The 55872-nt window shown below is 64.0% G+C and carries 59 protein-coding genes; 40 read left to right on the top strand and 19 right to left on the bottom strand.

Features of this window, described 5'->3' with window-relative positions:
- The first annotated feature begins 6 nt into the window (after positions 1 to 6).
- The 12 genes from N826_RS18840 to N826_RS18785 all read left to right on the top strand — a co-directional run bounded on the left by N826_RS18840 (position 7) and on the right by N826_RS18785 (position 11746).
- Entirely contained in the window at positions 7 to 678 is a 672-nt protein-coding gene (locus N826_RS18840; protein WP_044431349.1) for a LuxR C-terminal-related transcriptional regulator, read from the top strand.
- Between the two features lie 171 nt (positions 679 to 849).
- Complete coding sequence (locus N826_RS18835) at positions 850 to 1317, top strand: type III secretion system chaperone family protein (RefSeq protein ID WP_044431347.1); 468 nt, start codon at positions 850 to 852, stop codon at positions 1315 to 1317.
- A gap of 132 nt (positions 1318 to 1449) precedes the next feature.
- A complete protein-coding gene (locus N826_RS18830; RefSeq protein ID WP_044431345.1) occupies positions 1450 to 2487 on the top strand; it encodes an MBL fold metallo-hydrolase in 1038 nt (345 codons plus the stop codon).
- A gap of 175 nt (positions 2488 to 2662) precedes the next feature.
- The gene (locus tag N826_RS18825; RefSeq protein ID WP_044431343.1) at positions 2663 to 3592 is read left to right on the top strand and encodes a sugar kinase; all 930 of its coding nucleotides are present in this window, start codon (positions 2663 to 2665) and stop codon (positions 3590 to 3592) included.
- On the top strand, positions 3589 to 4347 hold the full coding sequence (locus N826_RS18820) for a 2-keto-4-pentenoate hydratase (RefSeq protein ID WP_052831585.1): 759 nt from the start codon (positions 3589 to 3591) through the stop codon (positions 4345 to 4347). The genes N826_RS18825 and N826_RS18820 overlap by 4 nt, the downstream gene beginning before the upstream one ends.
- A gap of 185 nt (positions 4348 to 4532) precedes the next feature.
- Positions 4533 to 6152, top strand: a complete 1620-nt coding sequence (locus N826_RS18815) for an ABC transporter substrate-binding protein (RefSeq protein WP_244619366.1) — start codon at positions 4533 to 4535, stop codon at positions 6150 to 6152.
- Positions 6153 to 6162: 10 nt separating this feature from the next.
- Positions 6163 to 7116, top strand: coding sequence for an ABC transporter permease (locus N826_RS18810; protein WP_044431342.1), 954 nt, complete (start codon positions 6163 to 6165; stop codon positions 7114 to 7116).
- Positions 7117 to 7120: 4 nt separating this feature from the next.
- Entirely contained in the window at positions 7121 to 8008 is an 888-nt protein-coding gene (locus N826_RS18805; protein ID WP_044431341.1) for an ABC transporter permease, read from the top strand.
- The gene (locus N826_RS18800) at positions 8005 to 9105 is read left to right on the top strand and encodes an ABC transporter ATP-binding protein (RefSeq protein WP_244619367.1); all 1101 of its coding nucleotides are present in this window, start codon (positions 8005 to 8007) and stop codon (positions 9103 to 9105) included. Before N826_RS18805 ends, N826_RS18800 begins: the two co-directional genes overlap by 4 nt.
- Positions 9102 to 10115, top strand: a complete 1014-nt coding sequence (locus N826_RS18795) for an ABC transporter ATP-binding protein (RefSeq protein WP_044431340.1) — start codon at positions 9102 to 9104, stop codon at positions 10113 to 10115. Before N826_RS18800 ends, N826_RS18795 begins: the two co-directional genes overlap by 4 nt.
- 25 nt (positions 10116 to 10140) lie before the next feature.
- Positions 10141 to 10836 (top strand): aspartate/glutamate racemase family protein, encoded by a 696-nt coding sequence (locus tag N826_RS18790; RefSeq protein ID WP_052831583.1) that lies wholly within the window; start codon positions 10141 to 10143, stop codon positions 10834 to 10836.
- A 127-nt stretch (positions 10837 to 10963) separates the two neighbouring features.
- Complete coding sequence (locus N826_RS18785; protein WP_044431339.1) at positions 10964 to 11746, top strand: TerC family protein; 783 nt, start codon at positions 10964 to 10966, stop codon at positions 11744 to 11746.
- A 24-nt stretch (positions 11747 to 11770) separates the two neighbouring features.
- On the opposite strand, the gene N826_RS18780 is transcribed toward N826_RS18785, so the two are convergent.
- The gene (locus N826_RS18780) at positions 11771 to 13297 is read right to left on the bottom strand and encodes a sigma-54-dependent transcriptional regulator (RefSeq protein ID WP_044431337.1); all 1527 of its coding nucleotides are present in this window, start codon (positions 13295 to 13297) and stop codon (positions 11771 to 11773) included.
- A 232-nt stretch (positions 13298 to 13529) separates the two neighbouring features.
- Between N826_RS18780 and alr the strand changes: the two genes are divergently transcribed.
- From alr to mgrA, 5 genes are all read left to right on the top strand, one after another.
- On the top strand, positions 13530 to 14639 hold the full coding sequence (alr, locus tag N826_RS18775; RefSeq protein WP_044431335.1) for an alanine racemase: 1110 nt from the start codon (positions 13530 to 13532) through the stop codon (positions 14637 to 14639).
- 47 nt (positions 14640 to 14686) lie between these two features.
- Positions 14687 to 15985: a D-amino acid dehydrogenase gene (locus N826_RS18770; protein ID WP_044431333.1), complete on the top strand. Its 1299-nt coding sequence runs from the start codon at positions 14687 to 14689 to the stop codon at positions 15983 to 15985.
- A 58-nt stretch (positions 15986 to 16043) separates the two neighbouring features.
- Positions 16044 to 16796: a class I SAM-dependent methyltransferase gene (locus N826_RS18765; RefSeq protein WP_044431332.1), complete on the top strand. Its 753-nt coding sequence runs from the start codon at positions 16044 to 16046 to the stop codon at positions 16794 to 16796.
- A 100-nt stretch (positions 16797 to 16896) separates the two neighbouring features.
- Positions 16897 to 17073, top strand: coding sequence for a hypothetical protein (locus N826_RS44230; protein ID WP_169789377.1), 177 nt, complete (start codon positions 16897 to 16899; stop codon positions 17071 to 17073).
- Positions 17074 to 17148: 75 nt separating this feature from the next.
- Complete coding sequence (gene mgrA, locus N826_RS18760; RefSeq protein WP_044431331.1) at positions 17149 to 18177, top strand: L-glyceraldehyde 3-phosphate reductase; 1029 nt, start codon at positions 17149 to 17151, stop codon at positions 18175 to 18177.
- A 147-nt stretch (positions 18178 to 18324) separates the two neighbouring features.
- On the opposite strand, the gene N826_RS18755 is transcribed toward mgrA, so the two are convergent.
- From N826_RS18755 to N826_RS18745, 3 genes are read right to left on the bottom strand one after another with little or no spacing between them, the layout of a single operon-like run.
- Positions 18325 to 19296 carry an ABC transporter permease gene (locus tag N826_RS18755; protein WP_044431329.1) on the bottom strand — a complete coding sequence of 324 codons (972 nt, stop codon included), beginning with the start codon at positions 19294 to 19296 and terminating at the stop codon, positions 18325 to 18327.
- A 55-nt stretch (positions 19297 to 19351) separates the two neighbouring features.
- The gene (locus N826_RS18750; RefSeq protein WP_044431328.1) at positions 19352 to 20875 is read right to left on the bottom strand and encodes a sugar ABC transporter ATP-binding protein; all 1524 of its coding nucleotides are present in this window, start codon (positions 20873 to 20875) and stop codon (positions 19352 to 19354) included.
- A 16-nt stretch (positions 20876 to 20891) separates the two neighbouring features.
- Positions 20892 to 21857, bottom strand: coding sequence for an ABC transporter substrate-binding protein (locus tag N826_RS18745; protein ID WP_044431327.1), 966 nt, complete (start codon positions 21855 to 21857; stop codon positions 20892 to 20894).
- Positions 21858 to 22119: 262 nt separating this feature from the next.
- Here N826_RS18745 and N826_RS18740 point away from each other — a divergent pair, with 262 nt between their 5' ends.
- The gene (locus N826_RS18740) at positions 22120 to 22947 is read left to right on the top strand and encodes a flagellin (RefSeq protein WP_044431325.1); all 828 of its coding nucleotides are present in this window, start codon (positions 22120 to 22122) and stop codon (positions 22945 to 22947) included.
- 28 nt (positions 22948 to 22975) lie between these two features.
- Here the strand turns inward: N826_RS18740 and N826_RS18735 are convergent, their stop codons facing one another.
- Complete coding sequence (locus N826_RS18735) at positions 22976 to 23842, bottom strand: pirin family protein (RefSeq protein WP_044431324.1); 867 nt, start codon at positions 23840 to 23842, stop codon at positions 22976 to 22978.
- 108 nt (positions 23843 to 23950) lie between these two features.
- Between N826_RS18735 and N826_RS18730 the strand changes: the two genes are divergently transcribed.
- Positions 23951 to 24412, top strand: coding sequence for a DUF488 domain-containing protein (locus N826_RS18730; protein WP_044431322.1), 462 nt, complete (start codon positions 23951 to 23953; stop codon positions 24410 to 24412).
- Here the strand turns inward: N826_RS18730 and N826_RS18725 are convergent.
- Entirely contained in the window at positions 24396 to 25340 is a 945-nt protein-coding gene (locus tag N826_RS18725) for a LysR substrate-binding domain-containing protein (protein WP_044431320.1), read from the bottom strand. The two genes, N826_RS18730 and N826_RS18725, sit on opposite strands and share 17 nt — an antisense overlap.
- A 120-nt stretch (positions 25341 to 25460) precedes the next feature.
- On the opposite strand from N826_RS18725, the gene N826_RS43125 reads away from it, so the two are divergent.
- Entirely contained in the window at positions 25461 to 25628 is a 168-nt protein-coding gene (locus N826_RS43125; RefSeq protein WP_157599348.1) for a hypothetical protein, read from the top strand.
- 53 nt (positions 25629 to 25681) lie between these two features.
- On the top strand, positions 25682 to 27136 hold the full coding sequence (locus tag N826_RS18720; protein ID WP_044431318.1) for a catalase: 1455 nt from the start codon (positions 25682 to 25684) through the stop codon (positions 27134 to 27136).
- A gap of 63 nt (positions 27137 to 27199) precedes the next feature.
- Here N826_RS18720 and N826_RS40260 read toward each other — a convergent pair whose 3' ends face one another.
- Positions 27200 to 28819 (bottom strand): right-handed parallel beta-helix repeat-containing protein, encoded by a 1620-nt coding sequence (locus tag N826_RS40260; RefSeq protein WP_052831579.1) that lies wholly within the window; start codon positions 28817 to 28819, stop codon positions 27200 to 27202.
- A 240-nt stretch (positions 28820 to 29059) separates the two neighbouring features.
- Here N826_RS40260 and N826_RS45745 point away from each other — a divergent pair, with 240 nt between their 5' ends.
- Positions 29060 to 29182: a hypothetical protein gene (locus tag N826_RS45745; RefSeq protein WP_280178403.1), complete on the top strand. Its 123-nt coding sequence runs from the start codon at positions 29060 to 29062 to the stop codon at positions 29180 to 29182.
- A 61-nt stretch (positions 29183 to 29243) separates the two neighbouring features.
- Here N826_RS45745 and N826_RS18710 read toward each other — a convergent pair whose 3' ends face one another.
- The 4 genes from N826_RS18710 to N826_RS18695 form a co-directional block, all read right to left on the bottom strand.
- Complete coding sequence (locus N826_RS18710) at positions 29244 to 30704, bottom strand: sodium:solute symporter family protein (RefSeq protein ID WP_044431317.1); 1461 nt, start codon at positions 30702 to 30704, stop codon at positions 29244 to 29246.
- Complete coding sequence (locus N826_RS18705) at positions 30704 to 30946, bottom strand: DUF3311 domain-containing protein (RefSeq protein WP_044431315.1); 243 nt, start codon at positions 30944 to 30946, stop codon at positions 30704 to 30706. The genes N826_RS18710 and N826_RS18705 overlap by 1 nt, the downstream gene beginning before the upstream one ends.
- A gap of 12 nt (positions 30947 to 30958) precedes the next feature.
- Positions 30959 to 32134 carry a M20 aminoacylase family protein gene (locus N826_RS18700; RefSeq protein WP_044431313.1) on the bottom strand — a complete coding sequence of 392 codons (1176 nt, stop codon included), beginning with the start codon at positions 32132 to 32134 and terminating at the stop codon, positions 30959 to 30961.
- A 93-nt stretch (positions 32135 to 32227) separates the two neighbouring features.
- Positions 32228 to 34645 carry a penicillin acylase family protein gene (locus N826_RS18695; RefSeq protein ID WP_147039953.1) on the bottom strand — a complete coding sequence of 806 codons (2418 nt, stop codon included), beginning with the start codon at positions 34643 to 34645 and terminating at the stop codon, positions 32228 to 32230.
- 251 nt (positions 34646 to 34896) lie between these two features.
- On the opposite strand from N826_RS18695, the gene N826_RS18690 reads away from it, so the two are divergent.
- Positions 34897 to 35910, top strand: coding sequence for an MBL fold metallo-hydrolase (locus N826_RS18690; protein WP_169789376.1), 1014 nt, complete (start codon positions 34897 to 34899; stop codon positions 35908 to 35910).
- Positions 35911 to 35940: 30 nt separating this feature from the next.
- Positions 35941 to 36435 (top strand): GFA family protein, encoded by a 495-nt coding sequence (locus tag N826_RS18685; RefSeq protein WP_044431310.1) that lies wholly within the window; start codon positions 35941 to 35943, stop codon positions 36433 to 36435.
- A 15-nt stretch (positions 36436 to 36450) separates the two neighbouring features.
- On the opposite strand, the gene N826_RS18680 is transcribed toward N826_RS18685, so the two are convergent.
- Together N826_RS18680 and N826_RS18675 are read right to left on the bottom strand one after the other, a co-directional pair.
- The gene (locus N826_RS18680; RefSeq protein ID WP_044431307.1) at positions 36451 to 36870 is read right to left on the bottom strand and encodes a rhodanese-like domain-containing protein; all 420 of its coding nucleotides are present in this window, start codon (positions 36868 to 36870) and stop codon (positions 36451 to 36453) included.
- A 77-nt stretch (positions 36871 to 36947) separates the two neighbouring features.
- Positions 36948 to 37157 carry a hypothetical protein gene (locus N826_RS18675; RefSeq protein WP_044431305.1) on the bottom strand — a complete coding sequence of 70 codons (210 nt, stop codon included), beginning with the start codon at positions 37155 to 37157 and terminating at the stop codon, positions 36948 to 36950.
- A 163-nt stretch (positions 37158 to 37320) separates the two neighbouring features.
- On the opposite strand from N826_RS18675, the gene sfsA reads away from it, so the two are divergent.
- From sfsA to radC, 3 genes are all read left to right on the top strand, one after another.
- Positions 37321 to 38094 (top strand): DNA/RNA nuclease SfsA, encoded by a 774-nt coding sequence (gene sfsA, locus N826_RS18670; RefSeq protein WP_373866614.1) that lies wholly within the window; start codon positions 37321 to 37323, stop codon positions 38092 to 38094.
- Positions 38094 to 38924: a type I methionyl aminopeptidase gene (gene map, locus N826_RS18665; RefSeq protein ID WP_044431303.1), complete on the top strand. Its 831-nt coding sequence runs from the start codon at positions 38094 to 38096 to the stop codon at positions 38922 to 38924. Before sfsA ends, map begins: the two co-directional genes overlap by 1 nt.
- 84 nt (positions 38925 to 39008) lie before the next feature.
- Entirely contained in the window at positions 39009 to 39704 is a 696-nt protein-coding gene (gene radC / locus N826_RS18660; RefSeq protein WP_244619369.1) for a RadC family protein, read from the top strand.
- A 7-nt stretch (positions 39705 to 39711) separates the two neighbouring features.
- Here radC and N826_RS18655 read toward each other — a convergent pair whose 3' ends face one another.
- On the bottom strand, positions 39712 to 40563 hold the full coding sequence (locus N826_RS18655) for an aldolase (protein WP_084720888.1): 852 nt from the start codon (positions 40561 to 40563) through the stop codon (positions 39712 to 39714).
- Here N826_RS18655 and N826_RS40255 point away from each other — a divergent pair.
- The gene (locus N826_RS40255; RefSeq protein ID WP_052831577.1) at positions 40562 to 41800 is read left to right on the top strand and encodes a hybrid sensor histidine kinase/response regulator; all 1239 of its coding nucleotides are present in this window, start codon (positions 40562 to 40564) and stop codon (positions 41798 to 41800) included. The two genes, N826_RS18655 and N826_RS40255, sit on opposite strands and share 2 nt — an antisense overlap.
- A 79-nt stretch (positions 41801 to 41879) precedes the next feature.
- On the opposite strand, the gene N826_RS41770 is transcribed toward N826_RS40255, so the two are convergent.
- Positions 41880 to 42044 (bottom strand): CsbD family protein, encoded by a 165-nt coding sequence (locus N826_RS41770; RefSeq protein WP_084720878.1) that lies wholly within the window; start codon positions 42042 to 42044, stop codon positions 41880 to 41882.
- Between the two features lie 182 nt (positions 42045 to 42226).
- Here N826_RS41770 and purB point away from each other — a divergent pair, with 182 nt between their 5' ends.
- Positions 42227 to 43522, top strand: coding sequence for an adenylosuccinate lyase (gene purB / locus N826_RS18645; protein WP_044431299.1), 1296 nt, complete (start codon positions 42227 to 42229; stop codon positions 43520 to 43522).
- A 58-nt stretch (positions 43523 to 43580) separates the two neighbouring features.
- Here the strand turns inward: purB and N826_RS18640 are convergent, their stop codons facing one another.
- Positions 43581 to 43901 carry a DUF1476 domain-containing protein gene (locus N826_RS18640; protein WP_044431298.1) on the bottom strand — a complete coding sequence of 107 codons (321 nt, stop codon included), beginning with the start codon at positions 43899 to 43901 and terminating at the stop codon, positions 43581 to 43583.
- Between the two features lie 111 nt (positions 43902 to 44012).
- Here N826_RS18640 and N826_RS18635 point away from each other — a divergent pair, with 111 nt between their 5' ends.
- From N826_RS18635 to rarD, 11 genes are all read left to right on the top strand, one after another.
- Positions 44013 to 44768: an NRDE family protein gene (locus N826_RS18635; protein WP_044431297.1), complete on the top strand. Its 756-nt coding sequence runs from the start codon at positions 44013 to 44015 to the stop codon at positions 44766 to 44768.
- A 141-nt stretch (positions 44769 to 44909) separates the two neighbouring features.
- Positions 44910 to 45674, top strand: coding sequence for a phosphoribosylaminoimidazolesuccinocarboxamide synthase (purC, locus tag N826_RS18630; protein ID WP_044431295.1), 765 nt, complete (start codon positions 44910 to 44912; stop codon positions 45672 to 45674).
- 82 nt (positions 45675 to 45756) lie between these two features.
- Positions 45757 to 45999, top strand: a complete 243-nt coding sequence (purS, locus tag N826_RS18625; RefSeq protein WP_044431293.1) for a phosphoribosylformylglycinamidine synthase subunit PurS — start codon at positions 45757 to 45759, stop codon at positions 45997 to 45999.
- 26 nt (positions 46000 to 46025) lie between these two features.
- Positions 46026 to 46664, top strand: coding sequence for a DNA-3-methyladenine glycosylase family protein (locus tag N826_RS18620; RefSeq protein ID WP_052831575.1), 639 nt, complete (start codon positions 46026 to 46028; stop codon positions 46662 to 46664).
- A gap of 85 nt (positions 46665 to 46749) precedes the next feature.
- Complete coding sequence (locus N826_RS18615) at positions 46750 to 47412, top strand: YceI family protein (protein ID WP_044431291.1); 663 nt, start codon at positions 46750 to 46752, stop codon at positions 47410 to 47412.
- A gap of 192 nt (positions 47413 to 47604) precedes the next feature.
- On the top strand, positions 47605 to 48294 hold the full coding sequence (gene purQ, locus N826_RS18610) for a phosphoribosylformylglycinamidine synthase subunit PurQ (protein WP_044431290.1): 690 nt from the start codon (positions 47605 to 47607) through the stop codon (positions 48292 to 48294).
- Positions 48291 to 50501, top strand: a complete 2211-nt coding sequence (gene purL / locus N826_RS18605; protein WP_044431289.1) for a phosphoribosylformylglycinamidine synthase subunit PurL — start codon at positions 48291 to 48293, stop codon at positions 50499 to 50501. Before purQ ends, purL begins: the two co-directional genes overlap by 4 nt.
- 31 nt (positions 50502 to 50532) lie before the next feature.
- Entirely contained in the window at positions 50533 to 50772 is a 240-nt protein-coding gene (locus N826_RS18600) for a BolA/IbaG family iron-sulfur metabolism protein (RefSeq protein ID WP_044431288.1), read from the top strand.
- A 41-nt stretch (positions 50773 to 50813) separates the two neighbouring features.
- Entirely contained in the window at positions 50814 to 51152 is a 339-nt protein-coding gene (grxD, locus tag N826_RS18595) for a Grx4 family monothiol glutaredoxin (RefSeq protein WP_044431287.1), read from the top strand.
- Between the two features lie 172 nt (positions 51153 to 51324).
- Entirely contained in the window at positions 51325 to 52692 is a 1368-nt protein-coding gene (locus tag N826_RS18590; RefSeq protein WP_052831573.1) for a methyl-accepting chemotaxis protein, read from the top strand.
- 120 nt (positions 52693 to 52812) lie between these two features.
- Positions 52813 to 53739 (top strand): EamA family transporter RarD, encoded by a 927-nt coding sequence (gene rarD, locus N826_RS18585; RefSeq protein ID WP_147039955.1) that lies wholly within the window; start codon positions 52813 to 52815, stop codon positions 53737 to 53739.
- 95 nt (positions 53740 to 53834) lie between these two features.
- On the opposite strand, the gene rpsD is transcribed toward rarD, so the two are convergent.
- The 3 genes from rpsD to N826_RS18575 form a co-directional block, all read right to left on the bottom strand.
- A complete protein-coding gene (gene rpsD, locus N826_RS18580; RefSeq protein WP_044431286.1) occupies positions 53835 to 54449 on the bottom strand; it encodes a 30S ribosomal protein S4 in 615 nt (204 codons plus the stop codon).
- A gap of 307 nt (positions 54450 to 54756) precedes the next feature.
- Positions 54757 to 55017 (bottom strand): hypothetical protein, encoded by a 261-nt coding sequence (locus N826_RS43120; RefSeq protein WP_147039957.1) that lies wholly within the window; start codon positions 55015 to 55017, stop codon positions 54757 to 54759.
- Between the two features lie 81 nt (positions 55018 to 55098).
- The gene (locus tag N826_RS18575) at positions 55099 to 55872 is read right to left on the bottom strand and encodes an RNA methyltransferase (RefSeq protein ID WP_044431285.1); all 774 of its coding nucleotides are present in this window, start codon (positions 55870 to 55872) and stop codon (positions 55099 to 55101) included.

The following is a 55872-nucleotide window of genomic DNA, read 5'->3' as shown; positions in this document are numbered from 1 at the left end:
CATGCGATGACTAACTGCGATGTAATGTTGGTCGACAGCGATCGACTTTTCTGCGCCGCGCTGGGAGCCTTACTCAGCACGACATCATTCAAAATCTCGGCGGAGTATACATCGCTCGCAGATGCGACCGTGGCTGTCCGGCAGGGCAGCCATCCCGACCTGATCCTGCTGAACCTGCAAAGCGGCAATGCGGACGAGATGGCGCTGCTCAAGCAGCTTCGCGCATCGACAACGGTGTCGCGCATCGTCGTCCTGGCGTCAGAACTGACGTCGCAGATCATGAGCGGGGCGCTTCAGGCCGGCGCCGACGGATGCCTCAACAAGACGATGTCCTGCGAGGCCCTTCAGCGGTCGCTGCATCTCGTCATGCTCGGCGAGGCGGTTTTTCCCCGCAGCATCGCCGACCTCCTGATCAGCAGCGGGATCGAGGAAACGGCGCCAACGCATTCGGCGACACTGCCGTCCCTTGGCAACGAACTGTCCAAGCGGGAGATCGAAATCCTGCGCTGCCTACTGGGCGGCCAATCCAACAAAGCTATCGCACGCAATCTTAACATCACCGAGTCGACCGTTAAGATGCACTTCAAGAACGTCATGCGAAAGATCCGTGCTCAGAATCGGACCCAGGCTGCCGTTTGGGCGATACAACATGGTATTTCCCCCAGACTTACCGCGTAGAGTAAAAGGCTGGTCTTACCAGTACGGACACCCAAAAGCAGGCTTCACCTTCGAAGACGTTGCATGTGCGAAGGGCTTGGTCTCACCATACGGATGAATGTGACGGGACGTTCTGTTTTCTTTCGATGCAGGACGTCCCACTCACGGGTAACCGTTGGGAGATCGGGCGGCATGGATCGACTTCTGGGGTATTTGCGCCAGGATTTTGGAAAGCGTCATGTATGTCTGTCCAAGCAGCCGGACGGGCAGGAAATCCTCAATTTCCAGGCGATGGGCCGAAACGGCAATTGGCCTGTGGCGATCGGGCTCGAACAGGACGACAGCGTCCTGTCGATCTGCTCGACGCTGCCCCTGACGATCTCGCATGGCCGGCGTCAGGCGATCACCGAACTGGTGACCCGGCTGAACGACGCGGCGGAGGAAGGGCATTTCGAGGCGCCGGACGCCGCGGGCCGCATCCGCTACCGCAGCCGCCATGACGTTCCCGCCTCGGCCGGCACGGCCGGGCCGCGTCTCGCCATCGAGCGCCACGTATCCATCGTGGACGGCGACCTGTCGAGCTTCTTCGCGGTTGCCGCCGGCGGGCAGACGCCGGTCGAAGCGGTCGATCAGCTGGAGCGCATGCGCCGCTACGGCTGACGCGGATAGTTGGCCGCACCGACGGTTAACTTGTTCTGACAGACCTTGACGTGTTCAGGGAGTAAGGCTGTATAACCCTGACGGGTTCCTGTGAATGGTTCCCCCGTGAAACCATTGCAAGAGTCCCGTCATATGGACCGACACGACCCGCATCCTCGACCGGCCGACAGTGGCGACCTGCCGGAAGCAGGTCGAACGGTCGCCGTGGCTCCCGGTATCCTGTGGGTGCGGATGCCCCTGCCCTTCGCGCTGAACCACATCAATATCTGGCTGCTGGAGGACGATGCGGGCTGGACCGTCGTCGATACCGGCATCGGCAGCAACAGGACCAGGGACTACTGGGAGCAGGTCTTCGCCTCGGCGCTGGGCGGCAAGCCGATCGTCCGGGTGGTTGCGACCCATTTCCACCCGGATCATATCGGCCTTGCCGCTTGGCTGGTCGAGCGCTGGGACGCCGAGTTCTGCGCCAGCCTGACGGAATGGCTGCTCGGCCGCGCGCTCAGCCAGGAGAACCCGGAAACCATGGTCCGCAACGGCCTTGCCTTCTACCGGCGGGCCGGGCTGGACGATGCGTCGCTCGGCGTGCTGGCGGAGCGCGGGAACGCCTATGCCCGCGGAGTGGAATCCCTGCCGCCGGTGCTGCGCAGGCTGAGGGAAGGCGACAGGATCGCGATAGGCGGCAACGAATGGCGGGTCATCATCGGCGGCGGCCATTCTCCCGAGCATGTCAGCCTTTACAGCCAATCCGCCGGTATCCTGATCGCCGGCGATCAGGTGCTGCCGCGCATCAGCCCCAACATCAGCGTCTGGCCCGCCGAACCGGAGGCCGATCCGCTGACCGATTTCCTGCAAACGCTGGAACGCTTTCGCATCGTGCCGGACGACACGCTGATCCTGCCGTCGCACGATACGCCCTTCCGGGGCCTGCATGCGCGGCTGGACGGACTGGCGGCGCACCACAGGGAACGCCTGTCGGAAACGCTGGCCGCCTGCGAAGCCCCGCGATCCATCGCGGACGTGACGCGGATCATGTTCCGCCGCGAACTCGACCCGCACCAGCTCGTCTTCGCGGTCGGCGAGGCGCTGGCTCACCTGAACCATCTTTTCCGCCGCGGTCTTCTGACCCGCACCACCGACGCGGACGGTGTCCTGCTGTTTCGTAAAGCATGACCACGCTGCTGTACGGCTGAAAACTGTCGGGCCGAAGGTTTTGCCGGTGTATGCTTTGCCAAGCCATGGGAATAGACCGGCCTGTACAGACTAGCCTATACCGGACAGCCTTCTCGGGCCGGTCCCGGGGCCGGCGGAAACAACCCAGGCATCGAAGATAGGGACGGAGACAAGCATGGTTCGGGTCGCCTGCATCGGCGAATGCATGATCGAGCTGTCGGAGCACGCCGATGGCAGCCTGACGCGTAGTTACGGCGGCGATACGCTGAACACGGCGCTCTACATGGCGCGGCTCGGCACGCCGGTCGATTACGTCACGGCGCTGGGCGACGACGGCTGGAGCGACGAGATGCTGGCCGCCTGGAAGGCGGAGGGCATCGGAACGTCCAAGGTTTTGCGGCTGTCGGGCCGCCTGCCGGGACTCTACGTGATCCAGACGGATGCTAGCGGCGAACGCCGCTTCCAGTACTGGCGGGACAGCGCCGCCGCGCGCGACCTGTTCGCCCTGGAAAAGACGCCGGCCCTGATCGAGGCGCTGGCGCGGGACTACTCGCTGCTTTACCTGTCCGGCATCACGCTGTCGCTCTATGGCGAAAAGGGCCGCGCTGTGCTGTCCGATGCGCTGGACAAGGCACGCGCCGCCGGGGTGCGGATCGCCTTCGACACCAATTTCAGGACGCGCGGCTGGCCGGAACGCGACGTCGCGCGGCAGGCATACCGGGACATCCTGAGCCGTTCGGACATAGCCCTTGCCTCCACCGAGGATCTCGACCTGCTGTTCGGCGAAGGTGGAACGGAGACGTTCCTGGAGGGACAAAGGCCTGCCGAGGTGGTGCTGAAGCTCGCCGAGCCGGCCTGCCGCGTCATGGTCGATGGGTCGGACGATTTGGTCGAGGCGAAACCGGTCGAAAGGGTCGTGGATACGACCGCCGCCGGCGACAGCTTCGCCGCCGCTTACCTGACCGCCCGGCTGTCGGGAGCGAACCCGGTCGACGCGGCACGCGCCGGTCATCGGCTGGCGGGCGCCGTGGTCGGATACAGGGGCGCCATCATTCCACGCTCCGCGATGCCCTCCGACGTCCTGAAGCGGGAGGGGCTGGTATGACGCCTCGCGACGTCTCGATCGCCGCGGATCTGCTGCTGGACGCGCGCCGGAAAGGTGTCAGGCTGACCAGCCTGCCGGCTCCGGCCAATCCCGGTAGCTGGGACGACGCCTACGCCGTTCAGGATCATCTGGTCCGTAAGCTCGGGACCCGGGCTGGATGGAAGGTGGGCGCCATCACTCCCGAGGCGGAACCGTTCCGGGCTGCCCTGACGGCGGACACGGTGTTCGACGGCGCCACCCGCATACCGGCCTCTCGCTTCAACGTGATCGGGGTCGAAGCGGAACTGGTCTATCGCTTCTCGAAGACGCTGATCGCCCGGCAGCAGCTCTACGGGGAGGACGAAGTCTTCGATGCCGTAGGATCGGTGCATGCCGCGATCGAGATCGTGGACACCCGCTTCGCAGCCTGGAATTCGGTGGACCGGCTCGCCCAGGTCGCCGATCAGATGAACCATGGCGCGCTGGTCGTCGGCAGCGGCCGGCCCGACTGGCGGGAGGTCGATCCCGTCAACGAGCCGGTGTCGCTCTCGATCGACGGCAAACCGGTGCTCGAGACGGTGGGAGGAAACTCGGCGGGCGATCCGTTGCGGATGCTGGTCTGGCTTGCCAACACCGGTGCCCGCAGCCTGGGCGGCATCAAGGCCGGCGACCTGATCACGACAGGGTCCTGCACCGGAACGATCTTCGTCGAGGGTCCGTGCCGGATCGCGGCGGAGTTCCCGGCCGTCGGCCGGGCTATGCTGGAGATCGCGTAGACGCCCTGCCGGTCAATTGGGCACCTCCTGCATAGTGCCGTATTCTTGAGCAGAAACGATCCGTCTTGCGGATGATGCGCCTGCCCAATCCTTGAGCGATCAAGGACATCCAATCCCGACCCGCCGCTGGCACCGATCTTGAAGATGCCTTCCGCCAAACCTGACAGGAACGGGCGGAGGCAGAGTTGCATATCAAGAAGATCCAGCGGCTGATGGCTGCGGCATCGATATCGCTATCGGTATCGGCGGCGCTGATGGCGCCGGGTGTCGCCAGTGCCCAGGGTACTTTGCGGATCGGCATGACGCTGGCGGACATTCCGCTGACGACGGGCCAGACCGACCAGGGCGGCGAGGGCCAGCGGTTCATGGGCTATACCGTCTATGATGCGCTGGTGAACTGGGACCTGACGTCGGCGGACAAGGCGTCGGACCTCGTTCCGGGACTGGCGACGGAATGGAAGGTCGACGACGCCGACAAGACCAAGTGGGTCTTCAAGCTGCGGCAGGGCGCCAAGTTCCACGACGGGTCGGAGTTCAAGGCCTCGGCCGTGGTCTGGAACCTCGATAAGCTGCTGAACGACAAGTCGCCGCAATACGATCCCAAGCAGGCGGCCCAGGGCCGCAGCCGCATCCCGGCGGTGGCCTCGTATAAGGCGATCGACGACTATACGCTGGAAGTGACCACGAAGGAGCCGGACGCGTTCGTACCGTATCAGCTCGCCTGGATATTGATTTCCAGCCCGGCGCACTGGGAAGCGGTCGGCAAGGACTGGAACAAGTTCGCGCTTCAGCCTTCGGGCACGGGACCGTGGAAGCTGGTGTCCTGGACCGCGCGCGAGCGGGCCGAGATGGTGCCGTTCAAGGAATACTGGGACGAAACCCGCGTGCCCAAGCTGGACAAGCTGGTGCTGGTGCCGATCCCGGAAGCCGCCACGCGGACTTCGGCGCTGCGCTCCGGTCAGGTCGATTGGATCGAGGCCCCGGCGCCGGATGCGATCCCAAGCCTGAAGCAGGCCGGTTTCCAGATCACGTCCAACGGCTATCCGCATAACTGGACATGGCATCTGAGCCGGGTCGAGGGTTCTCCCTGGAACGACATCCGGGTCAGGAAGGCCGCCAACCTTGCGGTCGACCGCGACGGCTTGAGCGAGCTGCTGGGCGGCATGATGGTTCCGGCCAAGGGCCATGTGCTGCCGTCGAGCCAGTGGTTCGGCAAGCCGCAGTTCGACATCACCTACGATCCGGAGAAGGCGAAGGAGCTGCTGGCGGAGGCCGGCTACGGGCCGGACAAGCCGGTCACCGTCAAGGTGCTGATCTCGGCCAGCGGATCGGGCCAGATGCAGCCGCTGCCGATGAACGAGTACATCCAGCAGACCCTGGGCGAGGTCGGCATCAAGGTCGATTTCGAGGTGGTCGAGTGGAACACGATGGTCAACCTGTGGCGGGCCGGCGCCAAGTCTGATCAGGTCAAGGGCGCCAACGCGATCAACTTCACCTACTTCATCCAGGACCCGTTCACCGGCTTCATCCGGCATCTCGACAGCAAGCTGACGGCCCCCAACGGCACCAACTGGGGCTGGTACAACGACCCCGAGATGGACGCGCTGTTCCAGAAAGCCAAGAACGCCTTCACCCCGGCCGAGCAGACCAAGGCGCTTCAGGAAGTCCACGAGAAGTTCGTCAACGACGCTCTGTTCCTCTACGTCACCCACGACGTCGCTCCGCGCGCCATGACGTCGAAGGTCAAGGGCTTCGTCCAGGCGCAGAACTGGTACCAGAACTTCTCCTCCATCACCGTGGAATGATCGGCCTGTTATGATCTCGTATCTGATACGGCGGCTGCTCTATTCGGTGCCGATCGCCCTCGGCGTCTCGCTGATGATCTTCATGCTGGTCCACCTCGCCCCCGGCGACCCGATCAGTGCGATAGCGCCTGCCGACGCGCCGCCCGATGTGATCGAGCGGCTGAAGGTCGACTACGGCTACGACAAGCCCCTGCCCGTCCAGTTCGCGCTGTGGCTGGGGCGAGCCGTGACCGGCGACCTCGGGCGCTCGGTCGCAACCGGCCAGTCGGTCAGCGGCGAGGTCATGTCTGCGGTCGGCAATACGATCATGCTGTCGCTGTGTGCAGCCCTGGTCGGGTTCACGCTGGGCGCGGGGCTTGGGTTCGTCGCCGGCTACAACCAGGGCCGCGCTCTGGATAAGGCGGCGACGGCCATCGCCATCGCGGGCATCAGCGTGCCGCACTACTGGCTGGGCATGGTGCTGGTCATCGTGTTCTCGGTCCAGTTGAACGTGCTGCCCGCCGTCGGCATGGGGCCGGGCGGCTCGAGCGACTGGGCCTGGGACTGGGCGCATATGCAGCACCTGATCCTGCCGGCGATTACGCTGGCGGTGATCCCGATCGGCATCGTGATGCGGACGACGCGGTCCGCCGTGGCGGAGATCCTGAACCAGGAGTTCGTCCAGGCGCTGCGCGCCAAGGGGCTGTCGGAACGTCACGTGCTGGGCCATGTGGTGCGGAACGTGGCGCCGACCGTGCTGGCGGTGATGGGGCTTCAGCTCGGCTATCTGCTGGGCGGCTCGATCCTGATCGAGACGGTGTTCTCGTGGCCCGGCACCGGGTTCCTGCTGAACACGGCGATCTTCCGGCGCGACATCCCGATGCTCCAGGGGACGATCCTGGTGCTGGCGCTCTTCTTCGTCTTCCTCAACGTCGTCGTGGACCTGATCCAGACGGCGGTCGATCCCCGCATCAAAAGGGCCTGAGCCAATGGCCGAAACCACTCTGCCGGGAATGGTGCCGGATACGCCCGTGGCATCGCGCGGGTACTGGAGCAGCGTGTTCCGCCGGCTGCGGGGCGACTGGGTGACGATCTTCTGCCTCGTCGTGCTGCTTGCCATCATACTATCGGCCATCTTCGCGCCGTGGGTGGCTCCCGTCGATCCGTACAAGACGAGCGTGATACGGCGGTTGAAGGACATCGGAACGCCGGGCTTTCCGCTCGGCACCGACGAGCTTGGCCGCGACATGCTGAGCCGGCTGATTTATGGCGGGCGGCTGTCGCTGCTGATGGGCATTACGCCTGTTATCAACGCGCTGGTGATCGGCAGTCTGCTCGGCATCGTCGCCGGCTTCGTCGGCGGCAAGATCAACATGGTGATCATGCGGACGGTGGACGTGTTCTACGCCTTCCCGTCGGTGCTGCTGGCGATCGCGATCTCCGGCGCGCTGGGGGCCGGGCTGGTCAACAGCATCGTGTCGCTGACCATCGTCTTCGTCCCACCGATCACGCGGGTCGCGGAGAGCGTCACGACCAGCGTCCGCAACCTGGACTTCGTGGAGGCGGCGCGGGCGAGCGGGGCCGGCAGTTGGACCATCATCCGGGTCCATGTGCTGGGCAACGTGCTGGGGCCGGTGTTCGTCTTCGCCACGGGCCTCATCAGCGTATCGATCATCCTGGCGTCGGGCCTGAGCTTCCTGGGGCTGGGGGTGCGTCCGCCGGAACCGGAATGGGGGCTGATGCTGAACACGCTGCGGCAGTCGATCTACGTCAACCCGTGGGTCTGCGCCCTGCCGGGAGTGATGATCTTCATCACCTCGATCTGCTTCAACATGATGAGCGATGGCCTGCGCGCGGCCATGGATGTGAGGGCATGATGGCGTATGCCGCCACGACTACCCCCGCTAAGAACAGGGACCCGCGCGACCGGGGCGGCGAGGCTCAGCCGCTGCTGATGGTCAAGGGGCTGCTGAAATACTTCCCCGTGCTGGGAGGCGTGCTCAACCGCAAGGTCGCCAGCGTGCAGGCGGTGGACGACGTCTCGTTCGATGTCGCCAAGGGCGAGACGCTGGGCGTCGTCGGGGAAAGCGGCTGCGGCAAGTCCACGACGGCGCGCCTGCTGATGCGGCTGATCGAGCCGGATGCCGGGTCGGTCATCTTCGACGGCGAGGGTGTCGGCGAGCAGCATGGCCTGAGCGTGCGCGACATGCGGCGCAGCATGCAGATGGTCTTCCAGGACAGCTACGCCAGCCTGAACCCGCGCCTGACGATCGAAGAAACCATCGCCTTCGGTCCGAAGGTCCATGGCGTGTCGGGCAAGGAAGCCCGCGACCGGGCGCGGGCGTTGCTGGGGAAGGTCGGGCTGGACCCCAACCTGTTCGTCCGCCGCTACCCGCACGAGCTTTCCGGCGGTCAGCGCCAGCGCATCAACATCGCCCGCGCGTTGGCGCTGGAGCCGCGTCTGGTGATCTTCGACGAGGCGGTATCCGCCCTGGACAAGTCGGTCGAGGCGCAGGTGCTGAACCTGCTGAACGACCTGAAGCGGGACATGAGCCTGACCTATATCTTCATCTCCCACGACCTGAACGTCGTCCGCTACATCAGCGACCGGGTGCTGGTGATGTATCTGGGCAAGGTGGTGGAGACGGGCACGGTCGAGGCGATCTACGGCAACCCGCGCCATCCCTATACCCGTGCCCTGCTGTCGTCGATGCCCAGCATGGACCCCGGCAAGCGGACGACAGCCCCTGCCCTGACCGGCGATCCCCCCAATCCCATTAACCCGCCGTCCGGCTGCCGCTTCCGCACCCGTTGCGCCTTCGCCGAGGGCGTCTGCGCCACGGTGGAACCTCGGCTGGAGATCGTCGCAGACGCCGAGCGGCACGCGGCGGCCTGCCATATGGAGATCGCGGGTTCCGGCCACACCAAGGCCATCCCCCAGCTTGCCCCTCAGCTATCAGGAGCCGTAGCATGACAGCAGCGCTTCGTCAGGACGCGGCACCCGTGGCGGCGCCGGCACGGGTGCCGCTGGTCAGCGTCGAGGGCCTGACCGTGAAGTTCAAGGGCGGCGACGGCAGCATCGCCGCCGTCAACGGCGTGGACTTCACGCTGGAACGCGGCAAGGTGCTGACGATCCTGGGCGAGTCCGGATCGGGCAAGAGCGTTACGCTGAAGGCGATGATGCGGCTGCATCCCGCGCGCAAGACGACCTATGGCGGCAAGATCATGATCGGCGGGCGGAACATCCTCGCCCTGTCCGAGCGGGAGCTGGTGCAGGTCCGCGGCTCCGTCGTCAGCATGATCTTCCAGGAACCGATGCTGGCCTTCGACCCGGTCTACACGATCGGCCACCAGATCGCTGAAACCGTCGTCCGGCACGAAGGCGTGTCGAGGCGGGACGCCGACAAGCGCGCGCTCGACCTGCTGGAGATGGTGCAGATCCCGTCGGCCGCCCGTCGGCTCAAGGCCTATCCGCACGAGATGTCCGGCGGCATGCGCCAGCGGGCGATGATAGCACTTGCGCTGTCGTGCCGACCGGACCTGCTGCTGGCGGACGAACCGACGACCGCCCTGGACGCCACGGTCCAGATGCAGGTGCTGGTCCTGCTGCGCCAGCTTCAGCGGGAAATGGGCATGGCGGTGATCTTCGTCACCCATGACATGGGGGTGGCGGCCGAAATCGCAGACGATGTCGCCGTCATGTATGCCGGGCGCTTCATCGAGGCCGGGCCGGTCGGTCCGGTGATCGGCAAGCGGCTACATCCCTATACCGAGGGACTGCTGGCTTCCACCGTCCATGGCGCGTCGCGCGGCGAGCGGCTGGAGACGATCCCCGGTTCTCCGCCCAACCTTGCCAAACTGCCGTCGGGGTGCAGCTTCGCGCCGCGCTGCAAATACGTCGAGCAGCGCTGCCGGGAGACGGAGATCCCGCTGTTCAAGCCCGAGCCGGACCATTCCGCCAGATGCCTGAGAATCGACCGCTGATCCAAACAATAACAAGAAGCGACAGATGCGAATTCTGGTCATCAATCCGAACACGACAGTCGCCGTTACCGATACCATCGTGGCGGAGGCGCGTCGCAGTGCGCCACCACAGGTCGAGATTACAGGCGTGACAGCGCGCTTCGGCAGTCCGTTCATCCAGACTCCGGATGAATCCGAGACGGCGCGACAGGCGGTTCTCGAATTGGTCAGCCGGCTTGCCAGCGGCTTCGATGCCGTCGTGATCGCGGCCTTCTCCGATCCGGGGCTGGCGGAGGCGCGGGAAATGTCGCCGGTCCCGGTCGTCGGGATCGCCGAAAGCGCCATCCTGACGGCGATGATGTGCGGCGGCCGGTTCGCCATCGTGACCCTGGGACCGGCGCTGCGGCCCTTGCTTGAAGGGGCGGCGGTGGCGCTGGGCTGCGCCGGCCGGCTGGACGCCATCCACATCCTCGACACGGGCCCGGGAGGCGATGCCGGGAGCGCCGGGGAAGCCGTCGTTTCCGTCCAGCAGGACCGGGGAGAGGCGCTGGCGGCCCTGTGCGGCAGGGCGGCGGCGGCTCACGGCGTTCGCTCGATCATCCTGGGTGGCGGGCCGCTCGCGGGACTTGCCCGACGGATTCGCGTCCGCGTGCCGGTTCCGCTGCTGGACGGAACCGCCTGCGCCATCAATCACGCGGCGACGCTGGCCCGGCTGGGCCTGCGGATGCCTGAGAAAGCCTAGGGGAGATACTTGGTCGAAAAAAGTTATCGCATCTGATTGAAGTGCTTGTGGTCCATCCGGGTATGTTCGTTGTTACAGTCACCCGACCGGTCACCGGTGAACCAGAGCGAAAGGATGCTCGACCACAATGGACTACCTGCTCACGCTTGCCGCCGATCCCGCAGCCTGGGTCGCCCTTGCCACGCTGATCGCGATGGAAGTGGTTCTTGGCATCGATAACTTGATCTTCATTTCGATCCTGACCAACCGGCTGCCGGAAGACCAGCGCTCACGCGGGCGCCGCATCGGTATCGGACTGGCGCTGATCCTGCGCCTGGGTCTGCTCAGCACGGTCGCCATCATCGTCCAGCTGACCGCCCCCGTGTTCACCGCCTTCGGTCATGGCTTTTCGTGGCGCGACCTGATCCTGATCGCGGGCGGTCTGTTCCTGGTGTGGAAGGCGACCAAGGAGATCCATCACAGCGTAGACCCGGACCCCGGCCCCGACATGTTCGGCAGCAAGGCCGGCAGCATCACCTTCACCGCCGCGATCGGGCAGATCCTGATCCTCGACCTGGTGTTCTCGATCGACAGCATCATCACGGCCGTCGGCATGACCGAGCATATCCCGATCATGGTCATCGCCGTCCTGACCGCCGTCCTCGTCATGCTGCTGGCGGCCGATCCGCTCGCCAACTTCATCAACAAGAACCCGACCATCGTCATGCTGGCTTTGGGCTTCCTGCTGATGATCGGCATGACCCTGATCGCCGAGGGCTTCGGCGCCCATGTGCCGAAGGGCTACATCTATGCCGCCATGGCGTTCTCGGCTCTGATCGAGGGACTGAACATGCTGGCGCGGCGGGCGCGGCAGCGTGCCCAGGGCACCGCCGGGACGACCACTTCGGGCAGCGTGAAGAGCGGCCACTGACATTCAGGTCAGTGGGCCTTCGAGTCAGCGGCGGTGCGGGATGCCGTACCGCCGCAGCTTGTTGGCGATCATGGTATGCGACGTGTTCAGCCGGGCGGCGAGTTTCCGGCTGGACGGGAAATGCGGGAACAGGCGGCCGAGCAGCGAGCGTTCGAACTCGGCTAAGGCTTCTTCCCACGACTGGGCGATCTCGGCGGCATCCGCGCCCGGCCCCATGCGGAAGCTGGCGAGTTCCAGGTCCGGAGCGTCCAGCCACAGGCTGTCGGACATGGTGACGGCCCGGAAGATTACGTTCTCCAACTGCCGGACATTGCCGCGCCACGGGTTGGCGAGCAGCGCGGACCCTGCCGTCGAGGTCAGCCGGCAGGCGGGGCGTTGGGCCTGTGCGCAGGCGCGGGCGATGAAGTGGCGGGCGAGCAGCAGGATGTCTTCGCCCCGATCGCGTAGCGGCGGCACCTGGAGGCTTAGCACGTTGAGCCTGTAGTAGAGGTCTTCGCGGAAGTCGCCCTCGGCCACCATCTGGTCGAGCTTGCGGTGCGTGGCGCTGATGATCCGGACATCGACCTTCTGTTCCCGGTCGCCGCCGACGCGCCGGAAGCTGCCGTCGTTGAGGAAGCGCAGCAGCTTGGCTTGCAGGTAAGGCGACATCTCGCCGATCTCGTCCAGGAAGACGGTACCCTGGTCCGCCAGTTCCAGCAGCCCCGGCTTGCCGCCACGCTGCGCTCCGGTGAAGGAGCCGGGCGCGTAGCCGAACAGCTCGCTTTCCGCCAGGTTCTCGGGCAGCGCCGCGCAGTTGAGCGCCAGGAAGGTCTTGCCCTTGCGGGTACTGGCGCGGTGGCAGGCGTGGGCGATCAACTCCTTGCCGGTACCCGTCTCCCCCAGGATCAGCAGCGGCGCATCGACGGCGGCGACGCGGGCGGCTCGCGCCTTGAGGCCGCGCATGGCGGGGGAGTCGCCGAGGATGGTGTCGAAGCCTCCCTCGTCGAAGTTCTGCAACGCCTGTAGGCGCTCGCCCAGACGGCTGGGGGCATGCAGCGTCAGGACGCCACCGGCCGCTTTCAGAGGGTCGGCTTCGGTGATCGGGCGGACGTCGAGCAGGAACGGCTGTCCTTGGAACATGACTTCCCGCGCCGGGATCTGGAAGCCTTCCGCGATCAGTTCGCCGTGCAGCGCCTCGTCGCCGAAAAGCTCGCCGATCCGCTTGCCGCCGAGTGTTCCGGGCGCTTCCGCCGCCGCGTTGGCGAGGATGACGGTCCCGCTGCCGTCCACCGCCAGGACTGGATCGGGGATGGCGGCGAGCACGGTTGCGAGATGAAGCCGGCGGCGGGTACCCGGCAGCATATCGACCTGTGCGATGTTGGCGACGCCGGAGACTTCGGTCAGGGCGGTGCGCAGTCCTTCCAGCGCGTTGGAAAGGAGGCTGGGCGCGTCGATGTAGATGTGCGGAGGATCGACTTCCACCGCCACGACGTTGAGCTTCCTGGAGGCCAGGACCGCCAGAATCTCGTGTGCGATGCCGACCCGGTCGGCGAAAGTGATGTCGATACGCATCGGAAGATCTTATCGTATCTATTGGTTTACAGTGTACGCGAAAAAGTACAGGCGGCTTAGAGCGCTGTTTTTACATCAATTGTACCGTTGAGTTCAGCTCATCCGAGACGCCTGTAAACATCCGAGTACAGGATGACGACAAGGAAAATCGTTGTGAGGCAATACCTACAGGGATGAGCGCCTCTGGCATGGTGATTGCTTAATGTACGGATGAGGAACTTGGGAGAGGTTCATGCTGAATACCCGCCACGCAAGCGCCGGAGCGCTGCTGACCGTCGATCTCGATGCGATTCGCGCCAATTACAGGCTGTTGCGCGAAAAGCTCGGCGGGACGGCTTGCGCCGCCGTGGTCAAGGCCGATGCCTACGGGCTTGGCGCGGACCGGGTGGCCCCTGCCCTGGCGGCGGACGGATGCACGAATTTCTTCACGGCTCATCTGGACGAAGCGATAGCGCTGCGGCCCCATGTTCCCGCAAAGGCCGAGGTCTTCGTGCTGCATGGTTCGCCCGCCGGGGTCGAAGGCGACTTCGTCGAGCATCGCGTGATCCCGGTCGTCAACAGCCTTGAGCAGATCGATGCATGGACGGCGCTCGCCCGCCGGCTTGGCAGCAAGCTTCCGGCGGTCGTTCAGGTCGATACCGGCATGTCGCGGCTCGGATTGTCGAAGCGTGAACTCGACACGGTCGCGGAAGATCCCGGACGGCTGGACGGCATCGATCTCCGCTACGTCATGAGCCATCTGGCCTGCGCCGAACAGCAGAGCCACGAACTGAATGCTCTACAGCTTGCCAACTTCCAAGCGGCGCGGGCGCGGCTGCCGGCGGCGCCGGCCAGCTTCTCCAACTCCTCGGGCGTGTTCCTGGGACAGGACTATCACTTCGACCTCGCCCGGCCGGGTGCGGCGCTTTACGGCGTGGCGCCGGTGGCGGGGCAGCCCAACCCTTTGCACTCCGTCGTCCGGCTTCAGGCGCGGGTGATCCAGGTGCGGGAGATCGAAGCCGGGGCGCGGGTCGGCTATGGCGGACGGTGGACGGCGCCGGGACCGGCGCGGATCGCCACGGTCTCGACCGGCTACGCCGATGGGTTCCTCCGCAGCCTGGGCAACCGCGCCAAGGCTTATCATGGCGATGCCGCCTTGCCCGTCGTCGGTGTGGTTTCCATGGACACGATCACGCTGGACGCGACCAGCCTTCCGGGACCGGGGATTGAACCCGGCGCTCTGGTCGATCTGATCGGCGAGCACAACCCGGTCGATGCGGTGGCGGAAGCCGCCGGGACGATCGGCTACGAAATCCTCACCAGTCTCGGCGGCCGCTACTTCCGGACCTATCTGGGCGGCTAATTCCGGCGGCTGACAAAAATGCAATCTCTGGACAGGGAGATATCCTCGTGAAGGTTCTGGTTCTCGGCAGCGGCGTCATCGGCGTTACATCGGCCTGGTTTCTGGCCAAGGCGGGCCACGAGGTGACCGTGGTGGACCGGCAACCGGCCGCAGGGCTGGAAACCAGCTACGGCAACGCGGGCGAGGTCTCTCCCGGCTATTCGTCTCCCTGGGCGGCTCCCGGCTTGCCGTTCAAGGCGGTCAAGTGGCTGTTCATGAAGAACCGTCCATTGGTGATCTGGCCGCAGATGGACCCGGCCCAGTGGGCCTGGGGCCTGTCGCTTCTGATGAACTGCACAGAGAAGCGGTACGAGATCAACAAGGCCCGGATGGTGCGCGTCGCGGAATACAGCCGCGATACTCTGCGCGACTTGCGGTCCGAGATCGGTATCCAGTACGACGAGCGCGCACAGGGGACGTTGCAGCTTTTTCGCAAGCAGGAGCAGCTGGACGGCACTGCGGCGGATATCGCCATCCTGAAGCGGTTCGGCGTGCCGTTCGAACTGCTCGACCGCGACGGCTGCGTCGCCGTGGAACCTGCCCTTGGGCAGGTCCGCGAGAAGTTCGCCGGCGGCCTGCGCCTGACCGGGGACGAGACCGGGGACTGCTTCAAGTTCACCCAGGAATTGTCGAGGCAGGCAGAGGCGCTGGGCGTCACCTTCCGCTACGGCGTCAACATTAAGCGGATCGTCAGTGATGGACGCAGGATCACCGGCGTCGAGACGGATGGCGGCGAGTTGAAGGCGGATACCTATGTGCTGGCGCTCGGCAGCTATTCGCCGCTGCTGCTGAAGCCGCTGGGCATCCGCATTCCGGTCTATCCGGTCAAGGGCTACTCGATCACGGTGCCGATCACCGATCCGTCGGGTGCGCCCGAGTCCACGGTGATGGACGAGACCTACAAGGTCGCGGTGACGCGGCTGGGCGACCGCATCCGTGTAGGCGGCACTGCCGAGCTGGTCGGCTACAACACGGCGCTGCGGGCGGCGCGGCGCGGACCGCTGGACCATGTCGTGTCGGACCTGTTCCCGCGTGGCGGCGATCTGTCGCGTGCCGAGTTCTGGACCGGCCTGCGGCCGATGACTCCGGACGGACCGCCGATCATCGGACCGACGCCCCTGTCCAACCTGTACCTGAACACCGGCCACGGTACGCTGGGCTGGACCATGTCGGCCGGTTCGGCGCGGGTGCTGGCCGATATGGTTTCGGGCAAGACCGCCGATATCGACCTGGAGGGGCTGACGATCGAACGCTACGGCGCCACGGCGCCGGCGGCGGTGGCGACCACCAAGGGAGCGCACGCCTGAGCGGCTGAGCCATAACGCCCTATTCACGCCGGTGCGGGGTTCCTGCTAGCCTCCGGGAATGACAGGCTTCAAAGATCATTTCTCGGGGCACGCGGCGCTCTACGCCGACTGCCGCCCGAGCTATCCTCCGGATCTGGCGGAGGCGTTGGCCGAGCTTTCACCGGCGCGAGAACTGGCGCTCGACTGCGGGTGCGGTTCGGGGCAGCTGTCGGTGCTGCTCGCCAAGCCGTTCGACCGTGTCGAAGCGACCGATGCCAGCGCCGCGCAGATCGCGCAGGCGGTGCCGCATTCCAAGGTGACATACAGGGTTGCTCCGGCGGAGGTCAGCGGGCTGGCCGAGGCAAGCTGCGACCTGGTGGTCGCGGCGCAGGCGGCGCACTGGTTCGACCTGCCGCGCTATTGGGCGGAGGTCGCGCGGGTGCTGAAGCCGGGCGGGCTGGCAGCATTGGTCGGATACGGATTGCTGCGGATCGACGCCGATCTGGATGCTGTTGTCGACAACTTCTACACCGACGGGGTGGGGCGGTTCTGGCCGCCCGAGCGGCGGCTTGTTGATGGCGGCTATCAGGAAATCGACTTCCCATTCCGCGAGCAGACGCCTCCGCCGATCGACATGACGGCGCAGTGGAACCGGGCGCAGTTCCTGGGCTATATCGCGACATGGTCGGCGGTGAAGGCGGCGGAGAAGCAAGGGCTCGATCCCCTGCCTGCGTTTGCCGCCGCTATCGCTGCACTATGGCCGGATGAAAGCCAGCTCCGAGCCATCCGATGGCCGTTGCTGTTAAGAACTGGATATAATAGCACTGGATAAGGCAATTACCGGTAGCGCTAGGCAGTCAAAGAACTAAGCATTCGACCTCATGGAATAAATATCCTTCTTGCCTGTTTACTGAAGGGAAGGAGATATCATCATGAAATCTAGATTCTCGATCGGCGCAGTCCTTTCTTTGATCATGCTTGGAGCGTGTTCGACCGGACAAGTTCTTGGGACGGGTGCGGGCGCTGCGGGCGGATATGCCGTGGACGGCAAGCGCGGAGCTGTCATCGGAGGCGTCGGCGGCGGCATCCTTGGCGGTCTGCTCGACTGATTGCGCCGCAACGTCGGGGCCGCAACATCACGAAGGGTTCGAGCGTTTCCGGTCTTTGACTGGAGATATCCCGATATGCCTTACGATGCAGCCGCCGACCGTTACGAACGGCTGGACTATCGCCGCTGCGGCCGAAGCGGCCTTAAGTTGCCCGCGATCTCGCTTGGGCTGTGGCAGAACTTCGGGGGCGGCGACGTGTTCGAAACCGGCCGCGCCGTCCTGCGGCGGGCTTTCGACCGCGGCGTCACCCATTTCGACCTAGCCAACAACTACGGCCCGCCGCCCGGCTCGGCGGAAGAGAACTTCGGCCGGTACATGGCCGCCGACTTCAAGCCATACCGTGACGAGCTGGTGATATCGACCAAGGCCGGTTACGACATGTGGCCCGGTCCCTACGGCAGCTGGGGTTCACGGAAGTATCTGGTATCCAGCCTCGACCAGAGCCTGAAGCGCATGGGGCTCGACTACGTCGATATCTTCTATTCGCACCGGGTCGATCCGGATACTCCGCTGGAAGAGACCATGGGTGCGCTGGATCAGGTCGTCCGGCAGGGCAAGGCGCTGTATGTCGGCATCTCCTCCTACTCGCCAGAGAAGACCCGGCAGGCGGTCGCGATCCTGAACTCGCTCGGCACGCCGTGCCTGATCCATCAGCCGTCCTATTCGATGCTGAACCGCTGGATCGAGGACGGTCTGCTGTCCACGCTGGAAGAGCTGGGCATCGGCTGCATCGCCTTCTCGGCCTTGGCCCAGGGAATGCTGACGTCGAAATACCTGAACGGCATCCCGGAAGGCTCAAGGGCGACGCGCGGCGGTCCGCTGAAGCAGGGTTTCCTGACGGAGGACAACATCGCCCGCATCCGCGAGCTGAACGAGGTCGCGCGGCGGCGAAACCAGAGCCTTGCCCAGATGGCGTTGCTCTGGGTGTTGCGCGACCCGCGCATCACGTCGGCGCTGATCGGCGCCCGGACCGTCGAGCAGTTGGACGACAGCCTGGACGCGCTGGCGGGGCCTGCCCTGTCCGCAGAGGAACTGTCGGAGATCGACCGCCACGCCGGTGACGGCGGGATCGACCTCTGGCGGGCGTCTTCGTCGCGGCAATAGGGCGGAAAAATCAGGGGTCGAAGCGTATGACCGGCGGTCGGCAAGTGTTGGGCCACGGCCCAACCTACAGTCTCCTGCTTCGTAGGTTGGGCCGTGGCCCAACAGCAGGCCATGGTCTTCCGGCCCCTGGGATAAGACGCCGCTACACTATCCCTTGCGGCGCCGGCGGAGCTGGTCGAAGAACACGATCGCGATGATCAGGAAACCGGTGATGATCCGCTGCCAGAACGGGTTGACGTTCAGCAGGTTGGCGCCGTTGTTGATGGTGGTCAGCAGCATCGATCCCAGCAGCGGACCGGTGATGCTGCCGACGGCGCCGAACAGGCTGGTGCCGCCGATCACCGAAGACGCGATCGACTGAAGCTCCCAGCCCTCTCCCGTGGTTGCGACGCCGATAGCGATGCGGCTGGCGGTCAGGATTCCGGCAAGGCAGGCGAGCGTCGCCGACAGGATGTAGGCGAGATAGATCGTGCGGGCGATATGGACGCCGCTGAGCCGCGCCGCTTCGCTGTTGCTGCCGACCGCGTAGATGTACCGGCCCCAGCGGCTATGGTGCAGCAGGATGTAACTGGGTATCGCCACCAGGATCACGACCCAGAACAGCGACGGAATCCCCAGGAACGACAGGCGGGAGAAGCCGGTAAACTCCGGCGGGAAGCCGCTGATGGTGGCGCCGTTGGTCATCAGCAGGCCGATCCCCCTGAAGGCCGTCAGCGTGGCCAGCGTCATGATGAAGGGCGGCAGGCCCAGCTTCAGGATGCCGAAGGCGTGGAAGGCGCCGATGACGGGGCCAAGCATCAGTGTCAGGCCGACGGCGGCCCAGATCGGAAAGTCGGCCTTCAGCAGCAACGCCACCACGGTACTCGACAAGCCGACCACGGCGCCGACGGACAGGTCGATGCCGCCGGTGATGATGACGAAGGTCTGGCCGATCGCGATGACCGCCCAGAGCGACGCCTGACGCAGCAGGTTGACGATGTTGTTGGTGGTCATGAAGCTGTCGGTCGTGACGGACAGCACCAGCCACATCAGCAGAAGCAGCCCCAGCAGTGTCAGGTTGAGGAGGAACGCGAAGCGGAGACGCCCGCGTGGCTTTGCCGCGACTGCCATGTCAGCCATCCTGATCGATTCTCCCCGGTTTTCTTGTTCGTTGCCGCTTATGGTTGTTTGATATTCAGGTGCCGATCGCTTCGGCCAGGATGGTTTCGTGATCGACCTTGCGGTGGCCGAAAGTCGCCGCCAGCCGTCCCTTGCGGAAGACGTGCAGGGTGTCGCCGAGGTCGTAGACTTCCGGCAGGTAGGACGAGATCAGGATGATGCCGGCGCCGTTTCGGAGCAGGATCGCCATCAGCTTGTAGATCTCCGCCTTGGTCCCGACATCGACGCCGACCGTCGGCTCGTCGAAGATGAAGAGGTCGGCGCCGTGGTTCAGCCATTTGCCGATGACGATCTTCTGCTGGTTGCCGCCGGACAGCGTCAGGGCATCGACGTTGCGCGACGCGGCGACGATCCGCAGGTCACGCATCTGCTTGTCCGACCGCGTCTTCTCCTCGCCCGACCGGATCAGCCCGCCGGTGCTGATCTTGTGGAAGACCGGCAGGTTGAGGTTGAAGCCGACGGGAAGGTTGAGGCAAAGCCCCTGGTCGCGTCGGCTTTCCGGCAGCAGCACGATGCCGCTGTCGATCGCGTCGGCTTCGCGGCGGAACTCCACCGCCTTGCCCTTGAGCTTGACGTCGCCCGCTGTCTTGCGCGTCCGGCCGAACAGGCACTGGACGAACTCGCTCCGGCCCGCACCGATCAGCCCGTAGAGCCCAACGATCTCGCCGCGCCTGACAGTCAGCGAGACGTCCTCGAACCCCGGCCCGCTCATGTTCCGGACTTCCAGGAGCGTATCGCCGAGCGGGATCACTTCCTTGTGGTGGACCTGATCGAGCGGGCGGTTGACCATCTCGCGGATCAGGTCCCGTTCGTTGGTTTCGGCCACGACATGGGTCCCGATCAGCTGGCCGTCGCGCAGCACCGAGACGCGGTCGGCGATCTGGAAGATCTCCTCCATCCGGTGGCTAATATAGATGATCGTGACGCCCTGGCCGTGCAGGCGCCGGATCAGCGCGAAGAGCTGGTCGGTCTCGGCGCGGGTCAAGTAGCCGGTCGGCTCGTCGAACACCAGGAACCGGGTGCCCCGGCTGGCAGCGCGGGCGGTCGCGACCAACTGCTGCTGACCAATGGTCAGGTCGCTCAGCATCGCGTCGGCCGGCAGGTGGAAGCCCAGCTCGTCGAGGATCGCCTGGGCGCGCCTGGTCATTTCCCGCTTGCGCAGCAGGCCGAAGCGGGTGGTCTCGTCGCCCAGGAAGATGTTGGCCGCCACCGTCAGGTGAGGACACAGCACGACTTCCTGGTGGACGGCGTTGATGCCGAGCACCAGGGCGTCCTGGGGGCCGGAGAACTCGACCTCCCTGCCCTGCCACAGGATGGAGCCGGAGGTCTTGGGATAGACCCCCGTCAGCAGCTTGATCAGCGTCGATTTGCCGGCCCCGTTCTCGCCGACGATGGCGTGGACCTCCCCCGGCATGAAGCTGAGGCTGACCGCCTTCAGCGCGTGGGTGCCGGCAAACTTCTTGTCGAGCTTGCGCAGTTCCAGGGTCGCGACGCCCGGTTCGGGCGCCTCGACCCTGGCGGTGGCGAACGGCCCGGTCACTTCACCCCAGCCATGGTCAGTTGACCTTCGGGTTGAGGAGCTCCTGCGACCGCTTTTCGTTCATGTTGGCCTTGGTGATGACGTTGACGCCGGTATCGACCTCCGCCGGGACGGGTTCGCCCTTGGATGCGGCCAGGGCGGTCTTTACGCCGTCATAGCCCATGCGGTACGGGTCCTGGACCACCAACGCCGCGATCACGCCTTCGTTGAGGAAGCTGACCAGTCGTTCGTCGTTGTCGAAACCGATCAGCTTGATCTTTTCGCCAAGGTCGTTCTCGGCAATGGCCTGGCCGGCGCCCTGGGCCATGATCAGGTTGCTGGCGAAGACGCCGCGCAGGTTGGGGCTGGCGGTGATCAGGTCGGTCATGATGTTGAGGCCGGTGGTCGGCTGGCCGTCGGCCACCCGGTCGGCGATCAGCTTCAGCTTGGGATACTTGGCGGCCAGCTGCTCCTTGAAGCCCTTGGCGCGCTGGTCGAGCGATCCGACGCCCGGCAGCGACGTGATCAGCGCGATGTCGCCCTCGGCGGCGCCGTATTGCTGGGTGATGGCGGCTGCCAGCGCGTCGGCGGCGGCCCGGCCGCCCTGAACGTTGTCGGTGGTCAGGAAGGAGGTGAAGGACTTGCTGTCGGCGGCGCTGTCGATGCCGATGATCTTGACCTGCTTCGCCGATTCCGTGATCGCCGGCCCGAGGGCCGCGAACTGGGTCGGCGAGATCACCACGGCGGCCGGCTTCCCGGACACGGCGTTCTCAAGGATGCCGATCTGGCCGTTGATGTCGGCTTCCGATTGGGCGCCCAGTTCCTGGACGTTGACGTTGAGGTCCTTGCCGGCCTGACGCGCGCCGGCCAGCACGATCTGCCAGTAGAAGGAGGTCGTATCCTTGACGATGATCGGGATCGTCGGGCGGCTCTGCGCCTGTGCGGGGGTGTGGGTAAAGGCAAGCGCCAGTGCAAGGCCGGTAGCGGCCAACAGACTTTTCATGTGCTTCCTCCCTGATGGATGCGACCCTTTTTGGGCTATTCTTGAGAGCTGGTTCTTGATTCTTGGCCGGGAGCTATCTGCTCCTCGGCTTCCGTCTTTTGTTAGACAGCCAATCAAAACACCGACCGTTCCGTCCCGTCAAGACACGCGTGCGGCGTATTGTCGCGAACTTCGCTTGCAGCGAGGCCAGCCGCCGGCTAGGCCCCAGCGAGCTTGTAAGGCCCGCAATAAAGGGGTATAAGATCAGGGACGAGGTGACGCCATGATCAGTTCAGTCAACACCAACACCGGTTCCTATTCGTCCATCAACAGCTTTGGATTGGCGCAGAACGCGGTTAACTCCGCTCAAAAGCGTATTGGGACCGGCAAGAAGGTCGCGGACGCCTATGACAACGGCGCCGCCTTCGCCGTGGCTGAAAAGCTGCGCGGTGACACGGCCGTCCTCGGCGCCGCTAACGAGCGACTGGCCGTCGGCAAGGGCATGATCGATGTCGCGATGAAGGCATCGCAGTTCATCTCGTCGTCCATGTCGGACGTCAAGGCGACGCTGGTCAAGCTGTCGGACTCGTCACTCAGCGAGCGTGACCGGGCGAATTATCAGGCGCAGTACAACAATCAGGTCAAGGACATCGGCGCCTTCGTCAAAGACGCCAAGTACAACGGCGTCAACCTGCTCCAGCAGGGTGCGCAGAACCAGAACATCGCATCCAATGGCAGCGGCGGGAGCGTGACGGTCCAGGCGCAGGACCTGGAAAGCTCCGTCGCCAGCGTGCTGTCGGGTGCTGATGTTTCGACCGCCGCCGGCGCCGCGGCGCTGCTTCAGCCGGGTGGGACGTTCTCCCAGGCGGAAGACAGCGTCGGGTCGGCGATGAACGGTCTCGCCTCCAACGCGCGTAGCGTGAACAACACGATCAAGGGCAACTCTTCGATCATGGATGCGACCGACGCCGGACTTGGGGAGATCGTCGATGCCGATTTAGCCAAGGAAGCGGCGTCGCTGTCGGCGGCACAGGCCAGGCAGCAACTCGCCGGGCAGTCCCTGTCGATCGCTAATCAGGCGCCGCAGTCGCTGCTGAGCCTGTTCCAGTAGGAGGTGATCTTCCGGCCGTAGAGCGGGGTCACCGCTCCGGCAGGGGGATGAACTCGTCGTCGTCCGGTACCGTGCCGAAGCGGCCGGCCTTCCAGTCGGCCTTGGCCTGCTCGATCCGCTCCTGAGAACTTGAGACGAAGTTCCACCAGATATGGCGCGGGCCGTCCATCGGCTCGCCGCCCAGGAGCATGACCCGGGCTGTTTCCAGCGCCGTTATGGTGATCTCGTCGCCCGGGCGGAAGACGAGAAGCTGGCCTTCCTCGAAGGTATCGCCGGCGATGTCGATCTTCCCCTGCGCCACGTAGACGGCGCGTTCCTCGTGCTCGGCCGGCAGGGGAAGCCGGGCGCCTGCTTCCAGAGCCGCGTCGGCGTAGAAGGTCGCGGTCGGAGTTTCGACCGGGGAGGCTTCCCCGAAAAGCGAGCCGGCGATGACGCGGACCGTCTTGCCTTCCGCCTGGATGATCGGCAATGTCCTGGCGGCATGGTGGACGAAGGCCGGTGCCGTTTCCTCCGACTTTGCCGGCAAGGCGACCCAGGCCTGGATGCCGAACAGGTTGAAGCCCTGGGCGCGGAGTTCCGGAGCCGTTCGTTCGGAATGGGAGATGCCGCTGCCCGCCGTCATCCAATTGACCGCGCCGGGACGGATCGGCTGTATCGTGCCCAAGCTGTCGCGGTGCATGATCTCGCCCTCGAACAGGTAGGTGACGGTCGCCAATCCGATATGCGGATGGGGACGGACATCAAGCCCGTGGCCGATCAGGAACTCCGCCGGTCCCATCTGGTCCAGGAAGACGAAGGGACCGACCATGCGCCGCTTGACCGACGGCAAGGCCCTGCGGACCTGGAAGCCGCCGATATCCCCGGTGCGCGCCACGATCATGGTATCGAGTGTCATGCCCTGCCCCTTTCCCGTTGGCTTGAATAGCCGACTGTTCTTTTCCTCGACATTACACCATGGATGGGGAATGGATCGGAGCGGGAAGTTTCTGGCGGAAGGTAGTTCATGGCGGAATCGCACAAGATCTGGACCATCGGCTACGAACGGGCATCCTCGGACGCCGTGCTCACGGCCCTCAAGGATGCCGGCGTCGAGGTGCTGATGGATGTCCGCGACCTGCCGCTGTCGCGGCGCGCCGGCTTTTCAAAAAGCACTTTGCGGGCGTCGCTGGAGGCGGTCGGAATCGAGTACGTTCATCTGAAGGGGCTGGGTACGCCGAAGGAAGGCAGGCTTGCCGCCCGGCGCGGCGACATGCGCCTGTTCTGGAGCATCGTCGATCAGCGTATGGCGACGCCGGAGGCGGAGTTCGACCTGCTGCGCGCCGTCGAGATCGCGCGCGGGAAGCGGAGCGCCCTGCTCTGCTTCGAGGCCGATCCCCATGTCTGCCACCGTCAGCGAGTTGCGAACGACCTGTCGAAGCGCTTCGGGTTCGGCATCGAGCATATCCATCCTACGACGGCAGCCTGAGCCCCGTCGGCCCTGGCGCGCGCGCCTTCAAGGCCGCATCGGTCAGACAATCGGCTAGCAGCCTGAACTGCGCCGTCCGAGGGTCGCTGCTTCTCCATGACAGCGCTATCATCCGACCGGGCGGATCGGGTGTGAACGGCCGATAGACAATCAGCCCGCCCAGAGTGTCGCCCTCCCCCGCCGCCAGGGCGGGCATCAAGGTATAGCCGGCTCCGGCGGCAACCATATGGCGCAGCGTCTCCAGGCTGGTCGCATGACGGGAGCGGCCGGCGGTCGAACCGCCTGTGCCACACAGCGCAAGGGCCTGATCGCGCAGGCAGTGGCCTTCCTCCAGCAGCATCAAGTCGGCGGCCGGCAGGTCGGCGATGGTGATGGCGGACGAATTGCCCAGCGGGTGCCCGGCGGGATGGGCCAGCACGAAGGGTTCGAAGAACAGCGGTTCCACGGTCAGGCTGCGTTCCTTGACCGGCAGCGCCACGAGTGCGGCATCGATTCTCCCGTCCCGCAAGCTGCCCAGCAACTCGTCGGTGCGGCCTTCGCCCAGCGTCAGGTCCAGCTTGGGAAAGCAGTCGCGCAGCGGACGAAGCACATGGGGAAAAAGGTAAGGACCGAGCGTCTGGATGGCGCTGAGGCCGAGACGGCCGGACAGCGGTTCGTTCAGGTCGCGGGCGAGTTCCATCAGCCGGCGCGCCTCCGTCAGGACGTGGCGAGCCTGCGCCACCAGCGCGTCGCCGCGTGCCGTCATCAGGACCTTCTTGCCCGCCCGCTCGAACACGGGCGTTCTCAGCCGGTCTTCCAGCTTGCGGATCTGACCGCTGAGCGCCGGCTGGCTGACGCCGCACTGCGCGGCGGCATTGCCGAAATGGCGCAGATCGGCGACGGCGACGAGGTATTCAAGGTCGCGTAGTGAGATGCCCGCGAGGCTCATGTCCGTTCAACCCAATGATAGGCGATGGTTATCGATCCAATCCTAACCATCGATTGGTCTTATCACGAAAATGGGGGCATCGTGAACCCCATGAGCAGACCGGAATGGAGATCGGGATCGATGAACGGAGTTCGCAAAAGCCTTCGCCTGCTGATCGAGGAGGTGAACCGTCGCGGCGGGCGCCTTGAGGTACAGGACAGCGTGGTGCGTGTGCGAGGCGACCTGCCGGCCCCCCTGCTCCTGAAGCTCCACCGCAACCGCCGTCACATCGCCAGTGCGATCCGCTGATCCGGCTTCAACAAAACCTTTCGCAATTTTATTTTTCTGGAGGAGTCGAGTTCATGACCACGCTCACGACCACATTCGGCATTCCCGTCGGGGACAATCAGAATTCCCTGACCGCCGGTCCGCGTGGACCTGTCCTGATGCAGGACTTCCACTTGATCGAGAAGCTGGCCCATTTCAACCGTGAGCGTATCCCCGAGCGGGTCGTGCATGCCAAGGGCGCCGGCGCCTATGGCGTCTTCCGCGTGACCCGCGACGTATCGGCCTGGACGACCGCAGCCTTCCTGAACAAGGTCGGCAAGGAGACTGAAACCTTCCTGCGCTTCTCTACGGTTGGCGGAGAAAAGGGCTCGGCCGATGCCGAGCGCGACCCCAGGGGCTTCGCGTTGAAGTTCTACACCGAAGAGGGCAACTACGATCTGGTCGGCAACAACACGCCGGTCTTCTTCGTCCGCGATCCGCTGAAGTTCCCCGATTTCATCCATACGCAGAAGCGCGACCCACTGACAAACCTGAAGAGCCCGACGATGGTCTGGGACTTCTTCTCGCTGTCGCCGGAAACGCTGCACCAGCTGACCATTCTGTTCAGCGACCGCGGCACGCCGCGCAGCTATCGCCACATGGACGGCTTCGGCAGCCATACCTTCTCGTGGATCAACGAAGCGGGCGAGCGGTTCTGGGTCAAGTACCACTTCAAGACCAACCAGGGCATCGAGAACTTCACCGGCGAGCAGGCGGTCAGGATGGCCGGCGTCGATCCGGACCACGCGACCCGCGACCTGTTCGGCTCGATCCAGGACGGCGAGTTTCCGAGCTGGCGCGTCTATGTCCAGATCATGCCGGAGGGGGAGGCAGACCGCTACGCCTTCGACCCATTCGATCTGACCAAGGTCTGGCGTCACGCCGATTACCCGCTGATCGAGATCGGGCATCTGGAATTGAACCGCAACCCGGAGAACTACTTCGCCGAGGTCGAGCAGGCGGCGTTCAGCCCGGCCAATGTCGTCCCCGGCATTTCGTTCAGCCCGGACAAGATGCTCCAGGGCCGGCTGTTCTCCTATGCCGACGCCCATCGCTACCGCCTGGGCGGCAATTACGGTTTGCTGCCGGTCAACAAGCCGCACGCGGCCCCCGTCCACAGCTATCAGCGCGACGGCGCCATGCGGTTCGACGGCAATGGCGGCGGAGCGCCCAACTACCAGCCGAACAGCTTCGGCGGACCGGTGGATAGTCCCCGGTATTCCGAACCCGCGCTGCGCATCCAGGGCGATGCCGACCGCTACGACCATCGGATCGGCAACGACGACTATACCCAGGCCGGCGACCTGTTCCGGCTGATGGACGACGCGGCGCGGGAGCGGCTGATGGACAATATCGCGGCATCGCTGGGACAGGCCCCGGTCATGATCCAGCGCCGCCAACTCGCCCATTTCGAAAAGGCCGACCCGGCTTATGCCGCCGGTGTCGCGAAGCGTCTTCCGGCTGAGGTGACGGCGGTCGCCGCCGAGTAGTCTTTACGGATCAGGGTGCCGGATCGCCGGCGGTCGGGCTCGTGGTCCGGCACCCTGCATCGGTTAGAAGACGTTCGTCAGATCCGAATGCGGATCGACGCCGAGCAGGGTGATCGATTGCGATCCGTGCTGTATCACCAGATCGCCGCCGGTCGTCTGCGCCACCTTCAGGTCCGCCAGCTTGACAGACGAGTCCAGTACGATGTGGTCCTGGCCGATCTGGAACCCCTTGATGAGATCGTGGCCGTGGTTGGCGGTGAAGACGAAGGTGTCCTTGCCGCCGCCCCCCGTCAAGATGTTGTCCAGGCCGTTGTCGATCACCGTGGCGCCGGCCGCCGTCTTGATGACGAGATTCTCGACGTTATCCGGCAAGGTGTATTTGTTGTCCCAGAGAAACACCGTATCCCGTCCCTCGCCCGGCTTCTCGATCACGACATCCAGCTTGGACCCCACGACGTAGATATCGTCGCCCTTGCCGCCCAGCATTCGGTCGATGCCGGAACCGCCGTCGATATAATCGTTGCCGGACGACCCGACGAGGTGGTCGGCACCGGCGCCGCCCTTAAAAACCCTGCCGTAGGCGGCGCTATCCTGCCAATCGTGCACCGACTTGTCGATCGGCATGTAGCCCTTGACGGCGCCGGGGCCGAGTTGAGAATGGTCGAAGTCGCCCGTGAGGCCGTTGCCGGAGAAGACGCTGACGGCACCATCCTTGGTCGTCCAGTAGTTCTTGGAAAGGATGTTGTCAACGAACTGGAGACCCTTGGACACGTAGCCAAGATTGTCTGTGGTCGCGTTGATGACCGAGACCTTGCTGACGTTCGCCAGTGAATTGTTCAGGATGAGGCTGTCCACGGCGCCATAGGCGTTCAGCGCGTGCTTCCACGCATCGACGACCATGTTGCCCTGGACCAGGACGTTCTTGGCTTCGTAGCGGACGCCGGCCGGGAAGACGGATCCCTGATCGCTGCTGAAGCCGCCGACGAGGATGCCGTCGGGGACGTCGTGCAGGTAGTTGTTCAGGATTTTCACGTTCGACGAGCCGGCCTTGACGACGATGCCGCTCAAACCCCGGATATCGTAGACTTCGTTGTTGGCGATGACGCCGTTCCGCATGTAGACGTTGTCGATGCCTTCCTGTCCCTTGATGTCGTAGACGGTATTGCCGACGATCGCTGTGTTGAGCGTCTGCGCCGTCTTGATGCCGTCGATCGACTGGCCGTGAACGATGTTGTTTTCGATCACCACGCTGTTGACGAGCTTGGTCAGGTTGGTGCCGCTCTGCGTCAGCTTGATACCTTCGGTACCGCCGGTCAGTTCAAACCCCTTGATGACAAGATTACTAACCCCATAACCAAGTATTACAGGTTTGCTGGAGTTGGCAGCCACAATGTTCGCGGCGCCTGGGCCATCGGCCGAAACGATCCAGACCGGTTTGTCCGCAGTGCCGCTTTTCCCGAGGAGGTCGACGTTCTCTTTGTAGGTTCCCTCTTTGACCATGACGGCGGTTCCGGGCTTGGCTGCCTTTACCGCCGCCTGAATCGTCTTGTAGGGCGAGCTTTCGTCTCCTGAATTACGATCGTTGCCGCTGTTCGAAACCCAGATGATGTTGGTGGGGACGGCGTTCTCGAAAGTCACGACGTCCGCTGCCAGCGCCGAAATGGCGATGGGGTTGTAGGTCATAAATTGTTCCTTGGGCTGCTCTCTGCCCCAATAATGTCACGGCATTTATTTCCAATTATTTAATGCACAGGAATGATTATTTCGACGTACTTTCAAAAGAAACAAGTACGGAATGCGGCTTGTTATGCGATTTAAAGTAATTCTGTTTTCGTTATTATGAACGATTATTAATGATTAATGGCTTTTAACTTCAGCACGACCAAGCTGGCGCCTTGATCTGGCCGGTGTAGGTTGGCGGGATTGAAGGAAGCGGTCGAGGAAGCCCTGCCGATGGCGTCGCTCAGACTCGCAAAGTTCCTGAAGCAGGACCAGATCGGCTCGGTCGGCTTATGCCTGGATACCGAGCCGATCTGGTCCTGCTGAGCCGCGACCTGACGGTCATGGAAACGTGGGTCGCCGGTTCCAACCTGTCCGGTTCATGAGATCACGCCTTGATGTATTCGTCGGCCCGGCTGCCGGCTGGGTTGGTGACCATGCTCATGCCGACGAACAGAACGACGTTGACGATCAGCCCCAGGATACCGGCGTTGATGTCCAGCGGAGTCGCGGGTTGAACCAGCTGGAAGTAGTAGTTCACCGCAATGCCGGCGACCAAGCCGGCGATGACTCCGGTCGAGGTGCCGCGCCGCCACCAGAGGGCGCCGTAGACCGCAGGAGCGAACTGGACGATCGATCCATAGGCCCCGACCAGCAGTTGGACGAGCCCAGCGGCTCCGAAGATCGAGAGGTAGTAGGCCACCGTCCCGATGGCGATGACCGACAGGCGCATGATCCAGATCTGGGTGCGTTCCGGCAGGTCGGGCTTAAGAGGCTGGATGATGTCGCGCCCGAAAGACACTGATCCGCCATGGGTAATGGCATCCGCCGAAGACATGGCCGCCGCCAGCGCTCCGGCACCGATCAGACCGTAGACGATGCCGCTGGCACCCATTTCGTGGGTCACCAGATGGGGCAGGATCGTGTCAGGGCCGGTGAGCTGGGCCGGGTCGACGACGCCGACGGCCGCGAAGCCGATGAATAGGATCGGCACCAGGAATATCGCGAAGAGCGGATAGACCAAAACCGTCTGCTTGATCTTCTTCTCGGTGGTGGTGAAGGACTTGGTGAACAGGTGCGGCCACATGATGAATCCTATGACCGATACCAGCAGGATCGTGGTGTAGGACATCGGCGACATGCCGGAGCCTTCAGCGCCGACCGTCAGGAAGCCCGGCCTGCTTGCCTCGATCCCCCGGAACATATCAGCCACGCCGTCATGGAAGCTGTAGACGACGGTGTAGCCGACGACCCAGGCGACCAGCAGCATCAGGATGCCTTGCAGTACGTCGCTCCATGCCGCACCCCGTACGCCGCTGGTCGCGACATACACGATGACGATCCCGTAGGAGATCAGCGCACCCAGCCAGATCGGGATCGCATCTTCAGTCAGGACATTGAAGACGTAGGCCATACCCTTGATCTGCAAGGTAAGATACTGGATGAACGCCAGTACCGAGATGACTCCGACCAGCACCTGGATGGCGCGCGAATCGTACCTGTCGCCCAGGAATTCGCCCATGGTGTAGAAGTTCTTCCGGGCGCCGATCCGGGCGACCTTGGGACCAATCAGGTACCAGGGCAGCAAGCCCAAGCATGTGTACGCCAGGATGTAGAAGGACGCGGCGCCCTTGGAATAGGCCCAGCCCGGACCTCCTAGGAATGCGAAGGCGCTAAACACCGTTCCGCCCATCAGGAACCACATCAGCACGAGGCCCAGGCCGCGATCCGCCACGGTGTATTCCGATACCGACCAGAACGACCGGCCCCGGCCGGCCAGTACGCCGACGATGAAGGCGAAGACCAGATAGGCGCTCATCGCCAGCAGGGCGACCACCCATTTTTCCATTACCGCTCCCCCGAAAATTCATAGGCTATGAAGCAAAGCAAGCCGACGAACTCGACGCCGATCCAGGCAACGATCCAGAACAGCGAGAACGGCATGCCCAGGACCATCGGCTCGACCTTATTGGCGAAGCCGTAGATCGGGAAGATCATCACCAGCACCATGACGGCGGTGAAGATCGCGAAGGCTTTGCTGGCGTCGCGCGTGCTTTCACGCGCGACGGCGGGCTGGTCTTCCATTGCCATGTCGATCCTCCTTCAGCCGCGCACGGGCAGGGCACGCTCCACCAGCTCGCCCCAATAGGCGACGCCGGTGGGCAGGATGTCGTCGTTGAAGTCGTAGCGGGGGTTGTGAAGCTGGCGCCCGCCGTCGGTCGGCCCGTTGCCGACCCAGACGTAGCAGCCCGGCCGCTTTTCCAGCATGAAGGCGAAGTCTTCCGCCCCCATGCTGGGCGCCAATGCCGGCTGGACGTTGTCCGCGCCGACCACCTGCCCCGCCACTTCCCGGGCGAACTCCGTCTCGGCGGCGGTGTTGACTGTGACCGGGTAGCCGTAGGTGTAGGTCAGGTCCATGGCGATGCCATGGGCATGCGCCAGACCTTCGCAGATCCGGCGCAACGCCGGCTCCATGCCTTTCTGCACGTTCCGGTCCAGGGTCCGCACCGTCCCGCGGATGTTCACGGTCTCCGGGATCACGTTCCAGGCATCACCTGCATGGAACTGGGTGACGCTGACAACGACCGCGTCGGTCGGAGCGATGCTGCGGCTGGCGATGGTCTGAAGCGTCGAGACGAGGTTGGCCCCGGCGACGATCGGGTCTCGTCCGAGATGCGGCATGGCCGCGTGGGAGCCGAGGCCGGTCACCGCGATCTCGAAGGTGTCCATCGAGGCCATAACGGGACCGATCACCGCACCGATGCTGCCGACCGCCAGACCCGGCCAGTTGTGCATCCCGTAGATGGCCGACATCGGGAATCGCTCCAGCAGCCCCTCCTCCACCATCACCCGGCCGCCGCCGGCGGTCTCTTCGGCAGGCTGGAAGATGAAGTAGGCGGTACCGTCGAACCGTTTGGTTTCCGCCAGATAGCGCGCGGCGCCGAGTAGCATGGTGGTGTGGCCGTCGTGGCCGCAGGCGTGCATCTTGCCCGGCGCGGTCGATTTGTACGGCACATCGTTGGCTTCGTTGATCGGCAATGCGTCCATATCGGCCCGAAGGCCGATCGCCTGATTGCCGCCGTGGCCGGCGCGCAGCACGCCGACCACTCCCGTCTTCGCGATGCCGCGATGGACCTCCAGACCGAACTCCTCGAGCTTGCGGGCGACGAAGTCGCTGGTCCTGTGCTCTTCGAAGCCCAGTTCCGGGTGAGCATGAAGGTCTCTGCGCCAACCGGTCAGCTCGCCATGCATCGCCGTAATGCGGTCGTCGATCTTCATTGGATACCTCGGTCGTTCAACAGGGTGGTGGTTGAAGGATGGTGACTCGTTAATGGATGGCGACGCGGAAAGTGCTGCCGGCTGGCCGGGTTATCAGTTCGCCGGGGTCAGCATGATGCGCTCCTTCGCGGCATCCTCGACCGCCTTGCGGCTGTAGAGCAGCGGGAAATACTGTTCCTGCTGCCAGAGCGGCGCCAGATCGCGGTAGTGCGGGCTGTTCGGGTTGCCCGACTGGCCGGGGGTATTGACGGCGCGGGAGGCATCCCAGTTGCCGACATCGACCACCATCTTGAACGAACCGCCGGCGGTGATCCGGAAGTCGCTGGTGCGGTAGGTGGTGGCATTGGGCGTGAAGCCGCTGCCACCCTTCGGGAACGGTCCGACGTCCAGCAGCTTCTTTTCTTCCGAGCCGACGACGGCGGCCAGTGGGTGCTCGAAATACCCATGGTGCAGGCTGGCCCACTTCCAGGCGGCCATGTCGGTGCCCAGCTTCTTCTGAAGCTCCGAGACTGCCTGCTTGAGCGTGACCAGCAGCAGGTCGTTGCGGGCGGCCGTGGGATCGCTGCCGAAGCGCTGGTCCGGGGATTCCAGCGCCGCGATGATCGCGGCCGGCTCGCCGCTCTGCACGCCGCCCTGATCGATCAGGTCGACTGCCTGCTTGGGGACGGTCGCGCGGACGACGGCGGGACGCAGATGCTTCATGAACCAGACTTCGTACAGAGCGCCGGCGGCGCTGTCGGCGGTCAGAACGTTATTCCATGAAGTCAGCAGGTTGAGAGCGGGAGTTAAAGTCGGATCGTCGCTCTGGATGCCTTTCAGCAGGACCGTGACGCGGCGGGCCTGGATCGACGTCATGTCGGCCTGTAGCGCCATCGAGTCCTCCAGGCCGAACTTGCGGTCGGCGCTGAGCACTTCCTTGATCCGGTTGAAGCGGGACGGGTCAGTCCACTCGAAGCCAATCTTCTTTTCGGCGTCCGGGTAACCCGGCGGCAGGTTCATCTGGTTGGCGCTGCCGACCCATTTGCGGTCCGGATTGTACTCGACCGGCAGTTCGTCCATGTCGCGGTAACCCAGCCACTCGTAGCGCCCGTCGCCCGGCACCGGCATCAGGCCGTCCCAGTTGGGACGGATAGGAGTCAGGCCGCCGGGCTTCCAGCCGATATTGCCCTCGGTGTCGGCATAGACCTGGTTCTCCGACGGCGAGCCCCATCGGTTCATGGCGGCCAGGAACTCGTCCCAATTGCCGGCGCGCATATAGTCGGTGCTGCCGAAATAGGGCGCCATGCCGGGCTCCAGCCAAGCGGCGCGCACCGCATAGGCCTTGTTCCTCGCCTCGTCGACATAGAGGACGGGGCCGTGGCGGGTGTAGCTGAGACTGACCGGCTTGTCGCCCTGGCCCTTCACCGGCACCGACTCGTTCACCACCGTCATCGCTTCCCAGCGTCCCTGGTAGTTGTACTGGGTGCGGTCGGCGGGGTTCAGGTCATAGACGTACAGGTCCTCCTGATCGATCGAGAAGATCGTCAGGCCGAAGGCGATCTTGCCGTTATGGCCGATCGAGATGCCGGGAAGAGAAGGCTCGCCGGCGCCGATCACGCTGAAGCCGGGTGCCGTGATGTGGGCGATGTAGCGAAGCGACGGCGCTCCGTGGGCGCGGTGTGGATCGTTGGCGAGGATAGCCCTGCCGGTCGTGGTCTTGTCCGGCGCTATCGCCCAGTTGTTGCTGCCGAGTGCCGTCGGCTCGATCTCCGGCACCGGGACCGGCTCAAGCTCCGCCCGCTGGGTACCGGCGAGTTTTTCCTTGGTGAACTTGACGTTGCTGGTGCCGAGCGAATAATTCGCCGAAACCTGGGGCGGAATCCCGCATGGATCGAGGCCTTCGGGAATCCGGGTCTGCCAGTCCGGCTCCAAAGTCTTCCGCATCAGGTCGGTCTTGAGATCGGCGGCGCAGGCGACGGCGGCGCGCTCGATCTCGCTGTCGAGGTTGCGGGTCAGGCCATGGCTGCGGATCCGCACGACATCCTCGGGCAGCCAGTAGGACGGCTTATAGCCCAGCAGCTTGAACTCCATCGGGAGAAGTGCTTGGTCCTGCTCTGTCAGGGTGATGAAGGCGTTGACGCCGTCGGTATAGCGCTGGGCGATCTTCTTCGCGTCGCTGCCATAGGCCAGCCACTCCCGGTACATGTCGCCGCGGTAGAGGAACTGGCGAGCCATTCGGTCCTGCTCCAGATAGGAGGAGCCGAAGTCCTTCGACAACTCGCCCAGGCCCCGCTTGCGCCACAGGTCGATCTGCCACAGACGATCACGCGCAGCATTGAAGCCTTGGACGAAGAACGCGTCATAAGTCTCTGATGCGTATATGTGAGGAACGCCCCATCGGTCCACGATGATCTCCGCCGGCGCGGACAGGCCGGCGACGCGGTAGGACTTGGCCGTTTCGGCAGCGGCTGGAGCGGCGAGCATCGCCGCCAGCGAACAGGCTGCGAGCGTGCTCCTTCTGAACATGCGCATGGTACTTTCCTCCCTTTTTTCATGAACTTAGGGTTGCACTTCACTCTATTCGGTTGAGATCGCCAGGGACAAATGGTTGGGGCCGGTTTCGCGGTCATGGCAGGCATTCCAGGCTTGTTCGCCCTTGATCCGGAACATCGGAGCGCAACCTTGCATTACTCACGGATGGTCTGCCGTCCATGGCGGACGGCGGGAAGAATTCGGGGAGCCGGGACAACCGGCGCCATCGGCAAATAGGGAGGAATCACGCGATGACCGATCCAGTGAGTCTTGCAGGGATGAACCGCCGCGCAGTTTTGGGCTCCGCCGCTGCCGCGACGGCAGCGGCCGTGACCCTGCCGCTGGTATCCGGTGCGGCGCATGCCCAGGCCAACGACGTACCGAAGCAGGCGAACGCGCCGTTGCCGGGGGTGTTCCGCTATCGCGTCGGCTCCTACGAACTGACGTCTTTGTTCGATGGGTACGGGACCCGCCCACTCGACGAAAAGTTCGTCCTCAACGCGCCGGTCGATCAGGTGCGGGCAGCAGCGCGGGATGCGTTCCGCCCTGCCGACACGCTCAAGATCAGCTACTCGCCGACCGTCGTCCACACCGGGAGCAACGTGGTTCTGCTCGATTCCGGCACCGGCGGCAAACTGGGAGCCACTACCGGCATGATGAGCCGAGGCCTCGACGCGGCGGGCATCCCTCCCTCGGCAGTCACGGCCATCGTGATCTCGCATTTCCACGGTGACCACATTTCGGGCATCAAGGCCGCCGACAACACGCTGGCATTCCCCAATGCGGAGATCCTGGTTCCGGAAGCCGAGTATGCGTACTGGATGGACGAGGGGGGGGCGAGCCGCGCGCCGGCCGGCCGCAAATCGGCGTTCGACCTGGTGCGGGCGACGTTCGGTGACCTCGGCAGCCGCATAAGGCGCTACCGCGCCGGCGAAGAGGTGTTGCCGGGCATGACGTCGGTGGCGGCTTACGGCCATACTCCCGGCCATACCGCACTCCAGATTTCATCGGGCGGCGAGATGGCGATGGCATTGGCCGACGTCACCAACGTCCCGTTCCTGTTCGTCCGCCATCCGGACTGGTCCGCCGTCTTCGACATGGATGCCGATATGGCTCGCGCGACTCGCCACAAGTTGCTGGACCGGATGGCGGCGGACCGGACGCTGGCATTCGGCTATCATTGGGGCCTGCCCAATGCCGGGTATGTCCGCAAAACCGCTTCGGGGTTCGAGTTCGAACCTCTGGCATACGTGCAGACGCTTTGAAGTCAAAGGTGAAATAAGGGAGACAAGGCTATGGAACTTAAAGGTTCATGCCGATGCGGGGCGGTCCGGTTTAGGCTGAATTCGCCCACTCCCGTTCCCTTTATGCACTGCTACTGCGCGATCTGCCGCAAGAGCGCCGGCGGCGGCGGTTTCGCGATCAATCTGGGCGGCGATGCCGGCAGCCTTGAAGTCGAAGGCCGGGAGGCGGTCGCCACTTGGCAGGCGCCCCTGGAAGATCCGGAGCACCCAGGAGAGACGCATCCCGGCTCTTCTCACCGCCATTTCTGCAAGCATTGCGGCACGGCGCTTTGGGCCGAAGACCCGGCATGGCCGGAACTCGTTCATCCCTTCGCGTCGGCCATCGACACGCCGCTGCCGGCGGCACCGGAGCGGGTGCATATCATGCTGGACTTCAAGGCGCCGTGGGTTCAGGTGCCGACCGGTCCCGGCGAAGTTCACTTCGCCCGGTATCCGGATGACTCTCTCGATGATTGGCACAAGCGGCACGGCCTGCTGGACGGCTAGCTTGGCCGGTGAGCTTCAGCCCTGGGTCCAGGGCAGGCCCAACTGTTTCCAGCCGGCGACGGTGCCACGATGGCCGCTTGCATCCTTGGGACCTTCAAAGCCGTCGGCGATGTTGAAGACTTCGGCGTAGCCGTTTTTCTGGGCAAGCTTGGCCGCCGCCAGACTGCGCACGCCCGAGCGGCACAAGAAGTATACCTTGTCGCCCGGTTCGACCTCCTCAAGCTTGAGCTTGTGCAGGAAATCCTCGTTGACGGACATGCCCGGGTAGACCTGCCACTCGATCTTGATCGGCGCCTTGCCCAGTTCCGTCAGGTCGGGCACGCCGACGAAGTTCCACTCGGGGGTCGTACGGACATCGACCAGTTTGGCCTTGGGGTCGCTTTTCAGCGCCTGCCAAACTTCATCGGGAGGAACGTCGGGGATGGGAGCGCTCATGTCCTGGCTTCCTGAAATCGACTATGACTGCGGCTGGCATGCCGCCGTCATAGTCGATAGCCGAACACGCGCACGGGTCAAGCCCGCATCAAGGCGCGTCCTGCGGCAGATGCACTTTCCAGGCGGCGCGCTTCACGCTCGGCTTGGGCGGGGCTCTTGAAGATGCGGCCGTCGAGCGACTGCGCACGGGGGTTGGAGGCGAAGAAGCGGTAGCCGTCGTCCTGCAATACGACGACGCCGACAGCGGACTCGGTGGTCTCGATGATAAAGGCTGATGCTGTAGTCATTCCGTGCTCCACATGCCCCCTTCGAGGGGGGCAGCGATCTAACAGCGATGTCAGGTTTACGTTCCGTTCCTAAGGCTTCCGAACGAAGCTTCAGGTGAAATTTCCCGCAGGGTCGATGCTGGAACCTTGCCGTCCGGCATTGCTCACGGATACAAGGGCGGCCATGACCCTCTCTCCCAAGCCTATGCGTGCCGGCGTCTCGTTTCCGTCGGTTCTTGCCGAAGGCCGCCTGGTCCAGCGCTACAAGCGCTTCCTGGCCGACGTCGAGTTTCCCGACGGTTCGGTCGTGACCGCGCATGTGCCGAATTCCGGCACGATGCTTGGATTGAACGCTCCCGGATCCCGGGTCTGGCTTTCGCGCTCGGACAACCCGGCGCGCAAGTTGGCCTATACGTTGGAAATGGTCGAAGCGGACGGTCATGCCGTCGGCGTCAACACGGGGCATCCGAACGCGCTGGCAGCCGCCGCGATCAAGGCCGGGGCCATCCCCGAACTCGACGGGTACGAGACGATCAGGCGGGAGGTCAGGTACGGCCGCAACTCCCGGATCGACCTGCTGCTCGAATCCCCGGACCGTCCCCCCGCCTATGTCGAGATCAAGAACGTGCATCTGCGGCGTCTCGACCGCCATGGCGGTAGGGCTGCCGAGTTTCCCGACTGCGTCACCGCGCGCGGCGCCAAGCACCTTGTCGAACTGGCCGATATGGTGGCACTGGGATGCAGGGCGGTCATGCTTTATCTTGTGCAGCGTGCCGATTGCGACCACTTCCGAGTCGCGGAAGACATTGACCCCGTTTACCATAAGGGTCTGCTGAGCGCCCGTAAAGCCGGCGTGGAAACGCTGTGCTACTCTTGTACCGTCACGCCGGAGGCGATCCTGCTGGATCGGCCGCTGCCCGTGATTCTGACCACGCTTGATGAAATTACGGAACCATAATGACCAGAGCTGAATCGGCCCAGACCGACGACCTCGACAGCAACCGCATCCGCCTGCACGGCCCGGAAGATTTCGACGGAATGCGGAAAGCAGGTCGGCTCGCCGCGGCCACGCTCGATTTCATAAGTCCATATGTCGTTCCCGGCGTCACGACCGGTGAACTGGACGTGCTGTGCGAGACCTATATACGCGACCACGGGGCGGTCCCTGCCCCGCTGGGCTATCGCGGGTACCCAAAGGCTACCTGCATCTCGATCAACCATGTCGTTTGCCACGGGATTCCCGGCGACAAGCGCCTGCGCGACGGCGATATCCTGAACATCGATATCACGGTGATCCTGGACGGCTGGTTCGGCGATACCAGCCGGATGTTCCTGTGCGGCGAGAATGTCAGCATCAAGGCGCGCAAGCTGGTCGACGTCACCTATGAGTCGCTGATGCTCGGCATCGCGGCGGTCCGCCCCGGCGCCACGCTCGGCGATATCGGTTATGCGATTCAGCGCTATGCCGAGTCGCATCGTTTCTCCATCGTGCGCGACTTCTGCGGTCACGGCCTTGGCCGGGTCTTCCACGATGCTCCGTCGATCCTTCATTTCGGCCAGCCCGGCCGCGGGCCGGTGCTGCGGGAGGGCATGTTCTTCACGATCGAGCCGATGGTCAACGCCGGGCGCTACGACGTGAAGATCCTGTCGGACGGCTGGACGGCGGTCACCAAGGACAAAAGCCTGTCCGCACAGTTCGAGCACTCGATCGGCGTCACCAAGGACGGCTGCGAGATCTTCACCCTTTCGCCCGCCGGTTACACCAAGCCTCCCTATATCGCGGGCTGATATCGTTTCGACCTGACAACCGCCGCGCGTCGCGGCTATAAGGATGCATGCCGGTGCATGTGCCTGATAGCCGCGAGGAACGCGTTGAGCGACAAGGATTCGATCGAGGAAGACTATGCGGGGCACCGGGACCGCCTTCGCACTCGTTTTCTGACGGCCGGCGCGGATGCGCTTCAGGATTATGAAATGCTGGAGATGCTGCTGTTCACGGCCCTGCCCCGGCGCGACGTGAAGCCGCTGGCCAAGGCCCTGCTGCGCAGCTTCGGCAGTCTATGGTGCGTCTTCAACGCGTCGCCCGAGGCGCTTCGCAAGGCGTTTCCGAAGATGACCGACGGGACCATCGCGGCGCTGACCATCGTGGGGGCCGCGGCGCTCCGGATGACGCGCCAGGAGATCCTGAACAAGCCGGTGCTCAGCACGTGGCAGCGGCTGCTGGACTATTGCCAGGGCGTCATGGCGAACGAGGCGACCGAGCAGTTCCGCCTGCTGTTCCTGGACCGCAAGAACACGCTGATCGCCGACGAGGTGCAGCAACGCGGCACCGTGGACCACACGCCGGTCTATCCACGCGAAGTCATCAAGCGGGCGCTCGAACTGGGCGCTTCCGCAATCATCCTGGTCCACAACCATCCAAGCGGCGATCCGACGCCGAGCCGCGCGGATATCGACATGACCAAGGAAATCGTTACGGCGGCCAAGGCGATGGGCCTGGCTGTTCACGATCACCTTGTGATCGGCAAAGGCAAGCACGCCAGCTTCAAGTCGCTGGGCATCATCTGAACATCGGTCAGGCGGCGTAGTCCGGCTCTTCCCGGTCCAGAATGCGTTTCAGCGCATCGAAATGGCGGTCGGAGTTGTCTTCCCCCGCGATCTGCTGGGCGACCTTGCGGGCGAGACCGTCGGGGACGCGCTTGAGGGGCCTGCCCGTAGACATCGCAAGGACCTGGTTCCGGCAGGCGCGTTCCAGGTAATACATAGAGTCGAAGGCGAAGGCGACGCTGTGACCGATGACGCTGACACCATGGTTGGCCATGAACATGATCTGCCGGTTGCCCAGCGCGGTGCACATCCGGTCGCCCTCCGCCTCGTCCAGCGCCAGACCGTTGTACTCGTCGTCATAGGCAATCTGATCGTAGAACCGCAGCGCATTCTGGTTGACCGGCTCCAGCCTGCCGCCTTCCAGCGTCGTCAGGGCCGTCGCATAGGGCATGTGGGTGTGAAGGATGCAGCGGGCATGCGGCAGCCCGCGGTGGAGGCGGGAATGGATGAAGAATGCCGTCGGCTCCGGAGGCTCGCCGTCGCCCGCGACCGACCCGTCCGGCTCCACCAGCAGCAAGTCGGAGGCCCTGATCTCGGAGAAGTGGCGGCCGTGCGGGTTGACCAGGAAGCGGTCGCCGGAAGGGCTGACCGCGACGCTGAAATGATTGCAGACGCCTTCGTGGAACCCGAGTCGGGCGGCCCAGCGGAAGGCGGCGGCCAGATCGATGCGCTGGCGTGCGATGTCGTCCGTTTCCATGGCCCGGCTTCTCCTCGTGTGGCTCCCGCCGTATGATGATTCCTCGCGGGTGCGGTCTATTCTCGCGGACAGTAGTAAAGGGAAACACCCTGGCGGCAACTCTGCTATAAGGCTGATCCGCATGGCGGATCGCGTTAATCCTGAATATCCCACCAAGGTTCCCGGCATGAACGATCTGGATTTCCGCGACGCTCGCGTCCTGATCATCGACGATCAGGAAATGAACATTGCGATGCTGTCGGGCATGTTGAAGAAGCATGGCTTTCGCCAGCGCTTCTCGGCCAACGATCCCTTTGCGGGGATCGAGATGTTTCAGCGGATAGCGCCCCACCTCGTGCTGCTCGACATCGAGATGCCGGGACTCGACGGCTACGGCGTTCTGGCGCGGATCCGGCAGCTCAGCCCCGATGTGATGATCCCGGTGATCGTGCTGACCGCCCATACCGAACAGGCGGTACGGTTGAAGGCGATCGATGCCGGGGCCAGCGACTTTCTGACGAAGCCGTTCGACGGAATGGAGGTAATCGGCCGTGCCCGCAACATGTCGATCCTGGGCATGATGTCGCGCCGCATCGCCGATGAGAACCGCAGGCTGGACGAGGCGGTCAAGGTCCGGACCGCGAAGCTCGAACAGATGATCGAGATCCTGCGCACCGCGGAACTGGCGCTGTCCGCCAAGGTCAATGCTGCCGACCAGTCCACCAACGTGATGCGGGCCTTGGCGGCACGCGGCGCGCGGAACTTCGCTTCGCTTGCGGAAACGGTGCTGGATACCAGCCTCTCCAATGCGGGCGAGACACCGGAATGGCTTGCCGTCAGCGGCGCCGCCGAGCGTATCAAGGTGACCGCCGAGGAAATCGAGCTGATCGTGGACGCCGAGCGGCGCGAACTGACCCTGTCGCGCCAGCGGATCGAGATCAGAGGCGCCGTCACGACGGCGGTAGCGGCAGTTTCAGGAACCGCGGGGTCGCGCCAAATTACGATCACCGTCCAGTTGGAAGGCGCCCCGACCCATGTCGTGACCGATATGAGCTGGTTCGGCGTGGCTCTTCAGCGGGTGCTGGCGGAAGCTATCGACTGTTCGCCCACTCCCGGCATCGTTAGGGTCGGCTGGGAAGACGGCGTTTCCGGGAGCGGCTGGCTTCTGGTCGCCGACTCAGGGCCGGAGGTGGCGCTCGATCAGCCGCGCGACCTTGCCATTCCGTTCGACGTCCGGCGCGTTCAGCCAGCGGGTCGGGAGGCACGAACCGGGCTTGGGCTCACCATCGCCGGAGCATTGATGCAGATGCTCGGTGGCGACTTGGACATTCAAGGCAGTGCCGAGGGCGCCATCTACAGAATGAAGGTCGCGACCGAATAGCCGCTGGCGCAGGAACGCGACGGGCGCAGCCAGCTAGAAAGCCGACCACGCCCGCAGTAATATCTAGACCGAGAAAAGATCAGATCTTGCTCTTAATGTCTCCGGCGCCCTTCTGGATCTTGCCTTCGGCCTTATCCAAGTTGCCTTCGTCCACGAGCTTCTGATTGCCCGTAGCTTCGCCAATGCCCTTCTTGACGTCGCCTTTGATGTCCTTGGCAGCACCCTTGATCTGATCGCTATTCATGATCTTTTCCTGATTGATTGACTTGTACCTATACAACACACGCCGACGCGCTTTGTTTCATCCATCCGATTGCGCCGCATGACCGTGTCCCGGGCATGCCTATGGCGATTGGGACGCATGCCCGCTATGGTCGGCCCGATCCGCCGATTGCCCCGCCAACCCGCTGTGTTGAGAGATGAACGATGATTCCGCGCTATAGCCGCCCGGAAATGGCCCGTATCTGGGAACCAGAAAACAAGTTCCGCATCTGGTTCGAGATCGAAGCCCATGCCTGCGATGCCCAGGCCGAACTGGGAGTGATCCCGCGTTCCGCCGCAGAAACGGTCTGGAAGAAGGGCAAGTTCGACATCGACCGGATCGATGAGATCGAGCGCGAGACGAAACACGACGTGATCGCCTTCCTGACCAACCTGGCCGAATATGTCGGTCCCGATGCCCGCTTCGTCCACCAGGGCATGACGTCGTCGGACGTCCTGGATACGACGCTCGCCGTCCAGATGGCCCAGGCGGCCGACCTGCTGCTGGCCGATATCGACGCGCTGCTGGCCGCCTTGAAGCGCCGCGCGATCGAGCACAAGAATACGCCGACCATCGGCCGCAGCCACGGCATCCATGCCGAACCGACGACCTTCGGCCTCAAGCTGGCCGGCCACTATGCCGCGTTCGCCCGCAACCGGGAGCGTCTGGTCGCGGCCCGCGCGGAGATCGCCACCTGTGCCATCTCCGGCGCCGTCGGCACCTTCGCCAATATCGACCCCTATGTCGAACAGCACGTCGCCGACAAGCTGGGACTGAAGATCGAGCCGGTCTCGACCCAGGTCATCCCGCGCGACCGGCATGCGATGTTCTTCGCCACGCTGGGCGTGATCGCGTCGTCGATCGAGAACCTTGCGGTCGAGATCCGCCACCTTCAGCGGACCGAGGTCCGGGAGGCCGAGGAATTTTTCTCGCCCGGCCAGAAGGGCTCGTCGGCGATGCCGCACAAGCGCAATCCGGTCCTATCGGAAAACCTGACCGGCCTTGCCCGTCTGGTCCGCGCGGCGGTCACTCCGGCGCTGGAGAACGTGGCGCTGTGGCACGAGAGGGATATCTCGCACTCCTCCGTCGAGCGCGTCATGGCGCCCGACGCCACCATCGCCCTGGACTTCGCCCTGGCGCGGACCATCGGCATGATGGAAAAGCTGGTGGTCTATCCCGAGCGGATGCAGAAGAACCTGGACGATCTGGGCGGGCTGGTATTCTCCCAGCGGGTGCTGCTGGCGCTGACCCAGGCCGGCATGAGCCGCGAGGGCGCCTATGTCGCCGTTCAGCGAAATGCTATGGCCGTGTGGCGCGAAGGCGGCAGCTTCCTGCATAACCTTCAGAACGATCCGGAGGTGACCCAGCACCTGGACGCCGACGCCCTGGCGGCGCTGTTCAACATGGCTTACCACACCAAGCATGTCGATACGGTGTTCAAGCGCGTCTTCGGCGAGTGACGGCCTGAACACAACCCGGCCGGGCGGGGCAACACCGAGCCGCCCGGCCGGGGAACGTTCATTCCTTCACGATCTGGTCGTGGGCTACGGCCAGCAGCAGTTCGGCTTCCTTCTCCACGCGGTGGCGGCTGATATCGATGCCGTGTTGCTCCAGGTCGGCGCAGACGCGGCGGACGATGTCGGCGGTGCCGGCCTCTTCGAAGTCGGCATCGACGATCGAGCGTGCATAAGCCATCGCCTCCGCTTCCCCGAACTTCATCTGCTCGGCGGCCCACAATCCCAGCAGCCTCGCCCGGCGGACCTGGATCTTGAACAGGACCTCCTGTTCATGGCTGAACTTGTTTTCAAATGCTCTCTCGCGCTCTTCAAAGGTGGTCATTCGACCTTCTCCTCCGGTGGGCCTGGAACCAGCAGGCGGTCCATCGATTATGAGAACCATATCGCTATGGCCGCTCTATAGACTACATAATGACAAAGCGAGGGGACGACCATGTGCTCAATCGTCATTCTACGCCAGCCGGGCGCGACATATCCGCTGATCCTGGGCGGCAACCGCGACGAAATGGCAGGCCGGCCCTGGAAGCCGCCAGCACGTCATTGGGAAGACCGGCCCGACGTGATCGGCGGCATCGACGAACTCGCCGGCGGAAGCTGGCTGGCGCTCAACGATACCGGCGTGGTCGCCGTCGTGCTGAACCGCATGGGAACGCTTGGGCCGGAGGACGGCAAGCGCAGCCGGGGCGAACTTGTGCTTGACGCGCTCGACTATCCCGACGCGGCGGATGCGGCGCGGGCGATGGTCCACCTGGACCCCGCCGCCTACCGTCCGTTCAACCTCGTCGTCGCCGACAACCGCGACGCCTTCTGGCTGACACTGCGCGAGGGCGCCAAGCGGATCGAGGCTCACCCCATTCCCATGGGCCTGTCGATGGTGACGGCCAACGACCTGAACGACGACTCGAGCGCCCGCATCAGGTTCTACCGGCCGCTGTTCGCCCATGCGCCGGCTCCCGATCCGGAAAAAGGTGACTGGAGCGCTTGGGAAAAGCTGCTGGGCAGCAGGATCTGGGATGGCGACGCCGGACCGCGCGGCGCCATGTGCGTGGTGACGGCGACCGGATTCGGCACCAGCAGCAGCACAGCGCTGGCGCTGCCCTGCGCGGAGTTTCCGGAAACGAAGCCGGTATTCCGATTCTGTCCGGGGCGGCCGGACGAAACTCCATGGATGGAAGTCGATCTGGAGTGAGCCACTATTGCTTTCAGCCGCAGCACGCAAGGGCCTGCGCAAGCCGGCTCCATTGTGCTAAACATAGTTGCTTGCTATATCAGCAACCATATTACCTGGACCGGTTCGTATAATCCGGTCCTGCCACTTCGGAAGCCCACCATGACGCGACGCAGGCGGATCTACGAGGGCAAGGCCAAGGTCCTGTTCGAAGGGCCGGAACCTGGCACTCTGGTTCAGTATTTCAAGGACGACGCGACCGCCTTCCATAACCAGAAGCATGGCATCATCACGGGCAAGGGAGTCCTCAACAACCGGATCTCCGAATACCTGATGACCAAGCTGGGTGAAATTGGCGTCCCGACGCATTTCGTGCGCCGCCTCAACATGCGCGAGCAGCTCGTCCGCGAGGTCGAGATCATTCCGATCGAACTGGTCGTCCGCAACGTGGCTGCCGGATCGCTGTCGAAGCGGTTCGGCATCCCGGAAGGCACCCAGCTTCCTCGCTCCATCATGGAATATTATTACAAGTCCGACGAGTTGAACGATCCCATCGTCTCAGAGGAGCACATCACGGCGTTCGGCTGGGCCACCCCCCAGGATCTGGACGACATGATGGCCCTGTCGCTGCGGATCAACGACTACCTTTCGGGCCTGTTCCTGGGCATCGGGCTGAAGCTGGTGGACTTCAAGGTTGAGTTCGGCCGGCTTTGGGAAAACGACGAGATGCGGATCGTGCTGGCCGACGAGATCAGCCCGGACAATTGCCGGCTCTGGGACGTCAAGACGAACCAGAAGCTGGACAAGGACCGCTTCCGCGAAGACCTTGGGAGGGTCGAGGAAGCCTATCAGGAAGTGGCCCGCCGCCTCGGCATCCTGCCCGAGGGTGGCGTCGACACGTTCAACACCCCGAAGCCGGCGCCCTGACGGTTCAATCCAGGCGGTCGGCTTTCGCAGCAGTTCCAACCTAAGCAGTTCCAACCTAAGCAGTTCCAAGGGCGATCCCATCATGAAGGCAAAGGTTCACGTCACCCTGAAGCGCGGCGTTCTCGATCCTCAGGGCAAGGCGATCGGGCACGCCCTGCAGTCGCTCGGGTTCGACGGCGTCGACGATGTCCGTCAGGGAAAATTCATCGAGCTGGATCTGGCCGAAACCGACCGCGCCGCAGCACAGAAGGCGGTGGAATCCATGTGCCAGAAGCTGCTCGCCAATACCGTGATCGAGGACTACCGCATCGAGCTGGCCGACTGACCGTCCCGGCACCCCGCTCAGTTTCGGTGACGCCCCACGAAACCGCTGTACAGGCTCTGCTGACGCGTGATCCGCTGTTCGGGAACTGCCTGAACGTCGCGGGAGCTCTTCCGGAGCCTGTTTTACGTGCGCCGGCCGGGTTTCCGGGATTGCTGCGGATCATCCTGGAGCAGCAGGTATCGACCAAGGCCGCCGAGGCGATGTGGCGCAGGCTGTGCGGCGATAGCGACCGGATCTCTCCAGAAGCCGTGCTGGCGCTGGACGACGATACCCTCCGGCAGTGCGGCTTCAGCCGTCAGAAGATGGCTTACGCCAGAGGGCTGGCCGAAGATGTCGTGTCGGGCCGGCTCGACATCGAAGCCGTTGACCGCATGCCCGACGACGAGGCGCTGGAGTCGCTGGTCCGCATCAAGGGAATAGGACGCTGGAGCGCCGAGATCTACCTGCTGCTGGTGCTGGGACGCGCGGATGTCTGGCCGGTGGACGATCTTGCGGTTGCCGTCGGGCTGCAATGGTTGCTGGGCCGGGACGAACGCCCTCCCCGTGACGAACTGGTGGCCTTGGGCGAGCCCTGGCGGCCGTACAGGAGCACAGCGGCGCGGCTAGTCTGGCACTATTACCTTCAGGTGGCGCCTGAACGCCGACGAGCGAAGCCGGCGCGATAACTCCATGCCGCAACCCTGGCAGCTTTGCCGTACGCTCCTAAATGGAAGGAACAAGCGACGGATAAAGCCGCAAGGGAGGTATGTGATGACGAACTCTATCGAGCAGGCTTACGGTAGCCGGCATGAAAGGAATTTTGCCGCATCGGCGTTGCCCGGCTTGGTGCTGGGATTGCTGATGCTGGCGTGGTCGTCCATGTCGGCTCAAGCGGCGCCGCGCGAGTACAAGATCGATCCCGAACACACGTCGGTCGGCTTCCTGGTATCGCATATAGGCTACCAGAACGTGCTGGGCATGTTCCGCGAGGTGGCGGGCAGCTTCCGGTTCGACGAGGAGACGAAGACGATCTCCGACGTGACGGTGACGATCAAGACCGCCAGCGTCTTCACCAACCATGAAAAGCGTGACGAGCATCTGCGGAAAGAGGAGTTCCTCTGGACGGAGAAGTACCCGGAGATGACCTTCGCGATGACAACGGCTCAGAAGACCGGGGAACGCACCGGCAAGCTGACCGGCAACCTGACTTTGCGGGGCGTGACCAAGCCGGTCACCCTTGACGTCACGCTGAACAAGGTCGGCGAGTACCCCTTCGGCGGCGGTCTGTTCGCCAAGCCGAACTATGTCGCGGGCATGTCCGCGCGCGGAACCTTCCGCCGCAGCGAATGGGGTGTGATGTACGGCACCGACAACGGCTGGGTCGGCGACGAGGTGCAGCTGATCATCGAGCTTGAAGGCATCCGTCAGGGCTGAGGCGGGAACGCCGGGCCGGGTATCAGCCATGCGGGCACCGGCGGCGGTGCCCGCATGGCTGACACCCGGGCCAATCGGGAAATAGCCTATCCCGAATGGTCAGCCCGGACTTGCATTGAACAGGCCGGCTCTTTAGTGTCTGCGGCAATTGCCGCTGGGGCACAATCTCCAAGGAAGTTGTCGAAGCGCCTCATGAAGGCTGCCGTCATTGTTTTTCCCGGCTCCAATTGCGACCGCGACGTCTGCGTTGCCTTGGAGCATGCCACGGGCGAAAAGCCCGCCACAGTCTGGCATCGTGACAGCGACCTTCCCAAGGTCGATCTGATCGTCGTTCCAGGCGGATTCTCATACGGCGACTATCTGCGCAGCGGCGCCATGGCCGCGCAGTCCCCGGTCATGCGCGAGGTCGTGGCGCGAGCCAAGGCCGGCGTGCGGGTGATGGGAGTCTGCAACGGCTTCCAGATCCTGACCGAGGCGCGGCTGCTGCCCGGCGTCCTGATGCGCAACGCCGGCCTGAAGTTCATCTGTCGCACGGTGGACCTTCGGGTCGAGAATACCGACAGCGCCTTCACCTCGGCCTATGACAAGGATCAGGTCGTCCGCTTCCCGGTCGCCCATCACGACGGCAACTACTTCGCCGACGCCGATACGCTGGCGCGGGTCGAGGACACGGGCATGGTGGCGTTCCGCTACGTGACGCCCGACGGGATCGTCGATGCCTCGGGCAACCCCAACGGCTCCGCCAACTCCATCGCCGGCCTGTTCAACGAGAAGCGCACGGTGCTGGGGCTGATGCCGCATCCGGAACGCGCGTTCGAGCCGCTGCACGGCAATACCGACGGTCGCGCGATGTTCACCGGCCTTGTGGAGGCTCTGTCGTGAGCAAGCAGTCACTGGAACCCGCCGTCACCGTCGAACTGGCCGCCGAATACGGCCTGTCGGCTGACGAATATCAGCGGATGCTGGAGATCACCGGGCGGACGCCGTCGTTCACCGAACTCGGCATCTTCTCCGTCATGTGGTCGGAGCACTGCTCGTACAAGTCGTCCAAGGTCTGGCTGAAGCAGTTGCCGACGACGGCGCCGCATGTCATCTGCGGTCCAGGCGAGAATGCCGGCGTGATCGACATCGGCGACGGGCAAGCCGCCATCTTCAAGATGGAAAGCCACAACCACCCGTCCTTCATCGAGCCCTACCAGGGTGCGGCGACCGGAGTGGGCGGCATCCTGCGCGACGTCTTCACGATGGGCGCGCGGCCGATCGCCAACATGAACGCGCTGCGCTTCGGCAGCCCCGAGCACCCCAAGACCCGGCATTTGATCTCAGGCGTGGTGGCGGGTATCGGCGGCTACGGCAATTGCGTCGGCGTGCCGACGGTCGGCGGCGAGACGAACTTCCATCCCTCATTCAACGGCAATATCCTGGTCAACGCGATGACCGTGGGTCTGGCCGATGCCGACAAGATCTTCTATTCGGCGGCAGCCGGCATCGGGAACCCCGTCGTCTATGTCGGGTCGAAGACCGGCCGCGACGGTATCCACGGCGCCACCATGGCCTCGACCGAGTTCACCGAGGACTCGGAGGAGAAGCGGCCTACCGTTCAGGTCGGCGACCCGTTCACCGAAAAGCTGCTGATCGAAGCCTGCCTCGAGCTGATGGCGACCGACGCCATCGTCGCGATCCAGGACATGGGCGCTGCGGGCTTGACCTCCTCCTCGGTCGAGATGGCCGGCAAGGGCGAACTGGGCATCGAGTTGACCCTGGACGACGTGCCGCAGCGCGAGACGGGCATGAGCCCGTACGAGATCATGCTGTCGGAGAGCCAGGAGCGCATGCTGATCGTGCTGAAGCCGGGCCGCGAGGAACTGGCGAAGGCGATCTTCGACAAGTGGGAACTGGACTTCGCCGTCATCGGCCGCGTCACCGACACCGGCCGGCTGGTGCTGAAGATGCACGGATACACCTACTGCGACCTGGAAGTGGCGCCGCTGGTCGATCGCGCACCGCTGTATGAGCGTCCATGGGAGCCGACCCCGCCGCAGGCCGACATCGACGCGGCATCGGTCCCCCTGCCCGGCCCGGCGACCGAGATCCTGCACCGCCTGATCGGCTGCCCCGATCTGGCGTCGCGCCGGTGGATCTGGGAGCAGTACGACAGTCAGGTCGGCGCCGACACCATCGCACTGTCCGGCGGCGACTCAGGCGTCGTCCGCGTCCATGGGACCAACAAGGCGCTGGCCATCACGACGGACTGCACGCCGCGCTACTGCTTCGCCGACCCGGTCCGAGGCGGCGCCCAGGCGGTCGCCGAGGCATGGCGCAACCTGACGGCGGTGGGCGCCAAGCCGCTCGCCATCACCGACAACATGAACTTCGGCAACCCGCAGAAGCCCCGGATCATGGGCCAGTTCGCCGGCTGCATCCAGGGCATGGTCGATGCCTGCACCGTGCTGGAGTTCCCCGTCGTGTCGGGCAACGTCAGCCTCTACAACGAGACCAACGGCGTCGGCATTCTTCCGACGCCGGCAATCGGTGGCGTCGGGCTGCTGAGTGATGCGTCGTTGGCGGTCAACATCGCCTTCAAGGCGGCGGGTCAAGCGATCCTGCTGATCGGCGAAACCAAGGGCCATATCGGACAGTCGCTGTATCTACGCGAGATCCACGGCCGCGAGGAAGGCGCGCCGCCGCCGGTCGATCTGGCTGCCGAGAAGCGGAACGGTGATTTCGTCCGCGACCTGATCGGCAAGCGGGCGGTTACCGCCTGCCACGACTTGTCGGACGGCGGTCTGCTGGTGGCGCTGGCGGAAATGGCGATGGCCGGCAAGCTGGGCGCGGTGATCGACGTGCCGGCGGGAACCGACGAGGCTGGATTCCTGTTCGGCGAGGATCAGGGACGTTACGTCGTCACGACTTCGGATGCCGACGCCGTCGTGGCCGGAGCCAAGGCCGCCGGAGTGCCGGTTCTGCGACTTGGCACCACGGGGGGCGACGCGTTGAAACTGAACGGCGGCGATGCCATATCGGTGGGTGGTCTCAGGACGGCCCATGAAGCTTGGTTACCCGAATACATGGCGGGTAGTCTGGAATAATGAATTCACGAGCTGAGCGGGAAGGCTGAAAATGGCGATGGACGCTGCTCTCATCGAGAGCCTGATCAAGGAAGGCATCCCCGATGCCGACGTGCGGATCGAAGATCTGCGTGGTGATGGCGACCATTACGCCGCTTATGTCGAGTCCGCTACCTTCAAAGGTAAGACGCGCGTTCAGCAGCACAAAATGGTCTATGATGCTTTGCAGGGACGCATGGGTGGTGAGCTTCACGCCCTTGCCTTGCAAACATCTGTTCCGAAAGACGCTTGACCGGGCCACGGCGCCGGTCATTTTGACGAGGATATCGAGATATGGATAACTCCGTAGCAGAGCGGATCAAGAGCGAAATCGAGTCGAACGACGTCGTCCTCTACATGAAGGGGACACCCGTGTTCCCTCAGTGCGGCTTCTCGTCCACCGTGGTTCAGGTGCTGACCCATCTGGGCGTGAAGTTCAAGGGTATCGACGTGCTCTCCGACCCGAGCATCCGCGACGGCATCAAGCAGTTCAGCAACTGGCCGACCATCCCCCAGCTCTACGTCAAGGGCGAGTTCCTGGGCGGCTGCGACATCGTCCGGGAAATGTACCAGTCGGGCGAGCTTCAGGAACTGCTCAGCACCAACGGTATCGACGTACAGGTCAAGGCCTGAGGATTTCTTCTGGTCCTTTGATTGACGTCCGGAAAGGGCTCCGCTTGCGGAGCCCTTTTTGCATGCCACATCATCCCGCCTATTACTTAAGTTATTGAACTGTTAAGCGGTCGGTAATGCTTAGTGAGCAAAGTCAAGGCCTTCGGTGATATAAGCAATAAAGGGTTCCGTTATGTCGGACGGATCGGGCACGGCAAGGGTCGGCAATTTCACCAGCCGGCTTACCTTGCGTTTTCTAGGCTCGGCTGTAGCTTTCGCGTTGCTGGGGATCGGCGTCGTCGGCGCGTCCATGTCGGTCCTGGTGCTGCTTGGAATGCATCGCTTCTCGAACGACTGGGAAGCGCTGATGACCAGCAACCGGATCGAGGGGGCCGAGGCCTTGACCTCCACCGTCTCGCTGATGTCCTTCCTGGTCACCTGGGGAAGCGTCGCGACGATCGCCACCCTGATCTCGGTCGGGCTGTTCTTCCTGTGGTTCACCCGAAGCCGGGTCGTCAACCCGCTGATGAACCTGACCGGCGCCATCGACCAGTTGGCCGGCGGCAAGCAGTCCGTCACGATCCCCTACGCCGACCATATCGACGAGATCGGCACCATGGCGCGTGCCGTGCTGGTGCTCAAGCAGAACACCATCGAGAAGCTTCGGCTGGAGGCTGAGCAGGCGGCGCTGAAGCAGCAGTCCGAACTGGAGCGCCGCCGGGTCCTGGGGGATCTGGCCAACCGGCTCGACGAGAGCGTCGGCCATGTCGTCGAGACCCTGTCCGGTGCCGCCACCGACCTTCAGCAGAACGCGGCCGTCATGCTGACATCCTGCTCCGACGCGCAGCAGCGGTCGGCGGCCATTGCCTCGACGTCGCGCACGTCTTCGGCCAGCGTCGAGAGCCTGGCTTCCGCCGCCAAGGCCTTGTCCGACAGCATCGAGGAGATCGAGCATCAGACGAGTCAGGCGACGACCGTCACCCGCGCCGGCATGCAGCAGGTCGCCACCACCAACGAGGTCGTCGCGGGCCTGAGCGACACGGTGCGGGAGATCGGTCAGGTGGTCGGCATGATCGGCGAGATCGCCGAGCAGACAAACCTGCTGGCGCTCAACGCGACCATCGAGTCGGCGCGGGCCGGCGTCGCCGGCAAAGGATTCGCCGTGGTCGCGGGCGAGGTCAAGAATCTGGCCGGTCAGGCCAGCCGCGCCACCGAGGAAGTGACGCGGAAGATCCAGCAGATCGAAGAGGTCACCGGTCGCGCGGTCGCCACCATGACCAACATCGCGCAGACCATCCAGCAGATCGGCGGCATCGTCACCGGCATCGCATCCGCGGTCGAGCGGCAGAGCGGCGCCGCCCGGACCATCGCCCATAACGTCGACACCGCGTCCGACGGCACCCGCAGGGTCAACAGCGATATCGAGCGCGTCGCGTCCTCCGCCGAGAGCACGGGCAGGACAGCCGACGAAGTGATGCGCTCGGCCAGTGCCGTGAACCAGAAGGCGACCGACCTGCGCAGCACGGTGGACAGCTTCCTTCAGAAGCTTCGCAGCGCCTGAGACGGCGTTGGCATGCCACGCCCCGGCGCCGCAGGACAGTCATGACCTGGGCGCAGGCGTGCGGATGGACAGCTTTGTCCGCTGGCGTGTTAATCAGCGGATATGTCCCAATCGCCGCACATGCCTTCAGGGAAAACGTCCGACGCAGCCGTCGCACGGACGCCCGTCGATCCCACCGTCGTCGGCATCCTCTATGCCTTGGGCGCCTTCTTCATGTGGGGGCTGGCGCCGCTGTTCTTCAGGGCCTTGCGACCGGCCACGTCGCTCGAGATCCTGTCTCACCGGGTGATCTGGTCGCTCCTGCTCATGGTGGCGCTGGTCGCGATCCTGCGGGACCTGCGCGACGTCCCCCGGGCCTTGTCCAGCCTGCGCAGTGTCGGCCTCTACATCGTGACGACCGCCCTGGTGACGACGAACTGGGGATTGTTCATCTGGGCCGTCAACAACGACCATATCGTGCAGACCAGCCTTGGCTACTACATCAATCCGCTGGTCAACGTCCTGCTCGGCATGCTGTTCCTGGGAGAACGGCTGAACCGCAAGCAGCTGTTTTCCGTGGCGTTGGCGACGCTGGGCGTGTCCAGCCTGCTTGTCAGCCTGGGTGAGTTGCCGTGGATTTCTTTGACCCTGGCGACGTCGTTCGGTTTCTATGCCCTGATCCGCAAGAAGGCCGCTATCGATCCGCTGGTCGGCCTGCTGGTCGAGACGGCGCTGCTGACGCCGTTGGCGGCTGCCTACCTGCTCTGGCTGTGGAGCGACGGCACCGCGACGTTCTCGCTTGAGGCTCCCGGCATGGCGTCCTTGCTGGTCATCTCGGGCGTCATCACGGCCCTGCCCCTGATCTTCTTCAATATGGGCGCTCAACGCCTGAAGCTGTCCACCGTGGGCCTGATGCAGTATCTGTCCCCGACGCTTCAACTGGCGATCGGCGTGATGATCTTCGGCGAGGAGTTCAGCGGCGCCCATGCCGTCGCCTTCGGCCTGATCTGGCTTGCGCTGGCGATCTACAGCACCGACGCCTTTCTGAGCCACCGCGCCCGGCACTGAGTTCTGGCCGTCGAGCACAGCCGGGCATCGAGCGCATAAAGAAAGGGCCGCCTGTTCGCACAGGCGGCCCTTTTAAAGTTTGTATCAGCCGGTAATCAGCGGCTGTAGAACTCGACCACGAGGTTCGGTTCCATCTGGACCGGATACGGCACGTCGGCGAAAGCCGGGGCACGGACGAAGGTGCCCTTGAGGGAGCCGGTATCGACGTCCAGGTAATCGGGGATGTCGCGCTCACCCGAAGCGATCGCCTCGAGGACCAGCGCCATCTGCTTGGACTTCTGCTTGACCTCGATGACGTCGCCGTCCTTGACCTGGTAGGACGGGATGTTGACCCGCTTGCCGTTGACGCGGACATGGCCGTGGTTGACGAACTGACGGGCCGCGAACGGGGTCGGGACGAACTTCATGCGGTAGACGACCGCATCGAGACGACGCTCGAGCAGCTGAATCAGGTTCTCGCCGGTGTCGCCACGGCGGCGGACGGCTTCGGCGTAGAGACGGCGGAACTGCTTCTCGCCGATGTTGCCGTAGTAGCCCTTCAGCTTCTGCTTGGCCATCAGCTGCAAGCCGAAGTCGGACGGCTTCTTGCGGCGCTGACCATGCTGGCCGGGACCGTACTCACGGCGGTTGATCGGGCTCTTGGGGCGGCCCCAGAGGTTGACGCCCAGACGGCGGTCGATCTTGTACTTGGACTCTTGACGCTTGCTCATACGATTATCGCTTTCAGCACTGTTTGTTGTCCCAATAGGTCCTGCCGGAAGCGAACGTCCGCGGACGGGGCGTTACCATAAGCACGCCCACCTTCTTGGGAGGAAGCGCCGCACTATACGGATGCGGAAGGCAAAGTCAAATACCGATGCACCGGGGCGGCAGGGAAAGCGCCGAGAAGCGGCATCTTTTCGAGTCCGATCACTTGCCGACGCAATGACCATACGGGAATGTCCATTGCATCGGCATACTGGGCATGAGTCGGAAAGCGATCGATCACTGTGCGAAGATCGCTGTCCGTATCCGCTTCTACGCCAGTCGCCGATGGACGCCGGTGAGTAGCTGGAGTGCCTCCTGGATCAGCGCCGTGGCTTCATGCAGGTCGGCCCTGACAACGTCATCGATTGCGGACCGCTCGATCTCCTCGATGACGGCTTCGATCTCGATCGTCGCGTCGTTGAGCAGAATGCCTGCTTCCGCCACTCTGGCCCGGGGTTTTGCAGGTTGACCCGCAATTTGCAAATGGCGGATTGCACGAGTGAGGCTTTCGCCAAATTTCCTTAAGTCCATGGTGACCTCCGATATACGAACTATCGGAGTATCAGCAAGGAACATGCCACTAAATTGTAGTTAGAGAAGTATCCATTCCACCTATTCTTTGGGATAAACTCGCTTCCGGCCGGTCAAGGCTGACACTATGCCATGGAAAGTCCGGACCTCCTGTTCCGTCAAGTCCATCCTCTGGAAACAATTTCTTATCGATCTAATCATTGAGGGCTTCTTTTCCGGCGACGAGAAGAAGCCGCTGCCGCTCAGCTCCTGCTCCAGGTGATCGAAGAAGTTTACCAGCTCTTCTTTATTGGCGGGGCGGGTAGCGCCGGTATGGAGATAGCGGCCGGGCGTGACGTCGCCGGTCTGGTACCATTCATAGCCGATCAGAAGCACCGCCTGCGCTAGATTGAGCGAGCTGAAGGAGGGATTGAGCGGGACCGTCAGGCTGGTGTCGGCCAGCGCCAGATCGTCGTTGAACAGGCCGGTGCGTTCCGGCCCGAAGAGCACGCCGGTCGAGAGGCCGGCGGACGACTGTGCCCGCATCTCCACCGCCGCTTCGCGCGGGGTCATGATGCGCTTGATCATTCCCCTGTTGCGGGCCGTGGTGGCGAAGACGTGGGAAAGGTCGGCGATCGCCTCCTCCGTCGTGTCGCACAGGCGGGCATTGTCGAGCACGATGTCGGCGCCGGAGGCAGCGGCCTTGGCGCTGCCGCTCGGCCAGCCGTCGCGCGGACGGACCAGACGAAGGTCGGTCAGTCCGCAGTTCAACATCGCTCTGGCACAGGTGCCGATATTCTCGCCAAGCTGCGGTTCGATCAGAATGATCGCGGGGCCGCCCAGGACGGACTCCCGCATCGGGTTGGTTCCTGCCAT

It is taken from the genome of Skermanella aerolata KACC 11604 (genome assembly GCF_000936425.1).
Classification (GTDB): Bacteria; Pseudomonadota; Alphaproteobacteria; order Azospirillales; family Azospirillaceae; genus Skermanella; species Skermanella aerolata.
The sequence above is the reverse complement of the archived record's forward strand: the minus strand, read 5'-3'. Positions and strand labels throughout refer to the sequence as shown.

Coding starts and splice junctions, on each gene's coding strand:
- N826_RS18825 (WP_044431343.1), top strand. CDS start 2,663: ATGGTTCGGGTCGCCTGCATCGGCGAATGCATGATCGAGCTGTCGGAG.
- N826_RS40255 (WP_052831577.1), top strand. CDS start 40,562: ATGGCGGATCGCGTTAATCCTGAATATCCCACCAAGGTTCCCGGCATG.
- N826_RS18835 (WP_044431347.1), top strand. CDS start 850: ATGGATCGACTTCTGGGGTATTTGCGCCAGGATTTTGGAAAGCGTCAT.
- N826_RS18765 (WP_044431332.1), top strand. CDS start 16,044: ATGACAGGCTTCAAAGATCATTTCTCGGGGCACGCGGCGCTCTACGCC.
- sfsA (WP_373866614.1), top strand. CDS start 37,321: ATGACCCTCTCTCCCAAGCCTATGCGTGCCGGCGTCTCGTTTCCGTCG.
- N826_RS18655 (WP_084720888.1), bottom strand. CDS start 40,563: ATGCGGATCAGCCTTATAGCAGAGTTGCCGCCAGGGTGTTTCCCTTTA.
- N826_RS18820 (WP_052831585.1), top strand. CDS start 3,589: ATGACGCCTCGCGACGTCTCGATCGCCGCGGATCTGCTGCTGGACGCG.
- N826_RS18705 (WP_044431315.1), bottom strand. CDS start 30,946: ATGGCAATGGAAGACCAGCCCGCCGTCGCGCGTGAAAGCACGCGCGAC.
- rpsD (WP_044431286.1), bottom strand. CDS start 54,449: ATGAGCAAGCGTCAAGAGTCCAAGTACAAGATCGACCGCCGTCTGGGC.
- N826_RS18700 (WP_044431313.1), bottom strand. CDS start 32,134: ATGAAGATCGACGACCGCATTACGGCGATGCATGGCGAGCTGACCGGT.
- N826_RS18730 (WP_044431322.1), top strand. CDS start 23,951: ATGGCGGAATCGCACAAGATCTGGACCATCGGCTACGAACGGGCATCC.
- N826_RS18635 (WP_044431297.1), top strand. CDS start 44,013: ATGTGCTCAATCGTCATTCTACGCCAGCCGGGCGCGACATATCCGCTG.
- N826_RS18795 (WP_044431340.1), top strand. CDS start 9,102: ATGACAGCAGCGCTTCGTCAGGACGCGGCACCCGTGGCGGCGCCGGCA.
- purB (WP_044431299.1), top strand. CDS start 42,227: ATGATTCCGCGCTATAGCCGCCCGGAAATGGCCCGTATCTGGGAACCA.
- N826_RS18640 (WP_044431298.1), bottom strand. CDS start 43,901: ATGACCACCTTTGAAGAGCGCGAGAGAGCATTTGAAAACAAGTTCAGC.
- N826_RS18680 (WP_044431307.1), bottom strand. CDS start 36,870: ATGAGCGCTCCCATCCCCGACGTTCCTCCCGATGAAGTTTGGCAGGCG.
- N826_RS18840 (WP_044431349.1), top strand. CDS start 7: ATGACTAACTGCGATGTAATGTTGGTCGACAGCGATCGACTTTTCTGC.
- N826_RS18805 (WP_044431341.1), top strand. CDS start 7,121: ATGGCCGAAACCACTCTGCCGGGAATGGTGCCGGATACGCCCGTGGCA.
- N826_RS18740 (WP_044431325.1), top strand. CDS start 22,120: ATGATCAGTTCAGTCAACACCAACACCGGTTCCTATTCGTCCATCAAC.
- N826_RS18800 (WP_244619367.1), top strand. CDS start 8,005: ATGATGGCGTATGCCGCCACGACTACCCCCGCTAAGAACAGGGACCCG.
- purQ (WP_044431290.1), top strand. CDS start 47,605: ATGAAGGCTGCCGTCATTGTTTTTCCCGGCTCCAATTGCGACCGCGAC.
- N826_RS18695 (WP_147039953.1), bottom strand. CDS start 34,645: ATGCGCATGTTCAGAAGGAGCACGCTCGCAGCCTGTTCGCTGGCGGCG.
- grxD (WP_044431287.1), top strand. CDS start 50,814: ATGGATAACTCCGTAGCAGAGCGGATCAAGAGCGAAATCGAGTCGAAC.
- N826_RS18735 (WP_044431324.1), bottom strand. CDS start 23,842: ATGACACTCGATACCATGATCGTGGCGCGCACCGGGGATATCGGCGGC.
- N826_RS18690 (WP_169789376.1), top strand. CDS start 34,897: ATGACCGATCCAGTGAGTCTTGCAGGGATGAACCGCCGCGCAGTTTTG.
- N826_RS40260 (WP_052831579.1), bottom strand. CDS start 28,819: ATGACCTACAACCCCATCGCCATTTCGGCGCTGGCAGCGGACGTCGTG.
- mgrA (WP_044431331.1), top strand. CDS start 17,149: ATGCCTTACGATGCAGCCGCCGACCGTTACGAACGGCTGGACTATCGC.
- N826_RS18710 (WP_044431317.1), bottom strand. CDS start 30,704: ATGGAAAAATGGGTGGTCGCCCTGCTGGCGATGAGCGCCTATCTGGTC.
- N826_RS18785 (WP_044431339.1), top strand. CDS start 10,964: ATGGACTACCTGCTCACGCTTGCCGCCGATCCCGCAGCCTGGGTCGCC.
- map (WP_044431303.1), top strand. CDS start 38,094: ATGACCAGAGCTGAATCGGCCCAGACCGACGACCTCGACAGCAACCGC.
- N826_RS18720 (WP_044431318.1), top strand. CDS start 25,682: ATGACCACGCTCACGACCACATTCGGCATTCCCGTCGGGGACAATCAG.
- N826_RS44230 (WP_169789377.1), top strand. CDS start 16,897: ATGAAATCTAGATTCTCGATCGGCGCAGTCCTTTCTTTGATCATGCTT.
- purC (WP_044431295.1), top strand. CDS start 44,910: ATGACGCGACGCAGGCGGATCTACGAGGGCAAGGCCAAGGTCCTGTTC.
- N826_RS18615 (WP_044431291.1), top strand. CDS start 46,750: ATGACGAACTCTATCGAGCAGGCTTACGGTAGCCGGCATGAAAGGAAT.
- N826_RS43125 (WP_157599348.1), top strand. CDS start 25,461: ATGAACGGAGTTCGCAAAAGCCTTCGCCTGCTGATCGAGGAGGTGAAC.
- N826_RS41770 (WP_084720878.1), bottom strand. CDS start 42,044: ATGAATAGCGATCAGATCAAGGGTGCTGCCAAGGACATCAAAGGCGAC.
- N826_RS18600 (WP_044431288.1), top strand. CDS start 50,533: ATGGCGATGGACGCTGCTCTCATCGAGAGCCTGATCAAGGAAGGCATC.
- N826_RS18575 (WP_044431285.1), bottom strand. CDS start 55,872: ATGGCAGGAACCAACCCGATGCGGGAGTCCGTCCTGGGCGGCCCCGCG.
- N826_RS43120 (WP_147039957.1), bottom strand. CDS start 55,017: ATGGACTTAAGGAAATTTGGCGAAAGCCTCACTCGTGCAATCCGCCAT.
- N826_RS18725 (WP_044431320.1), bottom strand. CDS start 25,340: ATGAGCCTCGCGGGCATCTCACTACGCGACCTTGAATACCTCGTCGCC.
- N826_RS18810 (WP_044431342.1), top strand. CDS start 6,163: ATGATCTCGTATCTGATACGGCGGCTGCTCTATTCGGTGCCGATCGCC.
- purS (WP_044431293.1), top strand. CDS start 45,757: ATGAAGGCAAAGGTTCACGTCACCCTGAAGCGCGGCGTTCTCGATCCT.
- N826_RS18745 (WP_044431327.1), bottom strand. CDS start 21,857: ATGAAAAGTCTGTTGGCCGCTACCGGCCTTGCACTGGCGCTTGCCTTT.
- N826_RS18675 (WP_044431305.1), bottom strand. CDS start 37,157: ATGACTACAGCATCAGCCTTTATCATCGAGACCACCGAGTCCGCTGTC.
- rarD (WP_147039955.1), top strand. CDS start 52,813: ATGCCTTCAGGGAAAACGTCCGACGCAGCCGTCGCACGGACGCCCGTC.
- N826_RS18780 (WP_044431337.1), bottom strand. CDS start 13,297: ATGCGTATCGACATCACTTTCGCCGACCGGGTCGGCATCGCACACGAG.
- N826_RS18685 (WP_044431310.1), top strand. CDS start 35,941: ATGGAACTTAAAGGTTCATGCCGATGCGGGGCGGTCCGGTTTAGGCTG.
- alr (WP_044431335.1), top strand. CDS start 13,530: ATGCTGAATACCCGCCACGCAAGCGCCGGAGCGCTGCTGACCGTCGAT.
- N826_RS18590 (WP_052831573.1), top strand. CDS start 51,325: ATGTCGGACGGATCGGGCACGGCAAGGGTCGGCAATTTCACCAGCCGG.
- N826_RS18790 (WP_052831583.1), top strand. CDS start 10,141: ATGCGAATTCTGGTCATCAATCCGAACACGACAGTCGCCGTTACCGAT.
- N826_RS18755 (WP_044431329.1), bottom strand. CDS start 19,296: ATGGCTGACATGGCAGTCGCGGCAAAGCCACGCGGGCGTCTCCGCTTC.
- N826_RS18830 (WP_044431345.1), top strand. CDS start 1,450: ATGGACCGACACGACCCGCATCCTCGACCGGCCGACAGTGGCGACCTG.